At 45.4% G+C, this 57,671-nt stretch carries 57 protein-coding genes, 1 tRNA gene, 1 riboswitch and 1 other annotated feature (2 of these 60 running past the window's edge); of the genes, 48 read left to right on the top strand and 10 right to left on the bottom strand.

The window, feature by feature from the left end; genetic code table 11:
* The 10 genes from LWH95_RS06740 to LWH95_RS06695 form a co-directional block, all read left to right on the top strand.
* On the top strand, positions 1–525 hold the 3' end of the coding sequence (locus tag LWH95_RS06740; RefSeq protein ID WP_232919197.1) for an ABC transporter substrate-binding protein. 777 nt of this gene lie to the left of the window's left edge; 525 of the gene's 1,302 nt are visible here — the last part of the coding sequence; the start codon falls outside the window, past its left edge; it ends in the stop codon at positions 523–525.
* 35 nt (positions 526–560) lie between these two features.
* Positions 561–1,502, top strand: coding sequence for a carbohydrate ABC transporter permease (locus LWH95_RS06735; protein ID WP_232919196.1), 942 nt, complete (start codon positions 561–563; stop codon positions 1,500–1,502).
* Positions 1,503–2,348 carry an arabinose ABC transporter permease AraQ gene (gene araQ / locus LWH95_RS06730; protein ID WP_232919195.1) on the top strand — a complete coding sequence of 282 codons (846 nt, stop codon included), beginning with the start codon at positions 1,503–1,505 and terminating at the stop codon, positions 2,346–2,348.
* A gap of 18 nt (positions 2,349–2,366) precedes the next feature.
* Positions 2,367–3,869 carry an arabinosylfuranosidase ArfA gene (abfA, locus tag LWH95_RS06725; protein ID WP_232919194.1) on the top strand — a complete coding sequence of 501 codons (1,503 nt, stop codon included), beginning with the start codon at positions 2,367–2,369 and terminating at the stop codon, positions 3,867–3,869.
* A gap of 152 nt (positions 3,870–4,021) precedes the next feature.
* Positions 4,022–4,348: a PadR family transcriptional regulator gene (locus LWH95_RS06720; RefSeq protein WP_019259126.1), complete on the top strand. Its 327-nt coding sequence runs from the start codon at positions 4,022–4,024 to the stop codon at positions 4,346–4,348.
* Positions 4,345–4,899 carry an HAAS signaling domain-containing protein gene (locus LWH95_RS06715; protein ID WP_019259125.1) on the top strand — a complete coding sequence of 185 codons (555 nt, stop codon included), beginning with the start codon at positions 4,345–4,347 and terminating at the stop codon, positions 4,897–4,899. The genes LWH95_RS06720 and LWH95_RS06715 overlap by 4 nt, the downstream gene beginning before the upstream one ends.
* On the top strand, positions 4,896–5,789 hold the full coding sequence (locus tag LWH95_RS06710) for a DUF4097 family beta strand repeat-containing protein (protein ID WP_232919193.1): 894 nt from the start codon (positions 4,896–4,898) through the stop codon (positions 5,787–5,789). Before LWH95_RS06715 ends, LWH95_RS06710 begins: the two co-directional genes overlap by 4 nt.
* Before the next feature lie 111 nt (positions 5,790–5,900).
* Positions 5,901–7,697, top strand: a complete 1,797-nt coding sequence (cstA, locus tag LWH95_RS06705) for a carbon starvation CstA family protein (protein ID WP_232919192.1) — start codon at positions 5,901–5,903, stop codon at positions 7,695–7,697.
* Positions 7,640–7,828, top strand: coding sequence for a hypothetical protein (locus tag LWH95_RS06700; protein WP_232919191.1), 189 nt, complete (start codon positions 7,640–7,642; stop codon positions 7,826–7,828). Before cstA ends, LWH95_RS06700 begins: the two co-directional genes overlap by 58 nt.
* Positions 7,743–8,111 carry a VOC family protein gene (locus tag LWH95_RS06695; RefSeq protein WP_232919235.1) on the top strand — a complete coding sequence of 123 codons (369 nt, stop codon included), beginning with the start codon at positions 7,743–7,745 and terminating at the stop codon, positions 8,109–8,111. Before LWH95_RS06700 ends, LWH95_RS06695 begins: the two co-directional genes overlap by 86 nt.
* A 38-nt stretch (positions 8,112–8,149) precedes the next feature.
* Here LWH95_RS06695 and LWH95_RS06690 read toward each other — a convergent pair whose 3' ends face one another.
* The 4 genes from LWH95_RS06690 to sspI form a co-directional block, all read right to left on the bottom strand.
* Positions 8,150–9,484: a (Fe-S)-binding protein gene (locus LWH95_RS06690; protein WP_232919190.1), complete on the bottom strand. Its 1,335-nt coding sequence runs from the start codon at positions 9,482–9,484 to the stop codon at positions 8,150–8,152.
* Entirely contained in the window at positions 9,481–10,893 is a 1,413-nt protein-coding gene (gene glcD, locus LWH95_RS06685) for a glycolate oxidase subunit GlcD (RefSeq protein ID WP_232919189.1), read from the bottom strand. The genes LWH95_RS06690 and glcD overlap by 4 nt, the downstream gene beginning before the upstream one ends.
* Before the next feature lie 102 nt (positions 10,894–10,995).
* On the bottom strand, positions 10,996–12,102 hold the full coding sequence (locus tag LWH95_RS06680; protein WP_232919188.1) for a CdaR family transcriptional regulator: 1,107 nt from the start codon (positions 12,100–12,102) through the stop codon (positions 10,996–10,998).
* A 68-nt stretch (positions 12,103–12,170) separates the two neighbouring features.
* Positions 12,171–12,386, bottom strand: a complete 216-nt coding sequence (sspI, locus tag LWH95_RS06675; RefSeq protein WP_003222464.1) for a small acid-soluble spore protein SspI — start codon at positions 12,384–12,386, stop codon at positions 12,171–12,173.
* A 119-nt stretch (positions 12,387–12,505) separates the two neighbouring features.
* On the opposite strand from sspI, the gene LWH95_RS06670 reads away from it, so the two are divergent.
* Positions 12,506–13,252 carry a TrmH family RNA methyltransferase gene (locus LWH95_RS06670; RefSeq protein ID WP_232919187.1) on the top strand — a complete coding sequence of 249 codons (747 nt, stop codon included), beginning with the start codon at positions 12,506–12,508 and terminating at the stop codon, positions 13,250–13,252.
* Between the two features lie 66 nt (positions 13,253–13,318).
* Here LWH95_RS06670 and LWH95_RS06665 read toward each other — a convergent pair whose 3' ends face one another.
* Positions 13,319–13,525, bottom strand: coding sequence for a hypothetical protein (locus LWH95_RS06665; protein ID WP_019259117.1), 207 nt, complete (start codon positions 13,523–13,525; stop codon positions 13,319–13,321).
* A gap of 81 nt (positions 13,526–13,606) precedes the next feature.
* Between LWH95_RS06665 and pheS the strand changes: the two genes are divergently transcribed.
* Complete coding sequence (gene pheS, locus LWH95_RS06660; RefSeq protein WP_003237687.1) at positions 13,607–14,641, top strand: phenylalanine--tRNA ligase subunit alpha; 1,035 nt, start codon at positions 13,607–13,609, stop codon at positions 14,639–14,641.
* A gap of 15 nt (positions 14,642–14,656) precedes the next feature.
* Positions 14,657–17,071 (top strand): phenylalanine--tRNA ligase subunit beta, encoded by a 2,415-nt coding sequence (gene pheT, locus LWH95_RS06655; protein ID WP_232919186.1) that lies wholly within the window; start codon positions 14,657–14,659, stop codon positions 17,069–17,071.
* 35 nt (positions 17,072–17,106) lie between these two features.
* On the opposite strand, the gene rnhC is transcribed toward pheT, so the two are convergent.
* Positions 17,107–18,048: a ribonuclease HIII gene (gene rnhC / locus LWH95_RS06650; RefSeq protein WP_060399235.1), complete on the bottom strand. Its 942-nt coding sequence runs from the start codon at positions 18,046–18,048 to the stop codon at positions 17,107–17,109.
* A gap of 133 nt (positions 18,049–18,181) precedes the next feature.
* Between rnhC and zapA the strand changes: the two genes are divergently transcribed.
* The 14 genes from zapA to LWH95_RS06580 all read left to right on the top strand — a co-directional run bounded on the left by zapA (position 18,182) and on the right by LWH95_RS06580 (position 34,570).
* Positions 18,182–18,439, top strand: coding sequence for a cell division protein ZapA (gene zapA / locus LWH95_RS06645; protein ID WP_003237682.1), 258 nt, complete (start codon positions 18,182–18,184; stop codon positions 18,437–18,439).
* Positions 18,440–18,445: 6 nt separating this feature from the next.
* Positions 18,446–18,979, top strand: coding sequence for a CvpA family protein (locus tag LWH95_RS06640; protein WP_003237680.1), 534 nt, complete (start codon positions 18,446–18,448; stop codon positions 18,977–18,979).
* 72 nt (positions 18,980–19,051) lie between these two features.
* A complete protein-coding gene (gene polX, locus LWH95_RS06635; protein ID WP_232919185.1) occupies positions 19,052–20,764 on the top strand; it encodes a DNA polymerase/3'-5' exonuclease PolX in 1,713 nt (570 codons plus the stop codon).
* A 20-nt stretch (positions 20,765–20,784) separates the two neighbouring features.
* Positions 20,785–23,142, top strand: coding sequence for an endonuclease MutS2 (locus LWH95_RS06630; protein WP_232919184.1), 2,358 nt, complete (start codon positions 20,785–20,787; stop codon positions 23,140–23,142).
* 14 nt (positions 23,143–23,156) lie between these two features.
* Positions 23,157–23,561, top strand: a complete 405-nt coding sequence (locus LWH95_RS06625) for a DUF350 domain-containing protein (RefSeq protein WP_003237674.1) — start codon at positions 23,157–23,159, stop codon at positions 23,559–23,561.
* A gap of 188 nt (positions 23,562–23,749) precedes the next feature.
* Complete coding sequence (gene lcfA / locus LWH95_RS06620; RefSeq protein WP_148982119.1) at positions 23,750–25,432, top strand: long-chain-fatty-acid--CoA ligase LcfA; 1,683 nt, start codon at positions 23,750–23,752, stop codon at positions 25,430–25,432.
* Between the two features lie 110 nt (positions 25,433–25,542).
* Positions 25,543–26,127, top strand: coding sequence for a fatty acid metabolism transcriptional regulator FadR (gene fadR / locus LWH95_RS06615; protein WP_003237670.1), 585 nt, complete (start codon positions 25,543–25,545; stop codon positions 26,125–26,127).
* Positions 26,128–26,141: 14 nt separating this feature from the next.
* Positions 26,142–26,918, top strand: a complete 777-nt coding sequence (locus LWH95_RS06610; protein ID WP_003237668.1) for an enoyl-CoA hydratase — start codon at positions 26,142–26,144, stop codon at positions 26,916–26,918.
* 14 nt (positions 26,919–26,932) lie between these two features.
* On the top strand, positions 26,933–27,706 hold the full coding sequence (etfB, locus tag LWH95_RS06605; RefSeq protein WP_084993005.1) for an electron transfer flavoprotein subunit beta: 774 nt from the start codon (positions 26,933–26,935) through the stop codon (positions 27,704–27,706).
* Between the two features lie 35 nt (positions 27,707–27,741).
* Positions 27,742–28,719 (top strand): electron transfer flavoprotein subunit alpha, encoded by a 978-nt coding sequence (etfA, locus tag LWH95_RS06600; protein WP_088112308.1) that lies wholly within the window; start codon positions 27,742–27,744, stop codon positions 28,717–28,719.
* Positions 28,720–28,932: 213 nt separating this feature from the next.
* Positions 28,933–30,420, top strand: coding sequence for an alpha-N-arabinofuranosidase (gene abfB, locus LWH95_RS06595; RefSeq protein WP_232919183.1), 1,488 nt, complete (start codon positions 28,933–28,935; stop codon positions 30,418–30,420).
* Between the two features lie 326 nt (positions 30,421–30,746).
* On the top strand, positions 30,747–31,061 hold the full coding sequence (trxA, locus tag LWH95_RS06590) for a thioredoxin (protein ID WP_003222500.1): 315 nt from the start codon (positions 30,747–30,749) through the stop codon (positions 31,059–31,061).
* 135 nt (positions 31,062–31,196) lie between these two features.
* Positions 31,197–32,969 carry an excinuclease ABC subunit UvrC gene (gene uvrC, locus LWH95_RS06585; protein WP_232919182.1) on the top strand — a complete coding sequence of 591 codons (1,773 nt, stop codon included), beginning with the start codon at positions 31,197–31,199 and terminating at the stop codon, positions 32,967–32,969.
* 64 nt (positions 32,970–33,033) lie between these two features.
* Positions 33,034–33,213: riboswitch (Lysine riboswitch) on the top strand.
* Between the two features lie 127 nt (positions 33,214–33,340).
* On the top strand, positions 33,341–34,570 hold the full coding sequence (locus LWH95_RS06580; protein ID WP_232919181.1) for an aspartate kinase: 1,230 nt from the start codon (positions 33,341–33,343) through the stop codon (positions 34,568–34,570).
* 45 nt (positions 34,571–34,615) lie between these two features.
* Here LWH95_RS06580 and LWH95_RS06575 read toward each other — a convergent pair whose 3' ends face one another.
* The gene (locus tag LWH95_RS06575) at positions 34,616–35,062 is read right to left on the bottom strand and encodes a YslB family protein (RefSeq protein WP_003237653.1); all 447 of its coding nucleotides are present in this window, start codon (positions 35,060–35,062) and stop codon (positions 34,616–34,618) included.
* 291 nt (positions 35,063–35,353) lie between these two features.
* On the opposite strand from LWH95_RS06575, the gene sdhC reads away from it, so the two are divergent.
* From sdhC to LWH95_RS06515, 12 genes are all read left to right on the top strand, one after another.
* Positions 35,354–35,962, top strand: a complete 609-nt coding sequence (gene sdhC, locus LWH95_RS06570) for a succinate dehydrogenase cytochrome B558 (RefSeq protein WP_003237652.1) — start codon at positions 35,354–35,356, stop codon at positions 35,960–35,962.
* A gap of 33 nt (positions 35,963–35,995) precedes the next feature.
* On the top strand, positions 35,996–37,756 hold the full coding sequence (gene sdhA, locus LWH95_RS06565; protein ID WP_019259104.1) for a succinate dehydrogenase flavoprotein subunit: 1,761 nt from the start codon (positions 35,996–35,998) through the stop codon (positions 37,754–37,756).
* Between the two features lie 2 nt (positions 37,757–37,758).
* The gene (gene sdhB, locus LWH95_RS06560; RefSeq protein ID WP_003222517.1) at positions 37,759–38,520 is read left to right on the top strand and encodes a succinate dehydrogenase iron-sulfur subunit; all 762 of its coding nucleotides are present in this window, start codon (positions 37,759–37,761) and stop codon (positions 38,518–38,520) included.
* A 58-nt stretch (positions 38,521–38,578) separates the two neighbouring features.
* Positions 38,579–39,022 carry an acyl-CoA thioesterase gene (locus LWH95_RS06555; RefSeq protein WP_148982115.1) on the top strand — a complete coding sequence of 148 codons (444 nt, stop codon included), beginning with the start codon at positions 38,579–38,581 and terminating at the stop codon, positions 39,020–39,022.
* Between the two features lie 115 nt (positions 39,023–39,137).
* A complete protein-coding gene (gene gerE, locus LWH95_RS06550) occupies positions 39,138–39,362 on the top strand; it encodes a spore germination transcription factor GerE (protein ID WP_003184172.1) in 225 nt (74 codons plus the stop codon).
* 250 nt (positions 39,363–39,612) lie between these two features.
* Complete coding sequence (locus LWH95_RS06545) at positions 39,613–40,053, top strand: MarR family winged helix-turn-helix transcriptional regulator (protein ID WP_003237645.1); 441 nt, start codon at positions 39,613–39,615, stop codon at positions 40,051–40,053.
* Between the two features lie 7 nt (positions 40,054–40,060).
* Complete coding sequence (racE, locus tag LWH95_RS06540) at positions 40,061–40,879, top strand: glutamate racemase (protein WP_080030800.1); 819 nt, start codon at positions 40,061–40,063, stop codon at positions 40,877–40,879.
* Between the two features lie 114 nt (positions 40,880–40,993).
* Complete coding sequence (gene gerM, locus LWH95_RS06535; RefSeq protein ID WP_232919180.1) at positions 40,994–42,094, top strand: spore germination protein GerM; 1,101 nt, start codon at positions 40,994–40,996, stop codon at positions 42,092–42,094.
* 110 nt (positions 42,095–42,204) lie between these two features.
* Positions 42,205–42,942, top strand: coding sequence for a ribonuclease PH (gene rph / locus LWH95_RS06530; RefSeq protein ID WP_019259098.1), 738 nt, complete (start codon positions 42,205–42,207; stop codon positions 42,940–42,942).
* 12 nt (positions 42,943–42,954) lie between these two features.
* Positions 42,955–43,551, top strand: coding sequence for an XTP/dITP diphosphatase (locus tag LWH95_RS06525; protein ID WP_119914107.1), 597 nt, complete (start codon positions 42,955–42,957; stop codon positions 43,549–43,551).
* Between the two features lie 16 nt (positions 43,552–43,567).
* Positions 43,568–44,077 (top strand): metallophosphoesterase, encoded by a 510-nt coding sequence (locus LWH95_RS06520; protein WP_003237634.1) that lies wholly within the window; start codon positions 43,568–43,570, stop codon positions 44,075–44,077.
* Positions 44,078–44,207: 130 nt separating this feature from the next.
* Positions 44,208–44,281, top strand: a tRNA-Arg gene (locus tag LWH95_RS06515).
* Between the two features lie 62 nt (positions 44,282–44,343).
* On the opposite strand, the gene LWH95_RS06510 is transcribed toward LWH95_RS06515, so the two are convergent.
* The 3 genes from LWH95_RS06510 to cotQ form a co-directional block, all read right to left on the bottom strand.
* The gene (locus tag LWH95_RS06510) at positions 44,344–45,156 is read right to left on the bottom strand and encodes a YsnF/AvaK domain-containing protein (RefSeq protein WP_148982114.1); all 813 of its coding nucleotides are present in this window, start codon (positions 45,154–45,156) and stop codon (positions 44,344–44,346) included.
* A gap of 189 nt (positions 45,157–45,345) precedes the next feature.
* Positions 45,346–45,801: a GNAT family N-acetyltransferase gene (locus tag LWH95_RS06505; protein ID WP_148982113.1), complete on the bottom strand. Its 456-nt coding sequence runs from the start codon at positions 45,799–45,801 to the stop codon at positions 45,346–45,348.
* Between the two features lie 186 nt (positions 45,802–45,987).
* Entirely contained in the window at positions 45,988–46,314 is a 327-nt protein-coding gene (cotQ, locus tag LWH95_RS06500; protein ID WP_060399220.1) for an inner spore coat protein CotQ, read from the bottom strand.
* 445 nt (positions 46,315–46,759) lie between these two features.
* Positions 46,760–47,005 (top strand) — a binding site (T-box leader).
* A 122-nt stretch (positions 47,006–47,127) separates the two neighbouring features.
* On the opposite strand from cotQ, the gene ilvB reads away from it, so the two are divergent.
* The 9 genes from ilvB to tig all read left to right on the top strand — a co-directional run.
* A complete protein-coding gene (ilvB, locus tag LWH95_RS06495; RefSeq protein ID WP_060399219.1) occupies positions 47,128–48,852 on the top strand; it encodes an acetolactate synthase large subunit in 1,725 nt (574 codons plus the stop codon).
* Positions 48,849–49,367, top strand: a complete 519-nt coding sequence (gene ilvN, locus LWH95_RS06490) for an acetolactate synthase small subunit (protein WP_003237622.1) — start codon at positions 48,849–48,851, stop codon at positions 49,365–49,367. The genes ilvB and ilvN overlap by 4 nt, the downstream gene beginning before the upstream one ends.
* 23 nt (positions 49,368–49,390) lie before the next feature.
* Complete coding sequence (gene ilvC / locus LWH95_RS06485) at positions 49,391–50,419, top strand: ketol-acid reductoisomerase (protein ID WP_003222549.1); 1,029 nt, start codon at positions 49,391–49,393, stop codon at positions 50,417–50,419.
* Positions 50,406–51,962 carry a 2-isopropylmalate synthase gene (locus LWH95_RS06480; protein WP_232919179.1) on the top strand — a complete coding sequence of 519 codons (1,557 nt, stop codon included), beginning with the start codon at positions 50,406–50,408 and terminating at the stop codon, positions 51,960–51,962. The genes ilvC and LWH95_RS06480 overlap by 14 nt, the downstream gene beginning before the upstream one ends.
* Before the next feature lie 20 nt (positions 51,963–51,982).
* Positions 51,983–53,080: a 3-isopropylmalate dehydrogenase gene (leuB, locus tag LWH95_RS06475; protein WP_003237618.1), complete on the top strand. Its 1,098-nt coding sequence runs from the start codon at positions 51,983–51,985 to the stop codon at positions 53,078–53,080.
* Between the two features lie 49 nt (positions 53,081–53,129).
* Positions 53,130–54,548: a 3-isopropylmalate dehydratase large subunit gene (leuC, locus tag LWH95_RS06470; protein ID WP_232919178.1), complete on the top strand. Its 1,419-nt coding sequence runs from the start codon at positions 53,130–53,132 to the stop codon at positions 54,546–54,548.
* A gap of 12 nt (positions 54,549–54,560) precedes the next feature.
* On the top strand, positions 54,561–55,160 hold the full coding sequence (leuD, locus tag LWH95_RS06465) for a 3-isopropylmalate dehydratase small subunit (protein WP_019259087.1): 600 nt from the start codon (positions 54,561–54,563) through the stop codon (positions 55,158–55,160).
* A gap of 118 nt (positions 55,161–55,278) precedes the next feature.
* Positions 55,279–56,283 carry a DNA damage checkpoint antagonist DdcA gene (ddcA, locus tag LWH95_RS06460; RefSeq protein ID WP_232919177.1) on the top strand — a complete coding sequence of 335 codons (1,005 nt, stop codon included), beginning with the start codon at positions 55,279–55,281 and terminating at the stop codon, positions 56,281–56,283.
* Positions 56,284–56,510: 227 nt separating this feature from the next.
* Positions 56,511–57,671, top strand: the 5' portion of a protein-coding gene (tig, locus tag LWH95_RS06455; RefSeq protein WP_019259085.1) for a trigger factor. 114 nt of this gene lie beyond the right edge of the window; only the first 1,161 of its 1,275 coding nucleotides appear in the window; its start codon is at positions 56,511–56,513; the stop codon falls past the right edge of the window.

The raw sequence follows: 57,671 nt of genomic DNA, 5'->3' as shown, positions 1-57,671 counted from the left end.
ATGAACCAAGGCGGAGCCGCTTCAGTCCTGATGCCGATTTGGTATATGGGAAGATTCATAGATTATATGCCTGATCTGAAAGGGAAGATTGCTATCCGGCCACTCCCGGCATGGAAAGAGGGAGGCGACCGTTCGGCAGGTTTGGGCGGTACGGCAACTGTTGTGCCGAAGCAAGCTAAGCATGTTGAATTAGCAAAAGAGTTTTTGGCCTTTGCGAAGGGCTCTAAAGAAGGAAACAAAAAGCTCTGGAGCGTACTCGGGTTTGATCCGCTTCGCTGGGATGTCTGGAGCTCCAAGGAATTAAAAGAGAAAAACAAATACACGGATTACTTCCAAAACGGAACAGGCATTTTTTCTGTGCTGCTCAATATTAAGAATGAAATCAATCCGATTTATTTACATGAGGATTTTGCCAAGGCTTCAGACCTTGTCAACAGAAGCGTATTGTTCGACGCACTTAAATCTCAGCAAAAAACGCCTAAACAAGCCTTGGACAGAGCGGCAGGTGAACTGAAACAGAAATAGAATCCCATTCAAAAAATGAAAGCGGGGAGGTTCTCATGAAACCTGTGAAAACGGGAACGGTTCATCCCGTTCCTTCAGCTGCGAAACAATCAGGCTGGCGAGATCTATTTTATTCGAAAAAAGCGGCGCCCTATCTGTTTACAGCGCCATTCGTTCTATCCTTTCTCGTATTTTTTCTATACCCCATCATTAGCGTCTTCATCATGAGCTTTCAAAGAATATTGCCGGGAGAGGTGACGTTTGTCGGATTGTCCAATTATACTGCATTAAACAATCCGACGTTCTATACCGCCCTTTGGAATACGCTGAAATACACCTTTTGGACGCTGATTGTGCTGATTCCTGTCCCATTGCTTCTGGCCATATTCCTGAATTCAAAGCTGGTCAAATTCAGAAATATATTCAAATCAGCGCTATTCATTCCGGCATTGACCTCTACCATAGTGGCGGGGATCATTTTTCGGCTGATCTTCGGAGAAATGGAAACGTCGCTGGCCAATTCCATCTTACTCAAACTCGGCTTTTTACCTCAGAACTGGATGAACAATGAACATACCGGCATGTTTCTGATGGTGCTGCTTGCTTCGTGGAGATGGATGGGAATCAACATCCTATACTTTTTGGCCGGCCTGCAAAATGTGCCGAAAGAGCTATACGAAGCCGCTGATATAGACGGCGCGAATACGATGAAAAAATTTATGCACATTACGCTGCCGTTTCTCAAGCCTGTAACCGTATATGTGCTGACCATCAGCATCATCGGCGGATTCAGGATGTTTGAGGAAAGCTACGTCCTTTGGCAGAATAATTCCCCGGGTAATATCGGTCTGACGCTTGTTGGATATTTGTATCAGCAGGGGCTTGCTTACAATGAAATGGGATACGGAGCGGCCATCGGCATTGTGCTTTTGATTGTGATCCTTGTTGTCAGCCTGATTTCGTTAAAGCTGTCAGGTTCGTTTAAGGGGGAAGGATAAATGTTGCGGCACAGACCTCAGTTTAGCGTTTACAGAATCGCGCTGACCCTGTTTTTTATTATGCTGAGCCTATTGTATATTTTTCCGATTTTCTGTTTGCTTTTAGGATCATTAAAGCCGTCATCTGAGCTTTTGCGTGTGGGTCTGAATCTTGACATTGATCCTAAAGTGATGAGTCTTGATAATTATACATTTCTGTTTAACGGCGGCAGCATTTATTTCAAATGGTTTTTTAATAGTCTTGTGCTTGGGCTTTTCACGACCGTGCTCACTCTGTTTTTTTCTTCGATGATTGGGTACGGGCTTGCGGTTTATGATTTTAAGGGCAGAAATATCATCTTTGTTCTTGTGCTGATTATTATGATGGTTCCGCTTGAAGTGATGATGCTTCCATTGTTTAAGCTTACCGTCGGACTGCATTTTATTGATTCGTATACGGGTGTCATTTTGCCGTTCATCGTTTCACCTGTTGCTGTTTTCTTTTTCAGGCAATATGCGCTCGGTCTGCCAAGGGATCTGCTGGACTCTGCAAGGATGGACGGCTGTACGGAATTTGGAATCTTTTTCAGGATTATGGCGCCGCTGATGAAACCGGCTTTCGGTGCGATGATTATCCTCCAGTCCTTAAACAGCTGGAACAACTTCTTATGGCCGCTGATTGTGCTTCGATCGAAAGAAATGTTTACGCTTCCAATTGGGCTGTCCAGCTTGCTGAGCCCCTATGGCAACAACTATGACATGCTTATATCCGGCTCAGTATTTGCGATTTTGCCGGTCATTATCATTTTCTTGTTTTTCCAAAAGTACTTTATCTCCGGCCTGACGGTAGGGGGAGTCAAAGGTTAATGAAGGAGGAAACGTGTGATGAAAAAAGCGCGAATGACTGTAGACAAAGAATATAAAATCGGTGAAGTAGACAAACGGATTTACGGCTCGTTTATCGAACATATGGGGCGTGCGGTATATGAAGGCATATATGAGCCTGATCATCCTGAAGCGGATGAAGAGGGGTTTAGAAAGGATGTGCAGTCGCTGATCAAAGAATTGCAGGTTCCGATTATCCGCTATCCGGGCGGAAACTTTTTGTCCGGATACAACTGGGAGGACGGAGTCGGGCCTGTCGAAAACCGCCCGAGACGGCTTGACTTGGCATGGCAAACGACAGAAACCAATGAAGTGGGAACAAATGAATTTTTATCTTGGGCAAAAAAGGTTAACACTGAGGTCAATATGGCGGTCAACCTCGGCACAAGAGGCATAGATGCCGCCCGTAATCTCGTTGAATACTGCAACCACCCGAAAGGCTCTTACTGGAGTGATTTAAGAAGATCGCATGGCTATGAACAGCCGTACGGCATCAAGACATGGTGCCTTGGAAACGAGATGGACGGCCCATGGCAGATCGGCCACAAAACAGCTGATGAATACGGACGGCTTGCCGCAGAGACGGCAAAGGTCATGAAGTGGGTTGACCCATCAATTGAACTTGTTGCCTGCGGCAGCTCAAACAGCGGCATGCCGACCTTTATTGATTGGGAAGCGAAGGTGCTGGAGCATACGTACGAGCATGTCGACTATATATCTCTCCATACGTATTACGGAAACCGGGATAACAATCTGCCAAACTACTTGGCTCGTTCCATGGATCTGGATCATTTTATTAAATCTGTCGCTGCAACCTGTGACTATGTAAAAGCAAAAACACGCAGCAAGAAAACAATCAATCTCTCTCTGGATGAATGGAACGTCTGGTATCACTCAAATGAGGCTGATAAAAAAGTCGAGCCGTGGATTACTGCGCGTCCGATTTTAGAGGATATTTATAATTTTGAAGATGCCTTATTGGTCGGCTCTCTGCTCATTACAATGCTGCAGCACGCAGACCGTGTGAAAATCGCGTGTCTTGCACAGCTTGTAAATGTCATCGCGCCGATCATGACGGAAAAAGGCGGGGAAGCATGGAGACAGCCGATTTTCTATCCGTACATGCATGCTTCTGTTTACGGAAGGGGCGAGTCACTGAAACCGCTTATTTCTTCTCCGAAGTACGACTGCTCAGATTTTACTGATGTGCCATATGTTGATGCCGCTGTTGTGTACGCCGAAGAGGAAGAAACACTCACCATTTTTGCGGTAAATAAAGCTGAGGATCAGATGGAGACGGAGATTTCGCTCAGAGGTTTTGAATCCTATCAAATCGCAGAGCACATCGTACTCGAGCATCAGGATATCAAAGCGACAAACCAGCATAACAGAAAAAATGTCGTCCCGCATTCCAACGGAACATCGTCTGTCAGCGAAAACGGCTTAACCGCCCATTTCACGCCGCTTTCCTGGAATGTGATCCGCCTGAAAAAACAGTCATAAGAGAAACAAAACCGGAGAGCTCTCTCCGGTTTTTCTTTTTTTCTCAGTAGATATGGTTCAGTACCTTGTAATGTTCAGTAGTAGATGTTACCATATGGGTAAGTGGTGGAAAATGTAAACAAAAATTGACGAGCCGCAGGGAGGATTTTATGATGAATGCTCAATTTAAAAAGGGAGCATTAGAGCTATGTGTGCTTGTATTAATATCCGAAAAAGACCAATACGGATATGAGCTATCTCAAAACATTTCCAGGTACATGGCGATTGCTGAAGGCACCTTATATCCTCTTCTCAGAAGACTGACGAAAGAAGAGTATTTAGAAACATATATGGCGCCGTCTTCCGAAGGGCCTGCCAGAAAATATTACACGATGTCAAAGCTTGGTTTCATGCGAATGAAACTGCTGCTGGCAGAATGGGATCAGTTCACAGCATCTGTCAATCAAATCATTGATACGGCAAGGGGAGGAGAACGATGAATCAAGAACTGTTTTTGCAGGAGTTGAGTAAAGCGTTAAAGCCGCTTTCAGAAAAAGAGCGGAATGAGGTCTTATTTGATTTTGAAGAACATATTACCGAAGGGATCAAAGAAGGCAGGCCAGAAGCGGACATCATCAGGGAACTCGGCTCCCCAAAACAAATTGCAAAGGAATTGATGCAAGATGTCACGGAAACTGCTTCAGCAGAGCAGCGCCCTAAAAAGAACCTCTTTCATATGGTATGTTCAGCAGCAGCGATAAGCTTCTTAAATATGATTTTCGTGCTGGGACCGGCTATTGGCATTTTAGGAGTGTACGTGGGATTATGCGGGGCGGCGCTTGCACTTTCTGTGTCACCGATCATTTTTGTCGGCATGGTGATGTTTCAAATGAATACGCACATGATGCTGGAGTTCTTTTTATCACTCGTGTTTGGAAGTCTGGGGCTGCTCCTGTGTATAGGGCTGTGGCACTTAGGCAAGCTGCTGTATGGCATGAGTTTACGATATATCAGATATAATCTAAAGCTGGTGACGGGGGCGCAGACATGAAAAAGATCATAATAGGATTGATCGCAGTATTTGCAGTCGGGGTAATCGGAGCTATTATCTCTGCAGCTGCCTCGGATTTTACAATAGATGAGGTGAAAGCTGCCGAAACATATGATGCTTCAGATATTAAAAAAATTAAGGTAACAACGACCTCCATGAATACAGAGGTCAAAAGCGGGCAAACGGATGATATTCAGGTAGCTGCTGAAGGAAAAGTCAGCGATAAAAGCAAAAAGCTGTTCGATGTGAGCCAGGATGGAAAATCATTAAAAATCAATCAAAAAGAACGCGAGAATATCATCTCTTTTATACCGTGGGGCAGCGAAAAGGATATGAAAATCACAATCACTATTCCGGAAAAGAAGTATGATGAGATAACCGTAACGACAACCTCTGGCGATATTCTGATAGAAAATGCGCAAACGGATCAATCAGCTGCTGACTCTACATCAGGAAATATTGAGCTGAAGCATACACGCATCAAAAACGAGCTAACGTTAAAAACAACAAGCGGAGATATCCAAGCTGACCAAAATTCATTCGGCCAAGGTGAGGTAAAGACAACAAGCGGATCAATAAAAAGCAGCGACACCACAGCTAAAAAGGTGAACTATAAGACAACCTCCGGGGATATTGATCTTCTTCAGGATCATCAGAACGAAAAAATCGACATCGTCACTACGAGCGGAAGTGTGTCCGTAGAATATCAGAAAGAACCTGCATCCTTGGCAGTGGATTTTCAGGCTGACTCCGGTGATGCCTCGGTCAATCTCGATCAAATCCTGTATAAAGAAAAATCAGAGCACCGTATTGTAGGTTATGTAGGTGATAGCGGGATCTCTAACCATTTAAAAGTTCGTACAACATCTGGAGATATTGAACTAAACTAACTGTCTCAAGCCGGCCCATTCCAGCCGGCTTTTTTGTATAGGAAAAAATGACCGCTTTTCACTATGAAATTGTGATATATTTATGAAAAACAGCAAAGGGGATGGGAGAAAATGAATGCGGTTACAATTGTGATAGCGTCAATGTGTATTTTGGCTATCGCCTATCGCTTATACGGAACATTTATGATGGTGAAGGTTCTCAAAGTGAATGATGACAAGCCGACGCCTGCTCACGCGCTTGAGGATGGAAAAGACTATGTGCCTACAAATAAATGGGTTTCGTTCGGCCATCATTTTGCGGCGATCGCAGCGGCCGGGCCGCTGGTCGGACCGATTCTGGCCGCGCAGTTCGGCTATTTGCCGGGGTTATTATGGCTGTTAATCGGGGCGGTAATAGGGGGAGCCGTCCATGATATCGTTGTGCTGTTTGCATCGATGCGCAAAAATGGAAAGTCGCTGTCGGAAGTGGCGAAGGATGAGCTCGGCCCTGTTGCCGGATTTTGCACGGGCCTGTCCATGCTGTTTATTATCACGATTACGATGGCGGGCCTGTCGATGGTTGTGCTGCACGCGCTTGAACGCAATCCGTGGGGAACGTTTGCGGTAGGGATTACGATTCCGATTGCGATGGGCGTGGGCTTATTTTATAAGAAAACAGGAAATTTAAAGCTCGCGTCAACAATCGGTTTTCTCTTTTTAATGGCAGGAGTCTTTATCGGCCCATGGGTGCAGACTACCGCGCTCGGTGACTTTTTAACGCTAGATACGAAAACGCTTTCAGTAGCGCTTCCTGTTTATGCGTTCTTTGCAGCGGCGCTTCCTGTTTGGCTGCTTCTCGCACCGCGTGATTATTTAAGCAGCTTTATGAAAATCGGTGTTTTTATCGCTTTGATTGCTGGGGTGTTTGTCGTCAATCCCTCCATCCCATTTCCTGCGTTTACAGAATTCGTAAAAGGCGGAGGGCCGGTGTTGGCAGGGCCCGTCTGGCCATTCATTTCAATAACCATTGCCTGCGGTGCGATCTCGGGATTCCATGCTTTTGTCGGTTCAGGAACGACGCCGAAAATGCTGAATAAGTGGAGTGATATGAAGCCGGTTGCGTTCGGTGCAATGCTTGTCGAGTGTCTTGTCGGTATCATGGCACTGATTGCGGCAACCGCCTTGCAGCCTGCTGATTACTTTGCGATTAACAGCACACCTGAGGTTTTCCGTACGCTCGGCATGGATGTTGTACATTTGCCTGAATTGAGCAGGGAAATCGGTTTAGACTTAGAAGGAAGAACAGGGGGAGCCGTCACGCTTGCAGTGGGAATGACTTATATTTTTACCGGAATGCCGTTTTTCAGCCATTTGGCCTCATACTTTTTCCAATTTGTCATTATGTTTGAAGCTGTATTTATTTTAACAGCGATTGACGCCGGCACACGTGTTGCCCGTTATTTGATTCAGGATTTCTTCGGAGAGGTGTATAAGCCGCTGAAGAAAACAGACTGGATTCCGGGATCTGTATTTGCCAGCGCGCTTGCCTGCTTGATGTGGGGTTATTTGCTGTATTCAGGGGATATCGGTTCCATTTGGGCGCTGTTCGGCGTGTCCAATCAGCTGATGGCTTCAGTGGGTCTGATTATCGGAGCGACCATAGTGCTGAAAATCGCCGATAAACGCCGTTACATTCTGACCTGCCTTATCCCGCTTGCCTATTTATATGTCACTGTCAATTATGCGGGCTATTGGATGGTGCGCCATGTGTATCTCAATCCAGAAGCAGCAGGATATAGTGTATTGAATGGCGTATTATCGATCATCATGCTGCTGTTAGGCTTCATCATTATCGTTGCAGCAGTAAAAAAATGGGCACAGATGTGGAAAGATCCGAGCTTAAGGATGGAAGCATCTATCTCGGGATAGAAGGGCTAATGAAAAATTTAAGGAGGATTGGAAATGAATCTATCAATGAAATATCTTATTCTATACGTATCAGACAGCAAGCAGGCCATTCATTTTTATCAGGATATTTTAGGACTGCCGATTCGTGCTGAACACGGCACGTATGTCGAATTTGAAACAGGCTCTACGATATTGGCGCTTAATACGCGAGAGAGCGCCAGAGAAATCACGCCGCTAGACATTCCAGATACATCTGATTCGCACACATTTGAAATCGGGTTTGTTACTGAAAATGTAGAAGTGGTCATCAAAAGGATGAGAGAACAAGGCGTATCAATTATCGAGGAGCCGAAAGTGAAACCATGGGGGCAGACGGTCGCCTATATCGCTGATCCGGATGGACATTATATCGAAATTTGCAGTCCGATGGAATAACGCACAAAAGCCCAAAACAATTTCTGTTTTGGGCTTTCTCATGATGTTTTGTGCCCGGCTGCTTCCAATAGCAAATCAGCCAGGTGAACGGCTCTGACTTTACCGCTTAGTCCTTCGCGTTCAATGCCGAGCTTCATCTGCAGCAGGCAGCCGGGATTTGCTGTTACAATGAGGATTGCTTCGGTTGCTTTGACGGCAGCCATTTTACTGTCCAGTATTTTCATAGACATCTCAGCTTCCACGATGTTATAAATTCCCGCTGATCCGCAGCAGCTGTCCGCTTTATCCATCTCTCTGAATTCGGTTCCCTTGATGCTTTGAAGAAGCTGGCGGGGCTCGAGCGACGTATGCATCACATTTCTTAGATGGCATGAATCTTGATAGGTAATGATCTGCTGCGTTTCGAGTGCTAGGTCCATCTGATGGAAATCGAGCTCAACCAAAACGGACGAAAAATCTTTCAGCTTCTGAACAAACGCAGCAGCCCGCTCCGACCACTCGGGGTCATCCTTCAGCAAATGATCATATTCAGTGAGAAAGGCTCCGCATCCTCCTGCGTTTGTAATGACAGCATCCACGTCTAACGCTTCAAAAGCAGCGATATTTTGTTTCGCGAGCTCCTTGCCTGCGTTTTTTTCACCGCTGTGTCCATGCAGGGCACCGCAGCAAGCCTGTTCAGGCGGAATGACAATGTCACAGCCTGCCAGCTGCAAAAGTTTCAGTGTGGCATTGTTGGTCGGTAAAAACATGGTATCCATTAAGCAGCCCGAAAAAAAGGCAACCCGTTTTTTCATGGGGCCAATTGACGGCAGTAAACGCGGCCGATGCTTCATGTCTTTGCTTTTGGGAACATCAGGAAGAACAGCTTCCATCGTCCGCAAATGCTCTGGCAGGACGCGAAGCATACCGGTTTTACGCACAGCGGTTTGCAGCCCTGACCGCTGATACAAACCGATAAGGCTTACAGCTGAGCGCATGCGGTTTTGATGCGGAAACAGCTCGTGAAAAGCCGCCTTTCGCATGACACGTGCGCCGAGCGAGTGTTTTTTATTTTGGTGGATAATATCTCTGGCTTCCTCAAGCAGCTGTCCGTATTTCACGCCTGACGGGCATACAGGTTCACAGGCGCGGCAGCCGAGGCAAAGTGACAGCGACCGTTCGACATCTTCATCCGGTTCAATCATACCGTCAGCTACGGCTTTCATTAAGGCGATGCGCCCGCGCGGAGAGTGAGTTTCCTGAAATCCCGATTCGATATAGGTCGGGCAGGAAGGAAGACAGAAGCCGCAGCGCATACAATTCAAAAGCTCGCCTTCATCCATGCGCACTTTAAACTCATCTTGGATCTGTTTCATTTCTTTTTCTGTTGTCATCTTTCCGTCACCACACGTTTTCTGGCGTCTTTCGCAAACATTTTGCCGGGATTTAATATGTTATGGGGATCAAATGCCGCTTTCAGCGCTTTCATCGCGGCAATGCCCTCTTTTTTCAGCTTCATTTCCAAGTAAGGCGCCTTCATGGCCCCGACTCCGTGCTCTCCGGTTATCGTCCCGCCAAGTTCAATCGCTTTCTCAAAAATCTCGGCAAAAGCCTGTTCGACACGTTCCATTTCATCCTCATTTCTTATGTCTGTCGTGCATGTCGGGTGAAGGTTCCCGTCTCCCGCATGGCCAAAGGTGCAGATGGAAATATCATATTTAGCAGCAATATCATTAATCGCTTTTACCATATTGGCGATTTCTGAGCGAGGAACGGTCGCATCCTCTAAAATCGTCGTCGGCTTGAGGCGGGCTAGGGCAGAAAGTGCAGAACGCCGGGCTTCAGCCAGGGCAAACGCTTCCTCCTCTGTTTGTGCGGTCTGAACGGAAACGGCGTCGCCTTTTTTGCAAATCGCCTCAATCTTTTCCATATCCCGTGCTACGGTTTCAAGCGGTCCGTCTTGCTCAATTAACAGAACCGCCTTTGCGTTTGTCGGAAGGCCGATTTTGGCATAATCCTCAATCACCAAAAGTGTAGGCTGGTCGAGAAATTCAAGCGTGGCGGGTATGATTTTTGCGGCAATGATGTCTGATACCGTTTGAGCAGCGGCGTCGATATTTTCATAAAGGGCAAGCAGCGTCTTCTTTGTTTCCGGCTTTGGAACGAGTTTGACGATTGCCTCTGTTACAATGCCGAGTGTTCCTTCTGAGCCGACAAAAAGACGTGTGAGATCGTATCCGGCCACATCCTTTGCGAGTTTTCCGCCGGTGCGGATGATGTCACCATTTGCGAGCACAACCTCCAGTCCAATAACATAGTCGCGGGTGACGCCGTATTTTAATCCGCGGAGCCCGCCGGAATTTTCATTGATGTTTCCGCCCATGGTTGATATTTTCATAGAACTCGGATCAGGCGGATAAAACAAACCCTTGCTTTCAACCGCGCGGATCATATCCAGCGTAATGACGCCCGGCTGGACTGTGGCGGTCAAATTTTCTTCATCAATCTCAAGAATCCGGTTCATATGCTTAAAGAGAAGAACAAGTCCGCCTTCAGTCGGGCACGTGCCGCCGCACAGGTTTGTCCCTGATCCTCTTGGAACAATCGGCACTTGATGTTCGCTGCAAATCGCTAAAATTCGTGATACTTCATCTGTATTCCTCGGTGCAATCACGGCATCAGGCATAGACTGAAACTGCGGCGTCGCATCATATGAATAGACGAGACGCCCGGCATTGGAGTCATCAAAGTTTTCCGGTCCGACGATTTGTATCAGCTGTTTTTTTACATCTTTGGTGATCATTTCACCCATCCCCCTGTCAAAAAACGCTTTTAATCTATTGTAAGAGAAAAAAAGCAAAGCCTTCCATGGAGAAACATATAAATAATGAAACTGAAACTCTCTTTATTTTGTATCTTGATCTAAAAAATAGAGTGCAACATACATTGTGACGATGTCCTCAGTGCGGTCAAAACGCAAACCTGTCAGCTGTTCAGCCTTAGACAGACGATAACGCAATGTATTGATGTGTATATGCATGTCTTCAGCGGTTTGTTTCAAAGACAAATCGTGATGAAAGAAAGTCCGTATCGTATTCATAAGCTCCAGACGTTGAAGTGCCTCACGGAATACCCTTTGCGGAAATTCATTACGGGTACCAGGGCTGATCTCAGTCAGGCACATATCAAGCTTCAGATCCTCTTCGAAGATGGGCGTTTTTCGCTTAAGGCTGACAGCCAGCGCTTTTTCCGCTTGCTCGTATGAGTCTGTCAGGCTGGAGCTTGCAACAGCCCTTCCGGCGCCAGCTGCGGCATATCGGCTGTTTGCGGTATGAGCAAACGAACAAATGAGAAGAATCTGCCGTAAAAGCCGATCCCTCTGTTCATGTTTTGGCACTTCGTGATTAATCAGAATCCGTTCATTTCCCCACCTGATGAACAAATCCGAAGGGTACGCTGATTTCCAGATATGTGTCATTTGTTCAATTTCATAGCGTGACCACTCATATCCTTGAATGAGAATCATTTGGCGCGGGGAGGCAAGGTCAATACCAAGAAGCTGGGCTTTCTCCAGAAAACCGGGTGACCATTCTTTTAATTGCAGCCAATCAATCATAAAGGACTCCAGCATTCTCTCACGCCACTGGGACTGCTCTAAATGCCACGATTCCTTAATGAACAGTTCTGTCATTTTCCGAAGCAGCTCCCCGTATGGCTGAATCTCAGCGGGCTCGCCTGTCAGCCCGAAGACGGCGATCACATCACGGTCAGAAAATACAGGGAGATTCAGGCCTGCCTTCACTCCTTTTAATTTCTTTTCATCTTCTTTTGTAATAATGACATTGCGCTTCTCTTTTGCGCAGATGAGCGCTCCCTCATGAAAACGTCCGACCCGCTCATCATTTGTGCTTGCCATAATGAGACCGTCTGTGTTCACAATAATGACTTCCCGTTCGTACATTTTTTTGACTTCAGCAATGATTTTTTTCGCTAATAACGGTTGTAAAAACATGGCGATCCCCCTCATCATGTTTTTATTATATAAGAAAAAAACCGGGCGCTGTCACCCGGTTTCATGTCTTATTGGGCGGGTTTTAATCCGCCTTCAAGCGTTTTTAGCATTTCGTTTTTCTCACTCTCGGATGCGTGCTGCCAAATGACTTCGAATAAAACGCCGAGCCCCGGAAGCATTTTTTCTTCACCGCTTTGAATCGCATCCACAATTGTATGTTCAAGCTGCTCCTGATTATTGCCGGTTACATTGGCAATGACGGCATGACGTAAATTAAGATCCATGTGAAAACGCTCCTTTTCCTAAAATGTTATACGTATATTCTAACCCTGCACCTGGTTTATTATGTGCTGTTCTTGCGATATAATAACATCATGTTAAAAAAAGGAGAGCCACACAGACAGTGAAACAAATAGAATCCGCAAAAAACCAAAAAGTGAAGGATTGGAAAAAGCTTCACACGAAAAAAGAACGAACAAAAACGAATACATTTCTGATTGAGGGAGAACATCTTGTTGAAGAGGCGCTCAAGAGTCCGGGCACGGTGAAAGAAATCCTTGTAAAGGATGAAACGAAAATTCCGTCAGAACTTGATGTAAGCATCCAGTGCTACGTGCTGAGTGAAGATGCGTTTTCAGCTGTTACTGAAACTGAAACGCCGCAGCAGATCGCCGCTGTGTGCCATATGCCTGAAGAAAAACTGGCGTCGCCTCAGCGGGTGCTGCTGATTAACGCTGTTCAAGATCCGGGAAACCTCGGCACGATGATTCGGACAGCAGATGCGGCCGGTTTAGATGCGGTTGTGCTCGGTGACGGCACGGCGGACGCCTTTAACGGAAAAACGCTTCGATCCGCGCAAGGTTCTCACTTTCATATTCCTGTTGTGAGAAGAAACCTGCATACATATGTGGATGAATTGAAAGCAGAGGGGGTAAAAGTGTACGGCACGGCGCTGCAAAACGGAGCGCCTTACAGGGATATGCCTCAGGCTGAATCCTTTGCGCTCATTGTAGGAAATGAAGGGGCAGGGGTGGATGCCGCCTTGCTGGAAAAAACGGATTTGAACCTGTACGTGCCGCTTTACGGACAGGCTGAATCTCTGAACGTTGCGATTGCAGCTGCCATCCTCGTGTATCACTTGCGAGGATAGTGTTGCGCGAAGCGTTGGATTTCTCTATAATAGAACATAATATTTGAAAAACCGTGACAGAGGACCTCAATTTCTGATCAACTGCTTTCCAGGGAGAAAATGCCGCTGACTGAGAGCATTTTTAACGCAGCCGGAAATTGTCTTCACCTCTTGAGTTGTCGCCGGGACCGCGCACACTGCGCGTAAAGGTGAACCGGAATCTGATTCCGTTATGTCAATGAAGCTGACGACAGCATCAGTCTGTCTGAAATAAGGGTGGTACCGCGGCCACAACTCGTCCCTTGTACAAGGGACGGGTTTTTTTTGTTTTCCAAAGACATATAACGGTTTGTTTACATAAAAGGAGGATGCAAAATGGAAGAAAAGCTAAAACAGCTGGAACAAGAAGCTTTAGAACAAGTAGAAGCGGCAAGCTCATTAAAGATTGTCAATGATATTCGGGTGCAATATCTCGGAAAAAAAGGGCCGATTACAGAAGTGCTGCGCGGAATGGGCAAACTTTCTGCTGAGGAACGTCCGAAAATGGGCGCGCTCGCGAACGAAGTAAGAGAGCGTATCGCCAATGCGATTGCTATCAAAAACGAGAAGCTTGAAGAAGAAGAAATGAAGCAGAAGCTTGCGGGACAGACAATCGACGTCACGCTGCCGGGGAACCCTGTCGCAGTCGGCGGCCGCCATCCGCTCACAGTTGTCATTGAAGAAATTGAAGATTTATTTATCGGTATGGGCTACACAGTCGAGGAAGGACCTGAGGTTGAAACGGATTACTACAACTTCGAATCGCTCAACCTGCCGAAAGAACACCCTGCGCGCGATATGCAGGACAGCTTTTACATTACAGAGGAAACTCTGATGAGAACGCAAACTTCTCCAGTTCAGACACGGACGATGGAAAAGCACGAAGGCAAAGGGCCGGTTAAAATCATTTGTCCGGGTAAAGTATACCGCCGTGATAACGATGATGCGACGCACTCTCACCAATTTATGCAAATTGAAGGGCTTGTCGTTGACAAAAACATCAGCATGAGTGATTTAAAAGGAACGCTTGAACTCGTTGCGAAAAAAATGTTCGGGGAAGACCGCGAAATCAGACTCCGCCCAAGCTTCTTCCCGTTTACTGAGCCTTCAGTAGAAGTAGACGTGACATGCTTTAAATGCGGAGGAAACGGCTGCTCAGTATGTAAAGGAACAGGCTGGATCGAAATCCTCGGCGCCGGCATGGTTCACCCGAACGTGCTGAGAATGGCTGGCTTTGATCCGAAGGAATATCAGGGCTTCGCATTCGGAATGGGTGTTGAGCGCATCGCGATGCTGAAATATGGCATTGATGATATCCGCCACTTCTATACAAACGATGTCAGATTTATTTCGCAGTTTAAACAGGCGTAAGAGGAGGATGCAAGGATGTTTGTTTCTTATAAATGGTTAGAGGATTATGTTGACATAAAAGGCATGGACCCGGCTGTTCTTGCTGAGAAAATTACAAGAGCCGGTATTGAGGTTGAAGGAATTGAATACAAAGGGGAAGGCATCAAAGGCGTTGTCATCGGCCACGTGCTGGAGCGCGAGCAGCATCCGAATGCTGATAAGCTGAATAAATGCCTTGTTGATATCGGAGCGGAAGCACCTGTACAAATCATTTGCGGCGCGCCGAATGTGGATAAAGGACAAAAAGTCGCAGTTGCAACAGTCGGAGCGGTGCTGCCGGGCAACTTCAAAATCAAAAAGGCAAAGCTTCGCGGTGAAGAATCAAACGGCATGATCTGTTCTTTACAGGAGCTTGGCATTGAAAGCAAGCTTGTGGCGAAGGAGTATGCGGAAGGCATTTTCGTATTCCCGAATGACGCTGAAACAGGAAACGATGCTTTAGCAGCTTTACAGCTTGACGATGCGATCCTTGAGCTTGGTTTAACGCCAAACCGCGCGGATGCCATGAACATGCTTGGTGTTGCTTACGAGGTTGCGGCGATTTTAGATACAGAGGTAAAACTTCCGCAAACGGATTATCCGGCTGCTTCAGAACAAGCGTCTGATTACATCGCTGTCAAAGTCGAAGATCAAGAAGAGAACCCGCTGTATACTGCGAAAATCATTAAAAACGTCACGATTGCTCCGTCACCGCTTTGGATGCAGACAAAGCTGATGAATGCAGGCATTCGCCCGCACAACAACGTTGTTGACATCACAAACTTTGTCCTGCTGGAATACGGACAGCCGCTTCATGCGTTTGATTATGACAGATTCGGCTCCAAGGAAGTTGTAGTAAGAAAAGCAGCTGAAAATGAAACGATCTTAACCCTTGATGATCAAGAACGTAAGCTGTCTGCCGATCACCTTGTCATTACGAACGGAACGAAAGCGCAAGCCGTTGCCGGTGTCATGGGAGGAGCAGAGTCAGAGGTTCAGGAAGATACGAAAACGATTTTGCTTGAGGCTGCGTACTTCAACGGACAGACGGTTCGCAAGGCTTCCAAAGATCTTGGGTTGAGAAGTGAATCAAGCGTAAGATTTGAAAAAGGCATTGATCCGGCGCGCGTACGTCTTGCGGCAGAACGGGCTGCACAGCTGATCCAACTGTATGCAGGCGGTGAAGTGCTCGCTGGAACGGTTGAGGAAGATCACCTGACAATCGAAGCAAATAACATTCATGTTTCTGCTGATAAAGTGAGCCGCGTCCTCGGCATGACAATCAGCAAAGAAGAACTGATCAGCATTTATAATCGTCTCGGCTTTACTGTCGGTGAAGCAAATGATTTGCTCGTCGTGACAGTTCCATCACGCCGCGGTGACATTACAATCGAAGAGGATTTAATTGAAGAAGCGGCAAGACTGTACGGCTACGATAACATTCCGTCTACGCTTCCTGAGACAGCGGGAACAACAGGCGGATTAACGCCATATCAGGCAAAACGCCGTAAAGTCAGACGTTTTCTTGAAGGCGCAGGCTTGTCACAAGCCATCACTTACTCACTGACAAACGAGAAGAAAGCGGCAGCGTTTGCGATTGAAAAATCACTGAACACTGTGCTTGCGCTTCCGATGAGTGAAGAAAGAAGCATTCTCAGACACAGTCTTGTTCCGAATCTGCTTGACTCCGTTTCTTACAACCTGGCGAGACAGACTGACTCAGTCGCACTGTACGAAGTCGGCTCCGTTTTCCTGACGAAGGAAGAGGACACAAAACCTGTTGAAACAGAACGCGTGGCAGGAGCTGTTACCGGATTATGGCGCAAGCAGCTGTGGCAGGGCGAGAAAAAAACGGTTGATTTCTTCGTCGCTAAAGGAATTGTAGAAGGGCTGTTAGAAAAACTGAACGTCCTCGACAGCATTGAATTTGTTCAGTCTGAACGCAAACAGTTGCACCCAGGCAGAACAGCGAACATTCTATTGAATGGTTCTCTTATCGGCTTCATCGGCCAAGTCCATCCTTCATTGGAAAAAGAACTGGATATAAAAGAGACATACGTGTTTGAGCTTGATCTTCATGCGTTACTCGCAGCGGAAACAGCGCCGCTTGTTTACACGGCGATTCCAAAATATCCGTCTGTGACACGTGATATCGCGCTTGTAACAGATAAATCCGTCACAAGCGGCCAGCTCGAAAGCGTCATTAAAGAGGCTGGCGGAAAGCTTCTGAAAGAAGTATCCGTCTTTGACGTATACGAAGGCGAGCATATGGAGGAAGGCAAAAAGTCAGTTGCTTTCTCACTTCAATATGTAAACCCTGAACAAACCCTGACTGAAGAAGAAGTGACAAAGGCGCACAGCAAAGTGCTGAAGGCGTTAGAAGACAAATATCAGGCCGTTTTAAGAGGCTAATAAAAAAGCTTGCAGATTTATCTGCAAGCTTTTTTCTATGAACGTTTTTTAGCGGCAAGGCGCTGCGCTTTCTGCGTATTGGCAAAATGGAGTTTTGTAAAGGCTCTGAGAGCGGATGCCCCTTTTTTAAGGATCAGCTTGGCAGCCGCCTCATCCACGTGCGGGCCGGCCCCTTTCGGAAGCGTCATTCCTGCCTCACGCGATAGTTTATCCATTTCCATTAAAAACGAATATCTTGCAATGATTGAAGCAGCGGCGACTGACAGGTGAATGCCTTCAGCCTTTGTGCTAAAATAGGTCCGCTCCTTCACAATGTCTCTGCCCTTTAAATGATTGAAGTAGACGCCAGGCTCAGCGAATTGGTCAATCAAAATGGCCTCAGGCTTTACCCCGTCCATTTTTCTTAACAAATGGGTGATGGCCTGATTGTGCAGCAAGGCTTTCATTTTCCCTTGGCTCATGCCTTTTTCCTGCATGCTGTTGTATTTTTCATTCTTTAACACAAGCAGGCTGTACGGAATGGTTTTGATCAGGTTTCGGGCAATCTCAATGATTTGCGGGTCCTTTAAGTCTTTAGAGTCCTTAACACCGAGTTCCTTCATTAAAGGAAGCATGGTTTTGTCGACGTACGCGCATACAACCGTCATCGGGCCAAAGTAATCTCCAGTTCCGACCTCGTCAGAGCCGATAACAGACATTCCGGCGATATTTGCCGGAGGAACATAGCGGGGATCAGCCGGCTTTTTGGCCGTTTTCTTCTTTTCCTGCGGCTCTGCTGTTCCCCAGCGCGCGGATTCTGCCGCTGCGTTTTTACCTTGAAATAAGACCTTGCCGGATTTATATGCTGTAATGGTACAGCCTGGCGGTTTCGCCTGAAAAACGGCTCCCTGCGGAACAGAGGCAGTAAGCGAACCGCTATACGTCATTTTCATTTGGTCAATAGCAGACAACGGTACTTTTATAACAGAATGGGACACGTAATAATCTCCTTTTTTTACACTTTTCGCTGTATATACCAGTGTATCATAACAGCGGGAGGCTCGTCTTTCCATTCATTTAATAAACGTGTTATGATAAGAACTAGGATTCTCACGGAATGGAGGAGAAACGTTGTCTGACGGCAAAAAAACAAAAACAACCGTTGACATTTACGGCCAGCACTTCACGATTGTCGGTGAAGAAAGCAAAGCCCATATGAGGTATGTCGCCGGAATTGTTGATGATAAAATGAGAGAAATCAATGAAAAAAATCCATACCTTGATATAAATAAACTTGCAGTGCTGACAGCGGTAAATGTGGTGCACGATTATGTCAAATTACAAGAGAAATATGAGAAACTGGAGCGTCAGCTTAAAGAAAAGGATTGAACAACTATGCTAGATATCATCATCTTAATCTTGCTCCTGATGGGGACTTTACTGGGATTAAAACGCGGTTTTATTCTGCAGTTTATCCGCTTGACGAGCTTTATTTTATCGATCGCCTTTGCGGCTTTATTCTATAAAAATGTGGCGCCGCATTTAAAGTGGATTCCCGCACCCGATTTTTCAGCGGGACAGCCGGCTCTTTCTTTTTTTACGGGAAATTTGGAAGCAGCCTACTATAATGCGATTGCGTTTATCGTTTTATTTATTATCGCTAAAATCTTACTGAGAATCATAGGCTCATTCTTGAGTATTGTAGCCGGCATTCCGGTGATTAAACAAATCAACCAGGTGCTGGGCGCCGTTCTCGGTTTTCTTGAAGTCTATTTATTTACATTTGTGCTGCTGTATGTTGCATCCGTGCTTCCGGTAGATGCTTTGCAGCAAATGATGGGGCAATCGTCTCTCGCAAATGTGATCATTAACCATACACCGTATTTGTCAGGGCTCCTACAAGAGCTGTGGACACAGTACGGGGCATAAAAAACTTCTCTTGTCCGGAGAAGTTTTTTTCAAGTATGATGGAAACATATGTGAACGTCTGGGGGTTATTGTATGCATAAAAAAGATATTATCCGGCTGCTTGAAACCATTGCAGTCTACATGGAACTCAAAGGGGACAACCCGTTTAAAGTATCCGCCTTCCGAAAAGCAGCGGCAGCCCTGGAACAGGATGACCGCAGTTTATCAGAAATGGACGATATGATGTCGCTGTCCGGCATTGGAAAAGGAACGTACAGCGTCATTAAAGAGTATATAGATGAAGGAAAGTCAAGTACACTCGAATCGCTGCAGAAAGAAGTGCCGGAAGGACTCGTGCCTTTATTGAAGCTGCCGGGCCTCGGCGGCAAAAAAATCGCAAAGCTGTATAAAGAGCTCGGCGTACATGATGCAGAATCTCTGAAGGAAGCCTGTGAACAGCAAAAGGTACAAGGTCTTGCGGGTTTTGGCAAAAAATCAGAAGAAAAAATATTACAGGCGCTCGGGGAAGCCGGAAAACAGCCTGAACGGTTCCCGATCGGCTACGCCCTCCGGATCGCCAGGGACATTGAAGAGCATCTTGCTCAATTTACGGATATCATCAAATTTTCCCGTGCCGGAAGTCTCCGCAGAGCGCGGGAAACGGTGAAGGATCTGGATTATATCATTGCCACAGATCATCCGGCTGAAGTAAGAGAGCAGCTGCTTGCACTGCCAAACATCAAAAGCGTGATCGCGAGCGGAGATACGAAGGTGTCCGTTATCCTTTCCTTTGAATATGAAACAAGCGTTGATTTCCGTCTTGTCACGGAAGAGCAGTTTCCGACAACACTCCATCATTTTACGGGATCAAAGGATCACAACATTAAGATGCGCCAAATCGCGAAAGAACGCGGCGAGCGGATCAGTGAATACGGCGTCGAGACAGTTGAAACCGGAGATATCAAAACATTTCCGAGTGAACGTGAATTTTATGCGCACTTCGGCCTGCCGCTGATTCCGCCGGAGCTCCGTGAAAGCGGGCAAGAAGTGGAAACCTACAGCGACAGCATTGAATTGATAGAGCCCGAGCAAATCAAGGGAGATCTCCACATGCACTCAACGTGGAGCGATGGGGCGTTTTCTATCAGAGAGATGGCTGAAGCATGCATGGAAAAAGGCTATCAATATATGGCGATCACCGATCACTCGCAATATTTAAAGGTTGCCAACGGGCTGACTGCAGAAAGGCTCAAGCAGCAGGCAAAAGAAATTGACGCACTGAATGCTGAGTTCGAGAATTTCCAGATCTTGAAAGGCGTCGAGATGGATATTCTGCCTGACGGTACGCTTGATTATGATGACGACGTGCTGGCCGAAATGGATATCGTTATTGCATCGATTCATTCCAGCTTTAATCAGCCGGAACACGTCATTATGAAACGGCTTGAGACGGCACTGACCAACAAGCATGTTGACATTATCGCACACCCGACCGGACGCCTGATCGGCAGACGGGCCGGTTACGAAATCGATATTGATAAGCTGATTGAGCTTGCGAAGAAAACAAATACGGCGCTTGAACTCAACGCCAATCCTGCGCGCCTCGATTTGCGCACAGAACATTTAATCAAAGCAAACGAACAAGGGGTCACATTGGTCATTAATACCGATGCCCATAATATTGAGATGTTAGACGATATGAAAACCGGCGTTACTGCCGCGCGCAAAGGATGGACGGAAACGAAAAACGTTCTGAATGCCCGGTCGCTTAAAGACGTAGAGGCATTCCTGAAGCGCAACGATTAAGTAAGGAGGCTCACACAATCGTGCAGCAAAAAGTATTATCAGCTCTTGAATTTCATAAAGTGAAAGAACAGGTTATTGAGCACGCCGCTTCATCGCTCGGAAAAGAAATGCTTCTCGAGCTTAAGCCTTCTGCTTCTATAGACGAAATCAAAAAACAGCTTGATGAAGTAGATGAAGCTTCCGCCATTATCCGGCTGAGAGGGCAGGCGCCATTTGGCGGCCTTACTGATATTAGAGGAGCGTTAAGACGGGCGGAAATCGGCAGTGTTCTCAGTCCTTCAGAATTCACTGAGATCTCAGGTCTGCTTTACGCAGTTAAACAAATGAAACATTTTATCAGCCAAATGGCTGAAGACGGTGTCGACATTCCGCTGATCCATCAGCATGCTGAACAGCTTATCACGCTTTCCGATTTAGAACGGGACATTAATTCCTGCATTGATGATCACGGAGAAGTGCTTGATCATGCATCAGGAACATTAAGAGGAATCCGCACACAGCTCAAAACACTCGAATCGAGAATCAGAGACCGGTTAGAGTCCATGCTGCGCTCCTCCTCCGCTTCAAAAATGCTGTCTGATACGATCGTTACGATTCGGAATGACCGTTTTGTGATCCCGGTCAAACAAGAGTACAGATCAAGCTACGGAGGAATTGTGCATGATACCTCTTCCTCAGGCGCGACACTGTTCATTGAACCGCAGGCAATTGTAGATATGAACAACTCACTTCAGCAGGCGAAAGTGAAAGAAAAGCAAGAAATTGAACGGATTTTGCGCGTGCTCACAGAGCATACGGCGGAGCACACAGAAGAGCTCTTTCAAGATTTGCAAGTGCTGCAGACGCTTGACTTTATTTTTGCAAAAGCAAGATATGCAAAAGCGGTCAAAGCGACAAAACCGATCGTGAACGACAACGGCTTTGTCCGTTTGAAAAAGGCACGCCACCCATTGCTTCCGCCTGATCAAGTGGTTGCTAATGACATCGAGCTTGGCGGCGATTTTTCAACCATTGTCATTACAGGGCCAAACACCGGGGGGAAAACAGTCACCCTTAAAACGTTAGGCCTGTTAACCTTGATGGCGCAATCCGGACTTCATATTCCGGCAGATGAAGGGTCAGAAGCCGCCGTATTTGAGCATGTGTTCGCTGATATCGGCGATGAACAGTCGATTGAGCAAAGCTTAAGTACGTTCTCATCCCATATGGTGAACATTGTCGGCATTTTAGAACATGTCAATGAAAACAGCCTTGTGCTTTTCGATGAACTGGGTGCAGGGACAGACCCGCAGGAAGGGGCGGCTCTCGCCATGAGCATCTTGGATGACGTGCATCGCACCAATGCTAGAGTGTTAGCCACGACGCATTACCCGGAATTGAAGGCGTACGGCTATAACAGAGAAGGCGTCATGAATGCCAGCGTCGAATTTGACATTGAAACACTGTCACCAACCTATAAACTTTTAATTGGTGTGCCGGGACGAAGCAACGCCTTCGAAATTTCAAAACGCCTCGGACTCCCGGACCATATTATCGGGCAGGCCAAATCAGAAATGACGGCCGAGCATAACGAAGTCGACACGATGATTGCGTCGCTCGAACAAAGCAAAAAACGCGCGGAAGAAGAACTTTCTGAGACGGAATCAATCAGAAAAGAAGCAGAAAAGCTGCATAAAGAGCTGCAGCAGCAAATTATCGAGCTCAACAGCAAAAAAGACAAAATGCTCGAAGAGGCTGAACAGCAAGCGGCTGAAAAAGTAAAAGCGGCAACGAAAGAAGCCGAAGATATTATTCATGAATTGCGCTCAATAAAAGAAGAACACAAATCCTTCAAGGATCACGAGCTGATCAACGCGAAGAAACGGTTAGAAGGCGCAGTTCCTACTTTTGAAAAGTCCAAAAAACCAGAAAAACCGAAAACGCAAAAACGCGACTTCAAGCCTGGTGATGAGGTGAAAGTCCTCACCTTCGGGCAAAAAGGAACACTGCTTGAAAAAACCGGCGGCAATGAATGGAATGTTCAAATCGGAATTTTAAAAATGAAAGTAAAAGAAAAAGACCTGGAGTTTATCAAATCAGCTCCAGAACCAAAAAAAGAAAAAATCATTACGGCGGTCAAAGGGAAGGACTACCACGTATCGCTTGAACTTGACCTTCGCGGCGAACGCTATGAAAATGCCCTCAGCCGTGTTGAAAAATACTTGGATGATGCAGTATTAGCCGGATATCCAAGAGTGTCAATCATCCACGGAAAAGGAACCGGCGCTTTAAGAAAAGGCGTGCAGGATCTCCTGAAAAACCATCGCAGCGTTAAAAGCTCCCGTTTCGGTGAAGCAGGTGAGGGAGGATCAGGCGTTACGGTTGTTGAACTAAAATAAAAGGGAGTATGGCCATGAGTGATTTTTGGGAAAACGAGCTTGTGGAAATCGCGGCATATTACAGTGTCGCGGTTCTCTGCCTCGTCCTCTTTTTGACTGTGTTTGAGCTGGTGACGGCTTATAAAAACTGGGAAGAGATTCAAAAAGGGAATCTTGCGGTGGCAATGGCGACCGGCGGAAAAATTTTAGGAATCGCAAACGTGTTTCAGCATTCCATCTCCCAGCACAATTCTCTGCTGCAAATGATCGGCTGGGGCGTTTACGGGTTTGTTATGCTTCTGATCAGTTACTTTATTTTTGAGTTTTTGACTCCGCGGTTTAAAATTGATCAGGAAATCGAGAATGATAACCGGGCTGTCGGCTTTATTTCATTTGTCATTTCTGTCGGGCTTTCATTTGTGGTGGCAGCCGGAATATAAGGGGACGGAGAATAGATGGAAAAGCTTGCAAAAGTACTACTCGCCGCGGCGGGAATCTTTTTGTTAATTGGTCTTATATATCTGTTCGTATCATGAGAAAAAGAAAGATTTCCCTTTCTTTTTCTTTTTTTTGCCGTCCATCTGCTATAATGATAGGGTGGAACTCAAAAACCGAAAGGGGAGGTTTTATGCAGTCTCAAAAGCCGTGGCTTGCCGAGTATCCCGACGATATCCCGCATGAGCTTCCATTGCCGAACAAAACCCTGCAATCCATCCTGACAGACTCCGCCGCACAATTCCCTGACAAAACCGCAATAACTTTTTATGGAAAAAAACTCACCTTTCATGACATTCTGACGGACGCTCTTAAACTCGCAGCTTTTTTGCAGAACAATGGCCTGCAAAAAGGAGACAGAGTGGCTGTTATGCTGCCCAATTGCCCGCAATCAGTCATTTCTTATTACGGTGTCTTGTTTGCCGGCGGCATCGTGGTGCAGACGAATCCGCTTTATACCGAGCACGAGCTAGAATACCAGCTGAGAGATGCTGAGGCAAGCGTGATCATCACCTTAGATTTGCTTTTCCCGAAGGCAATAAAAATGAAAACGTTATCAATTGTCGATCAGATTTTGATAACCAGCATAAAAGACTATTTGCCTTTTCCGAAAAATATTCTTTACCCGCTGACGCAAAAACAAAAAGTGCACATCGATTTTGACAAAAAAGATCACATTCACACGTTCGCCTCTAGCATAAAGCAGGAAAAAATGGAACTTCTGACAATCCCGAAGATTGATCCTGAACATGATATCGCTGTTCTCCAGTATACCGGAGGAACAACGGGGGCTCCAAAAGGGGTCATGCTCACGCACCGGAATATTTTGGCCAATACCGAAATGTGCGCGGCTTGGATGTACGATGTGAAGGAAGGCGCTGAAAAAGTGCTTGGCATCGTCCCGTTTTTTCACGTCTACGGGCTGACGGCAGTGATGAATTATTCGATTAAGCAAGGCTTTGAAATGATTCTTCTTCCTAAGTTCGATCCGCTCGAAACGCTTAAAATCATCGACAAACAAAAACCGACGCTCTTTCCAGGCGCACCGACGATTTACATCGGCCTTTTGCATCACCCTGAATTGCAGCAATATGATCTGTCATCGATTAAAAGCTGTCTTAGCGGATCTGCCGCGCTCCCTGTTGAGGTAAAACAGAAATTTGAAAAGGTGACTGGCGGAAAGCTTGTGGAAGGCTATGGTTTGTCTGAGGCATCACCAGTGACGCACGCCAATTTTATCTGGGGGAAAAACAAGCCGGGCAGTATCGGCTGTCCTTGGCCGGGTACTGACGCAGCGATCTATTCTGAGGAGACCGGTGAGTTTGCCGCTCCATATGAGCATGGAGAAATCATTGTAAAAGGTCCGCAAGTCATGAAAGGATATTGGAACAAACCGGAGGAAACCGCCGCTGTACTAAGAGACGGCTGGCTGTTCACCGGAGACATGGGCTATATGGATGAAGAGGGCTTTTTCTATATTGCCGACAGGAAGAAGGACATCATTATCGCCGGCGGTTATAATATTTACCCGCGTGAAGTCGAAGAGGTGCTTTATGAACATGAAGCCATCCAGGAAATTGTGGTTGCAGGTGTGCCCGATTCCTACAGGGGAGAAACAGTAAAAGCATTTGTCGTGTTAAAGAAAGATGCAAAAGCCGATGCAGAAGAACTGGACGCTTTTGCCAGATCCCGCCTCGCTCCTTACAAGGTGCCGAAAGCCTATGAGTTCAGAAAAGAGCTGCCGAAAACAGCGGTCGGGAAAATTTTAAGAAGGCGTTTACTCGAAGAAGAAATTGAAAATCATCACATCAAATAACAGAAGAAAAAGAGAACACCTGTGAATAAACTTGACAAAGCCGAAAATCCTTTTTATCATGAAATTATGAATGAATAGTCATTCATTTCTATAGGAAGGAACGATGAACATTGAAGCAAAAACGGCCAAAGTATATGCAGATTATTGATGCAGCAGTAGAAGTCATTGCGGAAAACGGCTACCACCAGTCACAGGTATCCAAAATTGCCAAACAAGCCGGAGTAGCGGACGGCACCATCTATCTCTATTTCAAAAACAAAGAAGACATTTTAATTTCTCTTTTCAAAGAAAAAATGGGCCAATTTATTGAGCGGATGGAAGAGGACATAAAAGAAAAGACAACAGCGAAAGAGAAACTGGCGCTTGTGATTTCAAAGCATTTTTCCCTTTTAGCCGATGACCATAATCTCGCGATTGTCACTCAGCTTGAGCTCCGCCAGTCAAACTTGGAGCTGCGCCAGAAAATCAATGAAATATTAAAAGGCTACTTAAATATTTTAGATGGCATCTTGACCGAAGGCATACAATCAGGCGAATTAAAAGAGGGCCTCGATGTCCGCCTCGCCCGGCAGATGATTTTTGGAACGATTGACGAAACTGTGACAACTTGGGTTATGAATGACCAAAAGTACGATCTCGCTGCCTTGTCAGACAGCGTTTTAGAATTGTTGGTGTCCGGAATTCACAATAAGTAAAGGGGTTCTGTCCTATGAATGCAATATCACTGGCAGTTGATCAATTTGTGGCAGTTTTGACGATTCACCATCCGCCGGCAAATGCGCTTTCCAGCCGGATATTAGAAGAGCTGTCCTCCTGTCTTGATCAATGTGAGACAGATGCAGGCGTACGAAGCATTATCATTCACGGTGAGGGAAGATTTTTCTCAGCCGGCGCTGATATTAAAGAATTTACATCACTTAAAGGCAATGAGGATTCCTCACTGCTGGCTGAGCGCGGCCAGCAGCTGATGGAAAGAATTGAAGGCTTCCCGAAACCGATTATCGCAGCGATTCACGGTGCTGCTCTTGGCGGAGGGCTGGAGCTTGCGATGGCTTGTCATATCAGAATTGCGGCAGAAGATGCCAAACTGGGGCTCCCGGAGCTTAACCTCGGTATTATACCGGGTTTTGCGGGGACACAGCGTCTACCAAGATATATCGGTACAGCCAAAGCGCTTGAGCTCATCGGATCTGGAGAACCGATATCCGGAAAAGAAGCGCTTGATCTCGGGCTTGTGTCAATTGGAGCAAAGGATGAAGCAGAAGTGCTTGAAAAAGCAAAAGCACTTGCCGCTAAGTTTGCAGAAAAAAGCCCGCAAACGCTGGCATCACTGCTTGAGCTTCTTTACTCAAACAAGGTGTATTCCTATGAAGGCAGCTTAAAGCTTGAAGCGAAGCGGTTTGGAGAAGCATTTGAGTCAGAGGACGCCAAAGAAGGCATCCAGGCATTTCTCGAAAAAAGAAAGCCTCAGTTCAAAGGCGAATAAAAGGGGATATGATCATGAATCTATTTGTACTGATGAAACGGACGTTTGACACAGAAGAAAAAATCGTCATTGAAGCAGGAAAGATTCAGGATGACGGAGCGGAATGGATCATTAATCCATACGACGAGTACGCAATAGAAGAAGCCATCCAGCTGAAGGAAAAGCACGGCGGCACGATCACCGCCGTCACTGTCGGCGGTGAAGATGCGGAGAAGGAATTGCGTACGGCGCTTGCCATGGGATGTGACCAAGCCGTTTTAATCAACATAGAAGATGATCTCGAAGAACCCGACCAATATTCCATTTCTCAAGTTTTATACCACTATATGAAGGATCAGGAGTTTGATTTGATTCTCGGCGGAAATGTTGCCATTGACGGAGGATCAGGACAAGTGGCGCCGCGGCTTGCAGAGCTTCTGGACATTCCGTGCATCACAACGATCACCAAACTCGAAATCAACGGCACTGATGCAGAAGCAGAAAGGGACGTCGAAGGGGATGTTGAAAAAATCAAAACGACACTCCCATTGCTTATCACAGCTCAGCAGGGCTTAAACGAACCGCGCTACCCATCGCTTCCGGGAATTATGAAGGCCAAGAAAAAACCGCTTGAAGAGCTTGAACTTGATGATCTTGATCTTGACGAAGAGGATGCTGAACCAAAGATGAAAACGATCGAACGTTTTCTGCCGCCGAAAAAAGAAGCCGGGAAGCTTCTCCAAGGTGAGCCTGCCGAACAGGCAAAAGAGCTCGTCTCATTGCTCCGCAGCGAAGCTAAAGTCATTTAAAGCTTGGACATTCAAAGAAACAGGGGGATGTTAGAATGGGAAAAAAAGTGATCGTACTCGGAGAAATTCGCGACGGAGAATTGCGGAATGTCACCTTTGAAGCAATAGCTGCAGGAAGAACCATTTCAGGCGATGGAGAAGTCATCGGTGTTCTGATTGGAGAAAATGTACAAAGCGTTGCACAGGAGCTTATCCATTACGGAGCCGATAAAGTTCTCACAGCCGAGGATCCGAAGCTGAAAGCATATACGGCAGATGGATACAGCCAGGTCATGAGGGCCATTATTGACCAAGAAAAGCCCGATTCCGTTATATGCGGGCACACGGCAATGGGAAAGGACCTTTCACCGAAGCTTGCCGCCCGGCTGCAAACAGGCTTAATTTCTGATGCTACAGATGTAAGCGTTACCGGAGAAAATATCGTATTTACAAGGCCAATTTACTCGGGGAAAGCATTTGAACGCGTCATTTCAACCGATCCGCTGATTTTTGCAACGATTCGCCCCAATAACATTCAAGCTGCAGAAAAAGACGCCAGCAGGTCGGGGAGTATCGATAGCATTGATGTTTCTCTTACAGACCTCCGCACCGTTATCCAAGAAGTCGTGAAAAAAACAGCGGACGGCGTTGATCTCTCCGAAGCAAAAATTATTGTTGCGGGCGGCCGCGGAGTCAAAAGCAAGGAAGGATTTCAGCCGCTGCAGGAGCTTGCAGAGGTGCTGGGGGCCGCAGTCGGGGCATCTCGCGGGGCATGCGACGCTGATTATTGCGATTACGCTCTCCAAATCGGACAGACCGGAAAAGTCGTTACCCCGGATTTGTATATTGCCTGCGGCATTTCCGGCGCCATCCAGCATTTGGCCGGCATGTCAAACAGCAAGGTGATTGTCGCCATCAATAAAGATCCCGAAGCAGATATTTTTAAAATAGCGGATTACGGCATTGTAGGCGATTTATTTGAAGTTGTCCCGTTATTAACTGAGGAATTCAAACAATTAAATATACACTCGTAAAGAAAACCCCGGACTGTTGAAGTTCGGGGTTTTTACATTTTCAAATACATACGTACAAATATAAAGTTTAGAAAAAATGTCATTGACATGTACGAACATATATAATATGGTTACTTTAAAAGCGCTTACATTCATGCTGACTCCTCAGGCAAAAGACAGATCACATATTTGACTGTGGTGCTTTTCATATTCGTATGAAAGGAATGATCAAGCATGTCTGAACATCAAGCAGTGATCCAGACGGATATTGTAAAAGGAACGATTAACAAAAATATATACGGTCATTTTGCAGAGCATCTAGGAAGAGGGATTTATGAGGGGATTTGGGTCGGAACGGAGTCAAGCATTCCCAATATAAACGGAATTCGAAAGGATGTGCTGGAAGCGCTCAAGCAGCTTCATATCCCTGTCCTCAGGTGGCCGGGCGGGTGCTTTGCGGACGAATACCATTGGGCAAACGGTGTCGGTGACCGTAAGACGATGCTTAACACTCACTGGGGCGGAACAATTGAATCAAATGAATTCGGAACGCATGAATTTATGATGCTTTGCGAGCTGCTTGAATGCGAGCCTTATATTTGCGGCAATGTCGGAAGCGGAACCGTTCAGGAAATGGCAGAATGGATCGAGTATATGACGTTTGGAGCCGGCACGCCGATGTCAGACTGGAGAAAACAAAATGGAAGAGAGGAGCCCTGGAAGCTGAAATATTTCGGCGTGGGCAATGAGAACTGGGGCTGCGGCGGCAACATGCATCCTGAATACTATGCTGATCTGTACCGGCGTTTTCAAACCTATGTCCGCAATTACAGCGGCAATGAAATATATAAAATTGCAGGCGGCGCAAATGTAGATGACTTTAATTGGACAGACGTGCTCATGAAAAAAGCTGCTGGCCTGATGGACGGATTGAGCCTTCATTATTATACGATTCCGGGTGATTTCTGGAAGGGCAAAGGATCAGCCACAGAATTCACGGAGGATGAATGGTTTATTACAATGAAAAAAGCCAAATACATTGATGAATTGATTCAAAAACACGGAACGATTATGGACCGGTACGATCCGGAACAGCGGGTCGGGCTGATCATTGACGAATGGGGCACGTGGTTTGATCCTGAGCCAGGCACGAACCCTGGTTTCCTTTATCAGCAAAACACCATTCGTGATGCACTGGTGGCGGCTTCTCATTTCCACATTTTCCATCAGCATTGCCGCCGGGTGCAAATGACCAACATCGCCCAAACGGTAAACGTTCTTCAAGCTATGATTTTGACTGAGGGAGAACGGATGCTTTTGACACCGACGTACCATGTATTTGATATGTTTAAGGTACACCAGGACGCTTCTCTTTTAGAGACAGACACAACGTCTGCTGACTATGAATGGAAAGGTGAAACGCTGCCGCAAATCAGTCTTTCAGCATCGAAACATGCAGAAGGCGATATCAATATCACGATCTGCAACATCGACCACCAAAACAAAGCGGAGGCTGAGATTGAGCTGAGAGGCATTCACAAGACAGCGGACCATTCCGGAGTCATTCTCACGGCAGAAAAAATGAATGCGCATAACACGTTTGACGATCCTCATCACGTCAAACCGGAGTCTTTCAGCCGATATACGCTTAACAAAAACAAACTGAAAGTAAAACTGCCGCCAATGTCAGTCGTCTTACTCACACTGCGTGCTGATTCTTAATCGAGCGAGAGCGCCGGAGCTTCATGCCGGCGCTCTCTTTCATGTTTTAAAACAGCTCCGGCAGGGCATGGTAAAGTACATGACAGTGAAGAGGAGATGTTATCCTATGCTTCGTACCATTTTAATGATCATCGGGGCTATTGTAGTGATCGGGGCCATTATCAGATTCGTGTTTTAATGAAAAGTGATATATCCCATTCAATCCAGATAAAAATGAGTAAACCGATTGTGATCAGGAAAAAATAATTTGCAAGCATTAAAATAGCGTGAACGAATGGGAGATGCTATACTAAAAATCATCATTTCACAATTGGAGGAATTCAATAATGGCTATCGTAAAAGCAACTGATCAATCTTTCTCAGCTGAAACAAGCGAAGGCGTCGTACTGGCAGACTTCTGGGCTCCTTGGTGCGGACCTTGCAAAATGATTGCACCTGTTCTTGAAGAACTGGATCAAGAAATGGGAGACAAACTGAAGATCGTAAAAATCGATGTGGATGAAAACCAAGAAACAGCCGGAAAATACGGCGTTATGAGCATCCCGACACTTCTTGTGTTAAAAGACGGAGAAGTAGTTGAAACTTCTGTCGGCTTCAAACCAAAAGAAGCGCTTCAAGAGCTTGTCAACAAACATCTTTAATTTTCGGCTGCTTACATGCCAGAGCGATTCCGATTGAGGGATCGCTTTTTTTATTCGCCAATCGTGAATCATAGAGAAAAACAAACGTTCGTGTTAAACTGGAAACAAAGGATTAAACATAAGGAAGGGTAACATATGAACAAACAACTGAAAGAAAAACTCGCCCTCCTTCCCGATCAGCCCGGATGTTATCTCATGAAGGACCGGCAGCAGACTGTGATCTATGTAGGAAAAGCAAAAGTGCTGAAAAACAGAGTGCGCTCCTATTTCACCGGTTCTCACGATGCGAAAACACAAAGGCTTGTGACGGAAATCGAGGATTTTGAATATATCGTGACGTCCTCCAATCTTGAAGCGCTTATTTTAGAAATGAATCTAATCAAAAAGCATGATCCGAAATACAACGTCATGCTCAAAGACGACAAAACCTATCCTTTCATAAAAATCACCCATGAACGCCACCCAAGGCTGATCGTCACCCGCAATGTCAAAAAAGACAAAGGGCGCTATTTCGGGCCGTACCCGAACGTGCAGGCCGCAAGGGAAACTAAAAAACTGCTCGACCGTCTGTATCCTCTCAGAAAATGCTCCAAGCTGCCGGACAGAGTATGTCTATACTATCATCTGGGTCAATGTCTCGCTCCGTGCGTAAAGGACATTTCCGAAGAGACGAACAGAGAGCTGGTTGAGAGCATTACCCGTTTCTTAAAGGGCGGCTATAATGAGGTCAAAAAAGAGCTTGAAGAGAAAATGCATGAAGCTGCCGAGAATCTTGAGTTTGAACGGGCAAAAGAGCTTCGTGACCAAATCGCTCATATCGAATCAACGATGGAAAAACAAAAAATGACGATGAACGATCTAGTCGACCGTGACGTATTCGCGTACGCATATGATAAGGGCTGGATGTGCGTACAGGTCTTTTTCATTCGCCAAGGAAAACTTATTGAACGCGATGTCAGTATGTTCCCGCTCTACCAGGAAGCAGATGATGAGTTTCTTACGTTCATCGGACAGTTCTATTCGAAAAACAACCACTTCCTTCCGAAGGAAATTTTAGTTCCGGACAGCGTAGATCAATCTATGATTGAGCAGCTGCTGGAAACAAACGTTCACCAGCCGAAGAAGGGCCCGAAAAAAGAACTGCTCATGCTGGCTCATAAAAATGCGAAAATCGCGCTGAAAGAAAAATTCTCCTTAATTGAACGGGACGAGGAGCGCTCAATCGGGGCTGTGCAGAAACTCGGAGAAGCATTGAATATTTATACGCCTCACAGAATCGAAGCGTTTGATAACTCAAACATACAGGGGACAAACCCGGTTTCCGCGATGATCGTGTTTATCGACGGCAAACCGAACAAAAAAGAATACCGCAAATATAAAATCAAAACCGTTACAGGGCCGGATGATTACGGTTCTATGAGAGAGGTTGTCAGAAGGCGCTATACGAGAGTGCTTCGCGAAAACCTGCCGCTGCCTGATCTGATCATCATTGACGGAGGAAAAGGGCAGATCAACGCTGCAATGGATGTCATTGAAAACGAACTCGGCTTGGATATCCCGATCGCCGGTCTAGCGAAAGACGAAAAACACAGAACTTCAAATTTACTAATCGGGGATCCACTGGAGGCGGTGTATCTGGAACGGAACAGCCAGGAATTTTACCTCCTGCAGCGTATTCAAGACGAGGTGCACCGGTTTGCGATCAGTTTTCACAGACAAATCCGCGGAAAAAGCGCGTTTCAATCCGTCTTGGACGACATCCCGGGTATCGGAGAGAAAAGAAAGAAAATGCTGTTAAAGCATTTCGGTTCCGTAAAAAAAATGAAGGAAGCAAGCCTTGAGGACATCAAAAAAGCGGGTGTTCCCGCAGCGGCGGCTCAGCTGCTTTACGATAAATTGCAAAAATAATGTTGTCCTTTTAAAAAAGATCTGATAAAATGTGAACTAATTTCATAGTTAGATCGTGTTATATGGTGAAGATAGAGGTGCGAACTTCAAGAGTAAGCCTTTGGAGAAAGATGGATTCTGTGAAAAAGGCTGAAAGGGGAGCGTCGCCGAAGCAAATAAAACCCCATCGGTATTATTTGCTGGCCGTGCATTGAATAAATGTAAGGCTGTCAAGAAATCATTTTCTTGGAGGGCTATCTCGTTGTTCATAATCATTCAATGATGATTAATTGATAAGCAATGAGAGCAATTCCTCTCATTGCTTTTTTTATTGTGGACAAAGCGCTCTTTCTCCTCACCCGCACGAACCAAAATGTAAAGGGTGGTAATACATGGGTCTTATCGTACAAAAATTCGGGGGTACTTCCGTCGGCTCAGTTAAAAAAATTCAAAATGCGGCAAACCGCGCGATTGCAGAAAAACAGAAGGGCCATCAAGTCGTTGTTGTCGTTTCAGCTATGGGGAAATCCACTGACGAATTGGTCAGCCTTGCAAAAGCAATTACTGACCAGCCGAGCAAACGCGAAATGGATATGCTGCTGGCGACAGGCGAGCAGGTTACAATTTCCCTGCTTTCTATGGCGCTGCAGGAAAAAGGCTATGACGCTGTGTCATATACTGGGTGGCAGGCGGGAATCCGCACGGAAGCCGTTCACGGAAACGCCAGAATTACAGATATCGACACTTCGGTTTTGGGAGACCAGCTCGAGCAAGGAAAGATTGTCATTGTCGCAGGATTCCAAGGCATGACAGAGGACTGTGAAATCACGACATTGGGCCGTGGCGGGTCAGACACAACAGCAGTCGCTTTGGCTGCCGCATTAAAAGCGGATAAATGTGACATATACACGGACGTGCCCGGAGTGTTTACTACCGATCCGCGCTATGTGAAATCTGCGAGAAAGCTTGCCGGCATCTCATACGATGAAATGCTTGAGCTTGCCAATTTAGGCGCCGGCGTTCTTCATCCGAGAGCCGTTGAATTCGCGAAAAATTACCAAGTGCCGTTAGAAGTGCGTTCAAGTACAGAAACAGAAGCTGGAACATTAATTGAGGAGGAATCATCCATGGAGCAAAATTTAATTGTCAGAGGCATTGCGTTTGAAGATCAAATCACAAGGGTAACCATTTACGGGCTGACTGGCGGCTTGACAACTTTGTCTACTATTTTTACAACACTTGCCAAAAGAAACATTAACGTCGATATCATTATCCAAACGCAGGCCGGAGACAATCAGACCGGAATTTCCTTCTCTGTCAAAACAGAAGACACAGACCAAACCGTTGCGGTGCTTGAAGAGTATAAAGACGCGCTTGAATTCGAGAAAATCGAGACAGAAAGCAAATTGGCTAAAGTATCCATTGTCGGATCCGGCATGGTCTCAAACCCTGGTGTAGCCGCTGAAATGTTTGCTGTACTGGCGGAAAAAAACATTTTAATCAAAATGGTCAGCACATCTGAAATCAAAGTATCAACAGTCGTAAGCGAAAATGACATGGTGAAAGCAGTCGAAGCGCTGCACGATGCATTTGAGCTTTCAAAACACCCTTCAGCTGTGTAATGACAATCAAAAAAGGCGGGACTATGCAGTCACCGCCTTTTTTGATTACACTGGGTCTTTCATATCCCATTTCACAGTCAGAACCACTTTATCGGCTCTCTTTTTCACTTGTTCATATGATTCGGCAATTTGGTCATTCATCAATTGAATTTGTTCAGCAATAAAACCAGCTTCCAGCTGAAAGCATGGTTCTTTCTGATGTTTAAGCCGATTGGAAATGATCGGCCCTTCAAGTTCAAATTCAAGCTCTTGTTTTTTAGCGCTTACGTTGGTGAGGGTTCCCCAGCCCGCTTCTTCAAAGAAGGCCGGAAATTCCTCCCATGATTCAAGAGGAAACTTACGGGCGAGATGCTTCCCTGCCCAATACATCATGGAAGAGTAATCTTGGCCAAGCATATCTGGGAGAACGATCTCTCGTATTAGTTCGTAGGCATAGGCGTTCATTTCAAATTCTTTTAGATTGTCAATAGATGCTTCAAATTTAGACTTCATATCTGTCTCCCCTCTCTCCTTCGTATATTATAGCCCAAACAGGGGGGAGGATTACAGAATGATCCTGTAATTCTAATGAAAAATTAAGCAGAAATATATATTGATAAAATAAAATTTTTAAATCAACTATTCAATTCGGAAAATTATAATTTATGTACGCGTTTTCTTGACGCCCTTTTGAGGGAGGAGTAAAATGAAATTGTCAATAAATCTTAATAAAGTGCTTACAATTGAAAGAAGTGGGGGAAGAGATTTAGCACATTTCGCACTTATCAAACAGGGGGTAAAGTAATGTCTGGGAACAGAGAGTTTTATTTTCGAAGATTGCATTCCTTGCTTGGCGTCATACCGGTCGGCATCTTTCTCATTCAGCATTTAGTCGTCAACCAGTTTGCCGCAAGGGGCGCTGAAGCATTCAATAATGCTGCTCATTTTATGGATAGTCTGCCTTTCAGGTATGCCTTGGAAATTTTTATTATCTTCTTACCATTAATTTATCATGCAGTTTATGGTGTGTACATAGCGTTTACTGCAAAAAATAACGCAGGCCAATACAGCTATATGAGAAACTGGCTCTTCGTCCTGCAGCGTGTAACCGGTATCATCACCCTCATTTTCGTGAGCTGGCACGTGTGGGAAACCCGCATTGCAGCACAAATGGGCGCTGAGGTCAATTTCGACATGATGGCGAATATTTTGAGCTCTCCGGCTATGCTTGGCTTTTACATTGTCGGTGTTTTATCAACAATTTTCCACTTCTCGAACGGTTTATGGTCTTTCGCTGTTACATGGGGCATCACGGTAACGCCTCGTTCTCAAAGAATTTCGACATACGTTACGCTGATTATTTTTGTTGCACTGTCATACGTAGGCTTAAAAGCGATTTTTGCATTTGTATAAGAGTACTAGATTACTAGAGGGAGAGGGGCTATCATGAGTCAATCAAGCATTATCGTAGTCGGCGGGGGTCTTGCCGGCCTCATGGCGACAATTAAAGCAGCGGAATCAGGAATGGCGGTTAAGCTGTTTTCCATCGTTCCTGTCAAACGTTCTCATTCGGTTTGTGCCCAAGGCGGCATAAACGGAGCGGTCAATACAAAAGGGGAAGGCGACTCTCCGTGGGAACATTTCGATGACACTGTATACGGGGGAGACTTTCTTGCCAACCAGCCGCCGGTCAAGGCGATGTGTGAAGCGGCGCCTTCTATCATCCACTTATTAGACCGGATGGGCGTCATGTTTAACCGGACGCCTGAAGGGCTGCTTGATTTCCGCCGATTCGGGGGTACACAGCATCACAGAACAGCTTATGCGGGTGCGACGACGGGGCAGCAGCTGCTTTACGCACTGGACGAGCAAGTGCGCAGATACGAAGTTGCGGGTCTGGTCACAAAATACGAAGGCTGGGAATTCCTTGGCGCTGTATTAGATGATGACAGAACCTGCCGCGGAATTGTTGCGCAAAACCTGACAAACATGCAAATTGAATCCTTCCGTTCAGACGCGGTCATTATGGCGACGGGCGGACCGGGAATCATTTTTGGAAAATCAACTAACTCCATGATTAATACAGGCTCTGCTGCGTCGATCGTTTATCAGCAGGGAGCGTACTATGCAAACGGAGAATTCATTCAAATCCACCCGACAGCCATACCGGGCGATGACAAACTAAGACTGATGAGTGAATCAGCGCGCGGTGAAGGCGGACGCGTGTGGACATATAAAGACGGTAAACCATGGTATTTCCTAGAGGAAAAATATCCGGCTTACGGAAACCTGGTGCCGCGTGATATTGCGACACGCGAAATATTTGATGTGTGTGTCAACCAGAAGCTCGGTATTAACGGCGAAAACATGGTGTATCTCGATCTATCTCATAAAGATCCGAAAGAGCTTGATATTAAGCTTGGCGGCATCATTGAGATTTATGAGAAATTCATGGGAGACGACCCGAGGAAGCTTCCGATGAAAATCTTCCCAGCGGTCCATTATTCAATGGGCGGTTTATGGGTGGATTACGATCAAATGACAAACATCCCGGGACTGTTTGCAGCTGGGGAATGTGATTACTCTATGCACGGCGGCAACCGTTTGGGAGCAAACTCCCTGCTTTCTGCGATTTACGGAGGAATGGTGGCCGGACCGAATGCAGTGAAATATGTAAACGGTTTGGAATCTTCAGCAGAAGACATGTCTTCCTCTTTATTCGACGCTCACGTCAAAAAAGAAGAAGAAAAGTGGTCTGAGATTATGAGTATGGACGGAACCGAAAATGCCTATGTTCTTCACAAAGAACTCGGTGAGTGGATGACGGCGAATGTCACGGTTGTCCGCCATAACGACAAGCTATTGAAAACGGATGACAAAATTCAGGAATTAATGGAGCGGTTTAAAAAGATTAACATCAATGACACGACAAAATGGAGCAACCAAGGGGCAATGTTCACACGCCAGTTCTCGAACATGCTTCAGCTTGCAAGGGTGATTACCCTTGGCGCATACAACCGTAATGAAAGCCGGGGCGCCCATTATAAACCGGATTATCCTGAACGTAATGATGATGAATGGCTCAAAACAACAATGGCTAAACATGTAAGCCCGTATGAAGCGCCGGAATTTGAGTATCAGGATGTTGATGTATCACTGATAACGCCTCGGAAACGGGATTACTCGAAGAAGAAGGTGGCGAAATAATCATGAGTGAACAAAAAACCATACGATTTATTATCACACGTCAAGATACAGCCGACAGCACGCCTTACGATGAAGAATTTGAGGTTCCATACCGCCCGAACCTGAACGTCATTTCCGCTCTGATGGAAATTCGCCGGAATCCGGTTAACGTGAAAGGTGAAAAGACAACTCCTGTCACATGGGATATGAACTGTCTTGAAGAAGTATGCGGCGCATGTTCAATGGTCATAAACGGAAAACCCCGCCAGTCTTGTACGGCACTTATAGACCAGCTTGAGCAGCCGATCCGCTTAAAACCAATGAAAACATTCCCGGTCGTGCGTGATTTGCAGGTCGACCGAAGCAGAATGTTTGATTCATTGAAAAAAGTAAAAGCGTGGATACCGATTGACGGTACGTACGATTTAGGACCGGGACCGAGAATGCCGGAAAAACGCCGTCAATGGGCATATGAATTATCAAAGTGCATGACGTGCGGTGTCTGCCTCGAAGCCTGCCCGAATGTGAACAGCAAATCGAAGTTTATGGGGCCTGCACCGATGTCTCAAGTCCGCCTGTTTAACGCACATCCGACAGGCGCCATGAATAAGTCTGATCGGTTAGAAGCACTGATGGATGAAGGCGGCCTAGCAGATTGCGGCAACTCGCAAAACTGTGTTCAATCCTGCCCGAAAGGCATCCCGCTCACTACTTCGATTGCAGCCTTAAACAGAGATACAAACTTACAAGCGTTCCGCAATTTCTTCGGAAGCGACAGAGTATAAGAAGAAAAAACCTCTTCCGCATGGGAGAGGTTTTTTAACAATAAGGAGATGAGGAAAGATGAAGCTTCCCGCTTATATTGATATGCCGTTTCAAGAATGGAAAACAGCCTTTTCTTTTTTTTATGAAGTATCCGTGCGATTTTCCGAGACGGACATGTTTGGGCATATGAATAATGTAACTCCTTTTATATACTTTGAGGAGGCACGGATTTCTTATTTTAAAAAGCTGAATATGATGAATGAAAACAAACAGACCATGACAGTCGTGGCAAGCCAGCAATGCGATTATCTGCGCCAAGTCATGCCTTATGAAGAGTTGCGCATCTATGTGAAAACAAGTGCCGTCGGCAGCTCATCCCTTACCTTGCATTATCTCGGAGAGAACCGTAATGGCGAGCCCTGCTTTACCGGAGCAGTTGTGATGGTCCAGGTCTCAAAGGAAAGCGGCAAGGCTGTCAGCTGGACGAATGAGGAAAAAGAAACGCTTCTCTATACACCATAAACTAATTCTCTTGTAAACGTCACCTCCTGCGCCCTTCTTACATATGATATCTCGACTATATCAAAACCCATTCGTTTCTGATTCGCTCTCACCTTAGCAAGGAGGGTTACAATACTTGAAGGAGAAAGAATTTCAATCGAAGCCGCTGCTAACGAAAAGAGAAAGAGAAGTGTTCGAATTGCTCGTTCAAGATAAGACAACAAAGGAGATTGCAAGCGAGCTATTTATCAGTGAGAAAACCGTTCGAAACCATATTTCAAATGCCATGCAGAAATTGGGTGTGAAAGGGCGTTCGCAAGCCGTTGTTGAGCTTCTTAGAATGGGTGAGCTAGAGCTTTAATCCTTGCCGGTATTCCTTCTTTTCAGGAAGGAGCCGGTTATTGCTGTTTGTTTGGAAAGTTCAAAAACATATTTGGAATGCTATGCAAAACTTGGATAGCGAGGGCATAAAACAAATTTTTCTATTTTGATGTTGTTTGCCTAAAGTCCTCTATTTCTCTTCCGCGAGTCTTGCATTTTCTTCAAAAAAGAAGGAAAATAGACACGGAACGCTTTTGTGCGTAAGAGATCCTTGAGTGAGGGATGGACAAATGACATCAAAACCTTTGGAGCATGTTGCGGATATTGAAAAGTCACTCCGCCACATTGCCGCGATCATTAAGCAAAAAGGACGAGAAATCCTTAACCAATATGCGATTACGCCGCCGCAATTTGTCGGCCTGCAATGGCTTTATGAATTAGGAGATATGACAATCGGCGAACTATCGGGCAAAATGTATCTGGCATGCAGCACAACGACGGATTTAATCGACCGCATGCAAAAAAATCAGCTTGTCGAGCGGGTCAAGGACCCGGCGGACAGACGTGTTGTCCGGATACATCTGCTGCCTGAAGGAGAACGGATTATCCAAGAGGTCATTACAAAAAGGCAGGAATATCTGCGTGATATGTTCGAAACGTTTACAGATGAAGAAATAGCCATCTTTGAAAAATCATTGATGAAACTGCAGCATGAAATGAAGAGAAAATGAGGCGATTTTGTTGGAGCAACCAATAGGAGTCATTGATTCCGGGGTTGGCGGTTTAACCGTTGCAAAGGAAATCATGAGACAGCTACCAAAAGAGAATATTATCTACGTCGGGGATACGAAACGGTGTCCATACGGGCCGCGTCCTGAAGAAGAAGTGCTTCAATATACGTGGGAGCTGACGAATTATTTACTCGAAAACCACCACATCAAAATGCTCGTGATCGCCTGCAACACAGCAACAGCGATCGCATTGGAGGACATCCAGCGCAGCGTCGGTATACCGGTGGTCGGAGTGATCCAGCCGGGTGCGAGAGCAGCGATAAAAGTGACGGAGAACCAGCATATCGGTGTCATCGGCACAGAGAATACGATTAAGAGCAATGCGTACGAAGAGGCGCTTTTGGCATTAAATCCTGATCTGAAGGTTGAGAACCTTGCCTGTCCGCTGCTTGTGCCTTTTGTGGAAAGCGGAAAGTTTCTCGACAAAACAGCAGACGAGATTGTCAAAACATCGCTGAATCCGTTAAAAGACACATCGATTGATTCGCTGATTCTAGGCTGCACCCACTATCCTATTTTAAAAGAATCCATTCAGAGATATATGGGAGAGCACGTGAACATTATATCATCCGGTGATGAAACAGCCCGGGAAGTCAGCACAATTCTCTCATATAAAGGGCTGCTGAACCAGTCTCCGTTTGTCCCGGATCATCAATTCCTGACAACAGGAGCACGTGATCAGTTTGCGAAAATCGCAGACGACTGGTTTGGCCATGAGGTGGGTCATGTGGAATGCATCTCACTGCAAGAACCGATTAGAAGATAGTTTTCCCCCGCAACGGTATGTTGCGGGTTTTTTCTGTTTTGCCGGAATTCTTCGGTCTATTTCCTAAAGAGGCTCGTATACATAATAGTACAAACAGCCTTAGGAGGGAAAAGTATGCTGAAAAAAGGACCTGCAGTCATTGGTGCCACTTGTCTCACCTCTGTCTTGCTTTTATCCGGATGCGGTTTGTTTCAATCTGATAAGGCAGCCGAGGAAATTGATCCGCCTCAAGACGTTACATACGTGAACGATGAAGCGGGGGCCGATTCAAATACAACAGCAGCCGAAAAAACAGAAAGTGAAAAAAGCGATACCGCCAAAGCGGATCAAGCCTCATCTGCAGTCATGAGGGAGCTTTATCTCATTGATAAAAACGGGTATGTCGTTGCGCAAACGCTGCCCCTTCCGAAAAGTGAAGGCACGGCCAAACAGGCGCTTGAATACCTCGTTCAGGGCGGACCTGTGTCAGAAATTCTTCCGAATGGCTTCAGAGCCGTATTGCCGGCTGACACAACCGTTAACGTTGACATCAAAAAAGATGGGACTGCAATAGCTGATTTCTCTAATGAATTTAAAAATTACAAGAAGGAAGACGAACAGAAAATTGTTCAATCTGTGACGTGGACGCTTACACAATTCAGTTCGATAGATAAAGTGAAGCTGAGAATAAACGGCCATGAACTGAAGGAGATGCCTGTAGGCGGGACGCCGATCTCAGATGATTTAAGCCGTAAGGACGGCATTAATTTGGAAACAGCCGGTGTAAATGATCTCACTGCGACCCATCCGCTGACAGTCTACTATTTGGCGGAAAACGATGACAGTGAGTACTATGTGCCGGTGACAAAACGGATCGACAATTCGGAAAAAGACGACATCGCAGCAGCTATCAATGAATTGGCTAAAGGCCCAAGCAAGGTGAGCGGACTGTTAACAGACTTCAGTGAAGACGTAAAGCTGATCAGCAAGCCGAAGATCAAAGACGGACGGGTGACGTTAGATTTCAATCAATCTATATTCGGCAGCGCCGATGAAAAGACGAAAATGATTTCTTCAGAAGTGCTGAATAGCATTGTGCTGACGTTGACGGAGCAGCCGGATGTAAAAAGTGTCTCTGTTAAAGTAAACGGGAAATCAGAGCTTGTAAATGAAAAAGGTGAAAAACTTACAGAACCGGTCTCCAGACCTTCTCAAGTGAATACGGGTAGTTTTTAAATTGGGATTTTTGATATACTAGAAAGAAAGAGGTTAGCGTTCCGGCTGCCTCTTTCTTTATTCAATTCCGGGACAAAAATGGTTTATGTACATATAATCGGAGGTAAAACATGAGACATGACGGAAGACAACATGATGAGCTGCGTCCAATCACATTCGATTTGGATTTTATCAGCCATCCAGAAGGTTCTGTTCTAATAACAGCGGGAAATACAAAAGTAATCTGCAACGCATCTGTTGAGGATCGCGTGCCGCCGTTTTTGCGGGGCGGGGGAAAAGGCTGGATTACTGCTGAATACAGCATGCTGCCGCGGGCAACAAACCAAAGAACAATCAGAGAATCTTCAAAGGGGAAAATTTCCGGCAGAACAATGGAAATTCAGCGCCTGATCGGCCGCGCGCTTCGGGCAGTCGTAGATTTAGAAAAGCTCGGTGAACGGACGATTTGGATTGACTGCGATGTCATTCAGGCTGATGGCGGAACAAGAACCGCTTCCATTACAGGAGCATTTCTTGCGATGTCGATTGCGATTGCCAAGCTGCTCAAAGCGGGAACAATCAAGGCAAACCCGATCACTGATTTTCTCGCCGCGATCTCTGTCGGAATTGATAAGGAACAGAGAATTTTGTTAGATTTAAACTATGAAGAAGATTCCTCCGCAGAAGTTGACATGAATGTCATTATGACAGGCAGCGGCCGCTTTGTGGAGCTGCAGGGAACTGGGGAAGAGGCGACTTTTTCAAGGGAAGATCTAAACGGACTTCTCGGTCTTGCAGAAAAAGGCATTCAAGAGCTGATTGACAAGCAAAAAGAAGTGCTAGGTGATTCTCTGCCAGAACTGAAATAAAGACAGAAAGGCTTGATCATCATGAAAGAAGCAATTATTGCGACACATAATCCGGGAAAAGTAAAGGAATTTAAAGAAATCCTTGAGCCAAAAGGTTATGATGTCAAATCGTTAGCTGAAATTGGATTCACAGAAGAAATTGAGGAAACAGGCCATACGTTTGAAGAAAATGCCATTCTGAAAGCAGAAGCTGTTGCCAGAGCAGTGAACAAAATGGTGATTGCGGACGACTCCGGTCTGTCCATCGATAATCTTGGAGGCAGACCCGGCGTTTATTCTGCCCGCTATGCAGGGGAACAGAAAGACGATCAGGCAAATATCGATAAAGTACTCAGTGAGCTGAAAGGAATCGAAAAAGAACAGCGCACGGCCCGTTTCCGCTGCGCGCTGGCTGTGAGTATCCCTGGAGAGGAAACAAAAACAGTCGAAGGCCATGTTGAAGGGTATATTGCAGAAGAACCGAGAGGGGAATACGGCTTTGGCTATGACCCGATCTTTATCGTGAAGGATAAAGATAAGACAATGGCTGAACTGACAAGTGATGAAAAAAATAAAATCAGCCATAGGGCTGACGCGCTTAAAAAGCTGTCTAAGCTTTTGGAGGCATAAGGGGGAAGCTTTGTACATGAACGTACTGATTATCAGTGACAGCCATGGCCTTGAAGAAGAACTCCAAACCATCGCGAAACGACATGAAGCAGAAGTTGATCTCATGATTCACTGCGGAGACTCTGAGCTTGAAACCGGGCATCCCGCATTGGATTCTTATGAGGTTGTAAAAGGCAATTGCGATTTCACCGGCAATTTTAAGGACGAGCTTCTTCTGACTGCCGGTTCAAAAAAAATACTGGTCACGCACGGCCACCTTCATGGTATAAAACAAACCTTGTTAAACGTATACTATCGTGCAGAGGAGCTCGGAGCGGATATTATCTGTTTCGGGCATTCGCACATCGCGGGAAGCGAAGTGCTGCGCGGAAAACTGATGATTAACCCTGGCAGCATCCGCCTTCCGAGGGTGCGCAGGACAGAAAGCTATGCTATACTGACATTAGAAAATGATGCCGCAACCGTGCGTTTTTACGACCAAGCAGGCCATGAAATTGAGGATCTGCAAAACCGAGTCACACTATGAAAATGTCATGAGGAAGAAAATTTTCTTCCTCATGAAAAAAATTCTAAAAAACCGTTGACTTATTGTTGTATCCCATATATAATAAATCTTGTCGCTGATAGTTAAAGCGAAAAACGAAAAAACAAAACATGTCCCAGTAGCTCAGCTGGATAGAGCAACGGCCTTCTAAGCCGTCGGTCGGGAGTTCGAATCTCTCCTGGGACGTACCAAAAGAAAAACCTCAAATCCTTAAGGATTTGAGGTTTTTTGTTGTCGGTTTATAATTTTTATTTGTTATTTAACGGATCATCATCCAAGCCGTCAACTTTTCCTTCTTTATTCAGGCGAGGTTCTTCTTTCTTCACAGTTTCAGAAATATGTTCATTTTCTTCAACAGTACGTTTTCCAACAACTACTTCATCAGTGACAACCGGTTTTTTAGTCACTTCCAGCTTTTCCTCAACGATTGGAACTCTGACCGTTTCTGAATCATTGACAGGAGAAGCCTCCGCTGTGTTTTCATCCACTGGGCGGCGTTCAACATAAATTTCATCGTGTCTCACTGGGATGTCCATATCTCTTTGTTCTGTTTTCACTTCTTTTCCTATCTCTACTTCTCCAGTTTGAACGTCTTCCTTACCGACTTTTAGCTGTTCTTCGCGCAGCGGCATGGTTTTTTCTTCTTTCGTTGTATAATCCGCCATTTCATTTGTGCTTGAAAAGCCGCCTGAAATATCAATAGGAGTATTTACATCTGCATCTGTATCAACGGCCACAAGGAGTTTTCCGTCATCCAGATCCTCTTGATACTTGTCGATTTCGTCAGTTGTGATATCCAAATCGGATAATGCCTTGCTATGTGCAGCAGTATCATCCATGGTGAAATAATCTTTCAGTTTATCGAAAAAAGATTCAGAATCGCCCTCATGTGCATCGATGGCCTGATTGACTTCTGTTCCTGTGCGTGATTCAAGATAATCTGTATCTCGACGGCTTGTCACAACAGAAATGTCGTCAGAATCATACCCTTTTGTTAATAAGCCTTCAATTGCTGCGATTGTTTCCTGCGGAGTTTCGTATACACCAACTATACTTTTCATATCAATCTCCTCCTTTATCAATTTTACATTTTATCGTTCATGTCGTTTGTAATTCCCGCTGCTCTTTAAAATAAACAAAATTGAAAACACCGGGTGTGTTTTAAAACAAGGCGGATTAGGTGTGAAAGACAAAAAAGGATAGATAAGACAGATCACCCTCTGCACTTATCTACCCTCACAAAAAATGCCTCACAATTCCTTCGTCATAAACACACTGTTCGGATCTTCAACATAGTCTGCAAACGGTTCACAGTACTGAAAACCGAAGCTTTCATACAATTTTCTTGCCGGCTCAAATGATGCCATTGAACCCGTTTCTAAGCTTAACCGCTCATAGCCTCGCTTCCCAGCCTCCTCTAGGATGTGCTGAAGAACTTGTTTGGCAACGCCTTTTCTTAAATGGGATGCAGACGTCCGCATTGATTTGATTTCTCCATGCCGGCTGTCCAGTTCTTTAAGCGCTCCGCAGCCGGCTAGTTCATCACCCTCCCATGCGCTCCAAAATGTTATTTCAGGCTTTCTCAGTCTTTCTAAGCCTAAGGCGTGGATGCTTTCGGGCGGGGACATGAGTGTCATGCTATGTAAATGCTCCTTCACAAGTGAGATCACTTGATGTCCAGTTAAATCATCTATTTTTATATACAATTCTAGTTCCTCCTCAGAAAATTGTTGATTTGCAGAACGTATTTTCATTTCATCTTAATCATATTCCGTTCTGTTTCCAAATAGAAAGACAGAAAATCTGACAGTATGGGATTATTGTTTAGAATGATAAGACGTTTCAAAGCAAAAAAAGAGCCGAAATAGATGTTCGGCCCCTTGTGGTTTTCTTTAATATCTAAAGCCTCCGTGTACACCGGCTGCTCCGCTGAATCCCCCAGCGTGCGTTGCCGGGATACTGAAACCGCCGCCGTGACCGCTATAGCCGCCACCTGCAAATTGCTGTCCGTAAAATCCTGAAGCATATGGAAATGAGGAGTACATAGCAGATGGAGTGCTTAGCGGGCTGTATGCTTGGCTGTACGGCTGTCCGTATCCATAGCCTCCAAACGGCTGATAGCTTTGCTGATAAAAGGCAGGAGCCGTCGGATAATATGGCTGCGGAAAGCTTGGAAAACCTCCGGGGAATCCTTGGATGTCTGCTAATGATTTATTCATCGTATCACCTTTTCTATGCAAGATATCACCAGTCTATGCCGGGAATTGATAAAAGAGCCTATCCGAATTGAAAATGTTTGCAAGAAGATCTTTCATACATATGTCTCATCGAAATAATAGCACGTCATATTTTATGACATGTTTATATCAGATTGAAAAATTCTGGTGTATCCTTGATAGATTAATAAAAAAATTATAAAAACTTTTAACATTTGCAATTCCTTACATACCAATAATGAAAGCGTATACAATATAGATTGATTAATCAAAATTGTCTAATAATTTTAAAAAATGCTGTTGACACTGCGTCCAAAGCGGCGTAATATGAGTTCAACAAAAGATAAACGCAAGCTTCACAAGCAAAAATGATCGCAATATGATTCTGAAAAATCAAAAAACAATTGACCCTCTTGAACTGCTGAAAAGCCGTTCCGGAGACTGAATATGAAAAGCGCAGATGAGGATAAGTAGCCTTGCTGAAGTTTTCCACAGAGAACCGGGTTAGCTGAGAACCGGTGAAGCTTTACAAGGTGAACTCGCCTCAGAGTGCCAGTCTGAAATCGTAGTAGGACTTGGCCGGGTGAACTTGATTCACTCGTTATTAAAGCGGATAGAAATATCCATGAGACGGCCGATTAAAGGCCGTAAACAAGGGTGGTACCGCGGAAAGAAGAGCCTTTTCGCCCCTTTTAGCTATCGCATTCACTGCGCGGCTGATTGTGGGCGGAAAGGCTTTTTTTATTGAATAATCAGCTATCAAGCTAATTTAAAGATGATCTTTAGAGGATGAAAATCCAAAAGGAGGAACTAAAAATGGGGACTAATGTACAGGTGGATTCAGCATCTGCCAAATGTACACAGACGATGAGCGGAGCATTAATGCTGATTGAATCATTAAAAAAAGAGAAAGTAGAAATGATATTCGGTTATCCGGGCGGGGCAGTGCTTCCGATCTACGATAAACTCTACAATTCAGGGATGGTACATATCCTTCCCCGTCACGAACAAGGTGCGATTCATGCAGCGGAAGGATACGCAAGAGTATCTGGAAAACCTGGTGTCGTCATTGCCACATCAGGTCCGGGGGCGACAAACCTCGTTACAGGCCTTGCGGATGCCATGATTGATTCATTGCCATTAGTCGTCTTTACAGGGCAGGTAGCGACCTCCGTTATCGGCAGCGATGCATTTCAGGAAGCGGACATTTTAGGAATTACCATGCCGGTGACAAAACACAGCTACCAGGTTCGCCAGCCGGAAGATCTGCCGCGCATTATTAAAGAAGCGTTCCATATTGCAACAACCGGAAGACCCGGACCTGTACTGATTGATATTCCGAAAGATGTAGCAACAATTGAAGGAGAATTCAGCTACGATCATGAGATGAATCTCCCGGGATACCAGCCGACAACAGAACCGAATTATTTGCAGATCCGGAAGCTTGTAGAAGCCGTAAGCAGCGCAAAGAAACCGGTGATCCTGGCGGGTGCGGGCGTACTGCACGGAAAAGCGTCAGAAGAATTAAAAAATTATGCAGAACAGCAGCAAATCCCTGTGGCACACACCCTTTTGGGGCTCGGAGGCTTCCCGGCTGACCATCCGCTTTTCCTTGGAATGGCCGGAATGCACGGTACTTATACAGCCAATATGGCCCTTCATGATTGTGATCTTTTAATCAGTATCGGCGCCCGTTTTGATGACCGCGTCACAGGAAACCTGAAGCACTTTGCAAGAAACGCAAAGATTGCCCACATCGATATTGATCCGGCTGAAATCGGAAAAATTATGAAAACACAAATTCCTGTAGTCGGAGACAGCAAAATTGTCCTGCAGGAGCTGATCAAACAAGACGGCAAACAAAGTGATTCAAGCGAATGGAAAAAACAGCTTGCCGAATGGAAAGAAGAGTACCCGCTCTGGTATGTAGATAATGAAGAAGAGGGTTTTAAGCCTCAGAAATTGATTGAATATATTCATCAATTTACAAATGGCGAGGCCATTGTCGCAACGGATGTCGGCCAGCATCAAATGTGGTCAGCGCAATTTTATCCGTTCCAAAAAGCAGATAAATGGGTCACATCAGGCGGACTTGGAACGATGGGATTCGGCCTTCCGGCAGCGATTGGCGCACAGCTGGCAGATAGAGATGCTACTGTAGTCGCGGTTCTCGGAGACGGCGGTTTTCAAATGACGCTCCAAGAACTAGATGTCATTCGCGAATTGAATCTTCCCGTCAAAGTCGTGATTTTAAATAACGCTTGTCTTGGAATGGTCAGACAGTGGCAAGAAATTTTCTATGAAGAACGCTATTCAGAGTCTAAATTTGCTTCTCAGCCTGACTTCGTCAAATTGTCAGAAGCATACAGCATTAAAGGCATCAGAATTTCAACAGAAGCGGAAGCGAAAGAAAAGCTGGAAGAGGCATTAACATCAAAAGAACCGGTTGTCATTGACGTGCGGGTTGCCAGCGAAGAAAAAGTATTCCCGATGGTGGCTCCGGGAAAAGGGCTGCATGAAATGGTGGGGGTGAAACCTTGAAAAGAATTATCACATTGACTGTGGTGAACCGTTCCGGCGTGTTAAACCGGATCACCGGTCTATTTACAAAAAGACATTACAACATTGAGAGCATTACAGTTGGACACACAGAAACAACCGGCGTTTCCAGAATCACCTTTGTTGTTCACGTTGAAGGAGAAAATGATGTTGAACAGCTGACAAAACAGCTCAACAAACAGATTGATGTGCTGAAAGTCACAGACATCACTAATCAATCGATTGTCCAGAGGGAACTGGCCTTAATTAAGGTCGTTTCCGCACCGTCAACGAGAACAGAGATTAATGGAATCATAGAGCCGTTCAGAGCCTCTGTCGTTGATGTCAGCAGAGACAGCATCGTTGTTCAGGTGACAGGCGAATCTAACAAAATCGAAGCGCTTATTGAACTGTTAAAACCTTATGGCATTAAAGAAATCGCGAGAACAGGTACAACGGCTTTTGCGAGGGGAACCCAGCAAAAGGCGTCATCCAATAAAACAATATCTATTGTATAAAACATAACAAGGGAGAGATTGAAATGGTAAAAGTATATTATAACGGTGATATCAAAGAAAACGTATTGGCTGGAAAAACAGTAGCGGTTATCGGATACGGTTCGCAAGGCCACGCACATGCCCTGAACCTAAAAGAAAGCGGCGTTGACGTTATCGTCGGTGTTAGACAAGGAAAATCTTTCACTCAGGCCCAAGAAGACGGACATAAAGTATTTTCAGTAAAAGAAGCGGCAGCTCAAGCCGAAATCATCATGGTTCTGCTTCCGGATGAACAGCAGCAAAAAGTATACGAAGCTGAAATCAAAGATGAATTGACAGCTGGAAAATCATTGGTGTTCGCTCACGGATTTAACGTTCATTTCCATCAAATTGTTCCTCCGGCGGATGTAGATGTATTCTTGGTAGCGCCTAAAGGTCCGGGACACTTGGTAAGAAGAACATATGAGCAAGGAGCTGGCGTACCGGCATTGTTCGCGATTTATCAAGATGTGACTGGAGAAGCAAGAGACAAAGCCCTTGCATATGCAAAAGGAATCGGCGGCGCAAGAGCAGGCGTTTTGGAAACGACATTTAAAGAAGAAACAGAAACAGATTTGTTCGGTGAGCAAGCAGTTCTTTGCGGCGGATTAAGCGCGCTTGTAAAAGCCGGATTTGAAACATTAACTGAAGCAGGTTATCAGCCTGAACTTGCATACTTCGAGTGTCTTCACGAGCTGAAATTAATCGTAGACCTTATGTACGAAGAAGGACTGGCGGGAATGAGATATTCAATCTCTGACACAGCGCAGTGGGGAGATTTTGTATCAGGACCTCGCGTTGTTGACGCTAAAGTAAAAGAATCTATGAAAGAAGTATTAAAAGATATCCAAAACGGTACATTCGCAAAAGAGTGGATCGTCGAAAACCAAGTAAACCGTCCTCGTTTCAACGCCATCAATGCGAGCGAGAACGAACATCAAATCGAAGTGGTGGGAAGAAAGCTTCGTGAAATGATGCCGTTTGTGAAACAAGGCAAGAAGAAGGAAGCGGTGGTCTCCGTTGCGCAAAATTAATTTTTTCGATACGACGCTTCGTGATGGTGAACAGTCCCCTGGCGTGAACTTAAATACTCAGGAGAAACTTGCCATAGCAAAGCAGCTCGAAAGACTCGGGGCAGATATCATTGAAGCGGGGTTTCCCGCTTCGTCCCGAGGTGACTTTTTAGCTGTTCAGGAAATTGCAAGAACCATTAAAAATTGTTCAGTGACTGGTCTTGCCCGTTGTGTAAAAGGTGATATTGATGCTGCTTGGGAAGCGTTAAAGGACGGTGCTTACCCTAGAATTCACGTATTTATCGCTACATCGGACATTCATTTGAAACACAAGCTGAAAATGACTCGTGAGCAAGTGATTGAAAGAGCGGTTGAAATGGTGAAATACGCAAAAGAACGTTTTCCTGTTGTGCAATGGTCAGCTGAAGATGCCTGCCGCACTGAACTGCCGTTTTTAGCGGAAATCGTTGAGAAAGTCATTGGCGCAGGCGCAAGTGTTATTAATCTTCCGGACACGGTCGGCTACCTGGCCCCAGCGGAATACGGAAATATCTTTAAATATATGAAGGAAAACGTTCCGAACATTCATCAAGCAAAGCTTTCGGCCCACTGTCATGATGATTTGGGAATGGCAGTCGCAAACTCTCTTGCTGCGATTGAAAATGGCGCTGATCAAATTGAATGCGCTGTGAACGGAATCGGTGAAAGAGCCGGAAACGCGGCATTAGAGGAAATTGCCGTTGCCCTTTATATCAGAAAAGATTTCTATCAAGTTGAAACAGGCATTACATTGAACGAGATTAAGCGAACAAGCGATTTAGTAAGCAAGCTGACAGGCATGGCTGTTCCGCGCAATAAAGCGGTTGTGGGCGATAATGCATTTGCTCATGAATCAGGCATCCATCAGGACGGCTTCTTAAAAGAAAAATCGACTTATGAAATTATTTCACCGGAGCTTGTCGGCGTAACAGCAGATGCGCTTGTCCTAGGGAAACATTCCGGACGTCACGCATTTAAAGACCGGCTGACTGCTTTAGGATTCCAATTTGATAGTGAAGAGATTAATAAATTCTTTACGATGTTCAAAGAGTTGACTGAGAAGAAAAAAGAAATCACTGATGAGGATCTTGTTTCTCTTATTTTAGAAGAAAAAGTAACAGATCGCAAGATTGGGTATGAATTTCTTTCCCTGCAAGTGCATTACGGAACAAGTCAGGTTCCTACGGCTACACTCTCTTTGAAAAATCAAGAAAACGCAGAGCTTATTCAGGAAGCGGCAACTGGAGCCGGAAGCGTGGAAGCGATCTACAACACGCTTGAGCGCTGCATCGATAAAGACGTGGAGCTCTTGGACTACCGCATTCAGTCCAACAGAAAAGGAGAAGACGCATTTGCCCAGGTTTATGTAAGAGTTTTGGTGAACGGAAAAGAATCAGCAGGGCGGGGCATAGCGCAAGACGTATTAGAAGCTTCAGCGAAAGCCTATTTGAATGCAGTCAACCGTCAACTGGTTTTCCAGTCGAATATGAGCGGACTTAAAAACCATACAGCTGTCGGATCATAAAAGAAAGGAGTACGGTTAACTTGAAGAAACGTATTGCTCTATTGCCCGGAGACGGGATCGGCCCTGAAGTATTAGAATCAGCGACAGACGTACTGAAAAGTGTTGCCGAACGCTTTAACCATGAATTTGAATTTGAATATGGCCTGATTGGAGGGGCGGCGATTGATGAACATAACAATCCCCTTCCGGAGGAAACAGTTACGGCTTGTAAAAAAGCGGACGCTATATTGCTTGGCGCTGTCGGCGGACCGAAATGGGATCAAAATCCTTCGGAGCTGAGACCTGAAAAAGGGCTGCTCAGTATCAGAAAACAGCTTGATTTGTTTGCGAATTTGCGGCCTGTGAAGGTGTTTGAAAGCCTTTCTGACGCTTCGCCTTTGAAAAAAGAATATATAGATAACGTTGATTTTGTTATCGTCCGTGAGCTGACAGGCGGCTTGTATTTCGGCCAGCCGAGCAAACGCTATGTAAACACTGAAGGTGAGCAGGAAGCTGTAGACACGCTGTTTTATAAGCGGACGGAAATTGAACGTGTGATCAGAGAGGGCTTTAAAATGGCGGCAGCCAGAAAAGGCAAAGTGACCTCTGTTGATAAAGCGAACGTACTTGAATCAAGCAGGCTTTGGCGTGAAGTGGCTGAAGACGTTGCAAAAGATTTTCCTGATGTGAAGCTGGAGCACATGCTTGTGGATAACGCGGCCATGCAGCTGATTTATGCACCGAATCAATTTGATGTCGTGGTGACTGAAAATATGTTCGGTGATATTTTAAGCGATGAAGCGTCCATGCTTACAGGCTCACTCGGAATGCTCCCGTCAGCCAGCCTATCAAGCTCAGGCCTTCATCTGTTTGAGCCTGTTCATGGCTCCGCGCCTGACATAGCCGGCAAAGGGATGGCTAATCCATTCGCGGCGATATTGTCAGCGGCAATGCTTTTGAGAACATCTTTCGGGCTTGAAGAGGAAGCGAAAGCTGTAGAGGATGCGGTTAACAAAGTCTTGGCTTCCGGAAAAAGAACAAGAGACTTGGCACGAGGCGAAGAGTTCAGCAGCACTCAGGCCATTACAGAGGAAGTTAAGGCAGCAATAATGAGTGAAAATACAATTTCTAATGTGTGACAGCTTTGTTAAGCGGTCTTAGTTCATAGGTAGAGGGAGGAAATAAAAGATGATGCCTCGAACAATCATCGAAAAGATTTGGGATCAGCATATTGTAAAACATGGTGAGGGAAAACCGGATCTTCTCTATATTGATTTGCATCTTATTCATGAGGTGACGTCTCCTCAGGCATTTGAAGGGTTGAGACAAAAGGGAAGGAAGGTCAGAAGACCGCAAAACACATTTGCGACAATGGACCACAACATCCCGACCGTCAATCGTTTTGAGATAAAGGATGAAGTTGCGAAACGTCAGGTGACGGCGCTTGAACGAAACTGTGAAGAATTTGGCGTGCGCCTTGCCGATCTTCACAGTGTGGATCAAGGGATTGTCCATGTCGTCGGTCCTGAACTGGGCTTAACACTTCCGGGGAAAACGATTGTATGCGGCGACAGCCATACATCAACCCATGGCGCATTCGGCGCCCTTGCATTTGGAATCGGGACGAGTGAAGTTGAACATGTTCTTTCCACACAGACACTGTGGCAGCAGCGTCCGAAAACACTTGAAGTGCGCGTAGACGGAACGCTTCAAAAAGGGGTAACGGCAAAGGATGTCATTCTTGCTGTCATCGGCAAATACGGTGTGAAATTCGGCACTGGCTATGTCATTGAATACACTGGGGAAGTATTCAGAAATATGACGATGGATGAGCGGATGACCGTTTGTAACATGTCAATTGAAGCAGGGGCAAGAGCAGGTTTGATTGCACCTGACGAGGTGACATTTGAATATTGCAAAAACCGCAAGTACACGCCAAAAGGCGAAGAATTTGACAAGGCCGTAGAGGAATGGAAGGCGCTGCGCACAGATCCGGGTGCTGTTTACGATAAATCTATCGTCCTTGACGGCAACGAAATTTCTCCTATGGTGACATGGGGCATCAACCCGGGAATGGTTCTTCCTGTCGATTCTGAGGTTCCTGCCCCGGAAAGCTTTTCCGCGGAAGATGACAAAAAAGAAGCGATTCGCGCTTATGAATATATGGGGCTGACTCCTCATCAGAAAATAGAAGATATCAAAGTGGAGCACGTATTTATCGGTTCCTGCACAAATTCTCGCATGACTGACCTTCGCCAGGCTGCTGATATGATCAAAGGGAAGAAGGTAGCTGACAGCGTAAGAGCCATTGTTGTTCCCGGATCTCAAAGCGTGAAGCTACAAGCTGAGAAAGAAGGGATTGACCAAATTTTCTTGGAAGCTGGATTTGAATGGAGAGAGTCAGGCTGCAGCATGTGTTTAAGCATGAATAATGACGTTGTTCCTGAGGGAGAGCGCTGTGCGTCAACCTCTAACCGCAACTTTGAGGGCAGACAAGGAAAAGGTGCAAGAACACATCTCGTCAGCCCGGCAATGGCTGCGATGGCCGCCATTCACGGACACTTCGTTGATGTCAGAAAGTTTTATCGGGAAAAATCAGTTGTGTAAGGAGTGCGCGAGATGGAACCTTTGAAAACACATACGGGGAAAGCGGCCGTATTAAATCGAATCAATGTTGACACAGACCAAATTATTCCTAAGCAATTTTTGAAGAGGATTGAAAGAACAGGCTACGGCCGTTTTGCATTCTTTGACTGGAGATATGATGCGAACGGTGAACCGAACCCTGAATTTGAATTAAACCAGCCGGCTTATCAAGGCGCTTCCATTTTAATAGCAGGAGAAAACTTCGGCTGCGGATCATCTCGAGAACACGCTCCGTGGGCACTTGATGATTATGGATTTAAAATCATTATTGCGCCGTCATTTGCTGATATTTTCCACCAGAACTGTTTTAAAAACGGTATGCTGCCGATTCGCATGCCATATGACAATTGGAAAAAGCTTGTCGGTCAGTATGAAAACCAGTCATTGCAGATGACTGTTGACCTTGAAAATCAGCTTATTCATGATAGTGAAGGCAATCAAATTTCATTCGAAGTAGATCCGCATTGGAAAGAGATGCTCATCAACGGCTATGATGAAATTTCATTAACGCTTTTGCTTGAAGACGAAATCAAGGAATTTGAATCACAAAGAAGTTCTTGGCTTAAAGCCTGAAAAAGCTGCCGGCATTTGTCCGGCGGCTTTTTTTGCCTGATGAAACCTTTCATTTCTTGTGTTTGTTCACAGGTGTTGATACACTTGAACAAAATAAATGCCTGAAAGGAATATAGGTATGACGCATGACAAGAAGAACGCAAAAATTATTCCTTTTCCTCATCTGAAAGACCGTCTTGTGGAAAAAGGGATGGCATCACTGAAGGAAAAAAAGTATCAAGAAGCGCTTGAGCTGTTTTCGGAAGCGATGAAATATGATGATACTGAATCCGATCTTCACTTAGGGATGGCCATCTGCTTTTTAGAGCTGGGCGAATTGGAAGAGGCAAAAAGAGTGTGCGAGAAGATGCTCAAAGAAGGCTATGGCCATTATTTTACGGTTTTGCAGGTGTACATGACCATCTTAATTCAGCTCAAAAAATACGAAGAAGTCAAAAGAACCATTGAAGCCGTTTTAGAAGAAAACCAGCTGCCTGCGGAAAGTGCAGAGCAATTTTATAAGCTGCTTGATTTCAGCCGTAAAATGACTGATCCGGAGCGTGAGGACGAGGCTTGGGCCGAGGAATATGAGGATACAATTGACACTGAGAAAGTGCTGGCAAGCCCTGAGGAGCAAATGAATTTAATTCATTCCTTAAAAGACCGCAATGTAGCGAAGTATACAGGACTGCTGAAAACAATCCTTCAAGACCCCTCAGCTCACCCGATTATCAAAACGATGATTGTCATGTTATTGGCCGAACATGAGTACAGCAAACCCGTACACATTACTAAATTTGGCGAGTCTTTGACAATTGAACCGTCTGAGATTGTCCCGCCTGATGCCGCTCCGATTTTACACCGTGTGCTCCGGGTGCTGGATGAGACGCTTGGAAATGAAAATCCAACCTTATACGCGGCAGTAGAAGAACTGTGGAGAAGACATCTGTACGTTTTATATCCGTTCCAGCCGAAATTGCTGTCGGCCGATCTTTGGGCGGCTGCCCTGCATAAAGTCGGTTACGAGATGCACGGGATTGAAATTGAAAGAGAAGAACTTCATATGATGTATGAGTTTACCGACAGAGAACTCGATGAAGCGTGCACAATGATAAAAGATATTGAAGAAATTTCTTATTTGTAAATCGCGCCATATAGTTGAAAGCGCTATGTGTTATGTTATAATATAATGGTTGTATTTGTGTATAACGGGTTATAAGAAATACGGTTGGACAGGCTTTGCAGTTCATTATTAACATCTATACATAATGATTCTGATCTTTGGCAGCTTTGTTTTTGTTGGACGAAGCCGAATGATTGCTTTAGAATGGAAGACCGACACAACCTGAATAGATTTTTGGAGGGAAACACATGTCTGTAAAATGGGAAAAACAAGAAGGCAACGAAGGCGTTTTAACGGTTGAAGTTGATGCTGAAACGTTTAAAACAGCACTTGATGATGCATTTAAAAAAGTAGTAAAACAAGTTTCAATTCCTGGATTCCGTAAAGGTAAAATTCCTCGCGGATTATTCGAACAGCGCTTTGGCGTAGAAGCTCTTTACCAAGATGCTTTGGATATTCTTCTTCCTGTAGAATACCCTAAAGCGGTTGAAGAAGCTGGAATCGAGCCGGTAGACCGTCCTGAAATCGATGTTGAAAAAATCGAAAAAGGCGAAAGCTTAATCTTCACTGCGAAAGTAACAGTAAAACCTGAAGTGAAGCTTGGCGACTACAAAGGCTTAGGCATTGAAAAAGACGACACAGCTGTAACTGACGAAGATGTTCAAAATGAACTAAAAGCGCTTCAAGAGCGTCAAGCTGAGCTTGTTGTAAAAGAAGAAGGCGCTGTTGAAGAAGGAAACACAGTTGTTCTTGATTTCGAAGGATTCGTTGACGGCGAAGCGTTCGAAGGCGGAAAAGCTGAAAACTACTCTCTAGAAGTTGGTTCTGGTTCATTCATCCCTGGCTTCGAAGATCAGTTAGTCGGCCTTGAAGCAGGTGCTGAGAAGGATGTTGAAGTGACATTCCCTGAAGAGTATCACGCTGAAGAGCTTGCAGGCAAACCAGCTGTGTTCAAAGTGAAAATTCACGAAATCAAAGCGAAAGAGCTTCCTGAGCTTGACGATGAATTCGCAAAAGATATCGATGAAGAAGTGGAAACACTTGCTGAATTAACTGAAAAAACAAAGAAACGTTTAGAAGAAGCAAAAGAAAACGAAGCTGACGCTAAATTGCGTGAAGAGCTTGTTCTGAAAGCTTCTGAAAATGCTGAAATCGATGTGCCGCAAGCAATGGTCGACACTGAGCTTGACCGCATGCTGAAAGAATTCGAACAGCGTCTGCAAATGCAAGGCATGAACCTTGAGCTTTACACTCAATTCTCAGGCCAAGATGAAGCTGCGTTAAAAGAGCAAATGAAAGAAGATGCTGAAAAACGCGTAAAATCTAATCTGACTCTTGAGGCGATTGCGAAAGCGGAAAACCTTGAAGTATCAGATGAGGAAGTTGATGCTGAGCTTTCTAAAATGGCT

Origin of the sequence: Bacillus sp. G16 (assembly GCF_021282335.1) — a bacterium.
GTDB classification, from domain to species: domain Bacteria; phylum Bacillota; class Bacilli; order Bacillales; family Bacillaceae; genus Bacillus; species Bacillus inaquosorum.
The sequence above is the reverse complement of the archived record's forward strand: the minus strand, read 5'-3'. Positions and strand labels throughout refer to the sequence as shown.

Excerpts from the sequence above, each read along its gene's own strand:
- LWH95_RS06735 (WP_232919196.1), top strand. The coding sequence starts at position 561 with ATGAAACCTGTGAAAACGGGAACGGTTCATCCCGTTCCTTCAGCTGCG.
- araQ (WP_232919195.1), top strand. The coding sequence starts at position 1,503 with ATGTTGCGGCACAGACCTCAGTTTAGCGTTTACAGAATCGCGCTGACC.
- abfA (WP_232919194.1), top strand. The coding sequence starts at position 2,367 with ATGAAAAAAGCGCGAATGACTGTAGACAAAGAATATAAAATCGGTGAA.
- LWH95_RS06720 (WP_019259126.1), top strand. The coding sequence starts at position 4,022 with ATGAATGCTCAATTTAAAAAGGGAGCATTAGAGCTATGTGTGCTTGTA.
- LWH95_RS06715 (WP_019259125.1), top strand. The coding sequence starts at position 4,345 with ATGAATCAAGAACTGTTTTTGCAGGAGTTGAGTAAAGCGTTAAAGCCG.
- LWH95_RS06710 (WP_232919193.1), top strand. The coding sequence starts at position 4,896 with ATGAAAAAGATCATAATAGGATTGATCGCAGTATTTGCAGTCGGGGTA.
- cstA (WP_232919192.1), top strand. The coding sequence starts at position 5,901 with ATGAATGCGGTTACAATTGTGATAGCGTCAATGTGTATTTTGGCTATC.
- LWH95_RS06700 (WP_232919191.1), top strand. The coding sequence starts at position 7,640 with ATGGGCACAGATGTGGAAAGATCCGAGCTTAAGGATGGAAGCATCTAT.
- LWH95_RS06695 (WP_232919235.1), top strand. The coding sequence starts at position 7,743 with ATGAAATATCTTATTCTATACGTATCAGACAGCAAGCAGGCCATTCAT.
- LWH95_RS06690 (WP_232919190.1), bottom strand. The coding sequence starts at position 9,484 with ATGACAACAGAAAAAGAAATGAAACAGATCCAAGATGAGTTTAAAGTG.
- glcD (WP_232919189.1), bottom strand. The coding sequence starts at position 10,893 with ATGATCACCAAAGATGTAAAAAAACAGCTGATACAAATCGTCGGACCG.
- LWH95_RS06680 (WP_232919188.1), bottom strand. The coding sequence starts at position 12,102 with ATGTTTTTACAACCGTTATTAGCGAAAAAAATCATTGCTGAAGTCAAA.
- sspI (WP_003222464.1), bottom strand. The coding sequence starts at position 12,386 with ATGGATCTTAATTTACGTCATGCCGTCATTGCCAATGTAACCGGCAAT.
- pheS (WP_003237687.1), top strand. The coding sequence starts at position 13,607 with ATGGAAGAAAAGCTAAAACAGCTGGAACAAGAAGCTTTAGAACAAGTA.
- pheT (WP_232919186.1), top strand. The coding sequence starts at position 14,657 with ATGTTTGTTTCTTATAAATGGTTAGAGGATTATGTTGACATAAAAGGC.
- LWH95_RS06640 (WP_003237680.1), top strand. The coding sequence starts at position 18,446 with ATGCTAGATATCATCATCTTAATCTTGCTCCTGATGGGGACTTTACTG.
- polX (WP_232919185.1), top strand. The coding sequence starts at position 19,052 with ATGCATAAAAAAGATATTATCCGGCTGCTTGAAACCATTGCAGTCTAC.
- LWH95_RS06625 (WP_003237674.1), top strand. The coding sequence starts at position 23,157 with ATGAGTGATTTTTGGGAAAACGAGCTTGTGGAAATCGCGGCATATTAC.
- lcfA (WP_148982119.1), top strand. The coding sequence starts at position 23,750 with ATGCAGTCTCAAAAGCCGTGGCTTGCCGAGTATCCCGACGATATCCCG.
- LWH95_RS06610 (WP_003237668.1), top strand. The coding sequence starts at position 26,142 with ATGAATGCAATATCACTGGCAGTTGATCAATTTGTGGCAGTTTTGACG.
- etfB (WP_084993005.1), top strand. The coding sequence starts at position 26,933 with ATGAATCTATTTGTACTGATGAAACGGACGTTTGACACAGAAGAAAAA.
- etfA (WP_088112308.1), top strand. The coding sequence starts at position 27,742 with ATGGGAAAAAAAGTGATCGTACTCGGAGAAATTCGCGACGGAGAATTG.
- abfB (WP_232919183.1), top strand. The coding sequence starts at position 28,933 with ATGTCTGAACATCAAGCAGTGATCCAGACGGATATTGTAAAAGGAACG.
- trxA (WP_003222500.1), top strand. The coding sequence starts at position 30,747 with ATGGCTATCGTAAAAGCAACTGATCAATCTTTCTCAGCTGAAACAAGC.
- uvrC (WP_232919182.1), top strand. The coding sequence starts at position 31,197 with ATGAACAAACAACTGAAAGAAAAACTCGCCCTCCTTCCCGATCAGCCC.
- LWH95_RS06580 (WP_232919181.1), top strand. The coding sequence starts at position 33,341 with ATGGGTCTTATCGTACAAAAATTCGGGGGTACTTCCGTCGGCTCAGTT.
- LWH95_RS06575 (WP_003237653.1), bottom strand. The coding sequence starts at position 35,062 with ATGAAGTCTAAATTTGAAGCATCTATTGACAATCTAAAAGAATTTGAA.
- sdhC (WP_003237652.1), top strand. The coding sequence starts at position 35,354 with ATGTCTGGGAACAGAGAGTTTTATTTTCGAAGATTGCATTCCTTGCTT.
- sdhA (WP_019259104.1), top strand. The coding sequence starts at position 35,996 with ATGAGTCAATCAAGCATTATCGTAGTCGGCGGGGGTCTTGCCGGCCTC.
- sdhB (WP_003222517.1), top strand. The coding sequence starts at position 37,759 with ATGAGTGAACAAAAAACCATACGATTTATTATCACACGTCAAGATACA.
- LWH95_RS06555 (WP_148982115.1), top strand. The coding sequence starts at position 38,579 with ATGAAGCTTCCCGCTTATATTGATATGCCGTTTCAAGAATGGAAAACA.
- LWH95_RS06545 (WP_003237645.1), top strand. The coding sequence starts at position 39,613 with ATGACATCAAAACCTTTGGAGCATGTTGCGGATATTGAAAAGTCACTC.
- gerM (WP_232919180.1), top strand. The coding sequence starts at position 40,994 with ATGCTGAAAAAAGGACCTGCAGTCATTGGTGCCACTTGTCTCACCTCT.
- rph (WP_019259098.1), top strand. The coding sequence starts at position 42,205 with ATGAGACATGACGGAAGACAACATGATGAGCTGCGTCCAATCACATTC.
- LWH95_RS06520 (WP_003237634.1), top strand. The coding sequence starts at position 43,568 with ATGAACGTACTGATTATCAGTGACAGCCATGGCCTTGAAGAAGAACTC.
- LWH95_RS06510 (WP_148982114.1), bottom strand. The coding sequence starts at position 45,156 with ATGAAAAGTATAGTTGGTGTATACGAAACTCCGCAGGAAACAATCGCA.
- cotQ (WP_060399220.1), bottom strand. The coding sequence starts at position 46,314 with ATGAATAAATCATTAGCAGACATCCAAGGATTCCCCGGAGGTTTTCCA.
- ilvB (WP_060399219.1), top strand. The coding sequence starts at position 47,128 with ATGGGGACTAATGTACAGGTGGATTCAGCATCTGCCAAATGTACACAG.
- ilvC (WP_003222549.1), top strand. The coding sequence starts at position 49,391 with ATGGTAAAAGTATATTATAACGGTGATATCAAAGAAAACGTATTGGCT.
- leuC (WP_232919178.1), top strand. The coding sequence starts at position 53,130 with ATGATGCCTCGAACAATCATCGAAAAGATTTGGGATCAGCATATTGTA.
- leuD (WP_019259087.1), top strand. The coding sequence starts at position 54,561 with ATGGAACCTTTGAAAACACATACGGGGAAAGCGGCCGTATTAAATCGA.
- ddcA (WP_232919177.1), top strand. The coding sequence starts at position 55,279 with ATGACGCATGACAAGAAGAACGCAAAAATTATTCCTTTTCCTCATCTG.